This window comes from Thiomonas sp. SCN 64-16, from assembly GCF_001725585.1.
Taxonomy (GTDB): Bacteria; Pseudomonadota; Gammaproteobacteria; order Burkholderiales; family Burkholderiaceae_C; genus Thiomonas; species Thiomonas arsenitoxydans.
Genome location: NZ_MEGQ01000024.1, coordinates 1 through 55347, shown reverse-complemented (window position 1 = coordinate 55347; position 55347 = coordinate 1). Strand labels below are relative to the sequence as shown.

General features: G+C 64.3%; 57 protein-coding genes and 4 pseudogenes (1 of these 61 only partly in view). 31 read left to right on the top strand and 30 right to left on the bottom strand.

The window, feature by feature from the left end:
• Positions 1–361 carry the 5' portion of a Cd(II)/Pb(II)-responsive transcriptional regulator gene (locus ABT24_RS08435; protein ID WP_276730010.1) on the bottom strand. 110 nt of this gene lie to the left of the window's left edge, so the window shows 361 of its 471 coding nt (coding positions 1–361); its start codon is at positions 359–361; the stop codon falls past the left edge of the window.
• A gap of 88 nt (positions 362–449) precedes the next feature.
• Between ABT24_RS08435 and ABT24_RS08430 the strand changes: the two genes are divergently transcribed.
• The 10 genes and pseudogenes from ABT24_RS08430 to tnpC all read left to right on the top strand — a co-directional run.
• A complete protein-coding gene (locus ABT24_RS08430) occupies positions 450–2735 on the top strand; it encodes a heavy metal translocating P-type ATPase (RefSeq protein ID WP_276730013.1) in 2286 nt (761 codons plus the stop codon).
• 667 nt (positions 2736–3402) lie between these two features.
• Positions 3403–4710 carry a TolC family protein gene (locus tag ABT24_RS08425; protein WP_276730015.1) on the top strand — a complete coding sequence of 436 codons (1308 nt, stop codon included), beginning with the start codon at positions 3403–3405 and terminating at the stop codon, positions 4708–4710.
• The gene (locus ABT24_RS08420) at positions 4707–6302 is read left to right on the top strand and encodes an efflux RND transporter periplasmic adaptor subunit (RefSeq protein ID WP_276709594.1); all 1596 of its coding nucleotides are present in this window, start codon (positions 4707–4709) and stop codon (positions 6300–6302) included. Before ABT24_RS08425 ends, ABT24_RS08420 begins: the two co-directional genes overlap by 4 nt.
• On the top strand, positions 6299–9826 hold the full coding sequence (locus ABT24_RS08415) for an efflux RND transporter permease subunit (RefSeq protein WP_286737660.1): 3528 nt from the start codon (positions 6299–6301) through the stop codon (positions 9824–9826). The genes ABT24_RS08420 and ABT24_RS08415 overlap by 4 nt, the downstream gene beginning before the upstream one ends.
• Positions 9759–10121: a hypothetical protein gene (locus tag ABT24_RS08410; protein WP_286737659.1), complete on the top strand. Its 363-nt coding sequence runs from the start codon at positions 9759–9761 to the stop codon at positions 10119–10121. The genes ABT24_RS08415 and ABT24_RS08410 overlap by 68 nt, the downstream gene beginning before the upstream one ends.
• A gap of 102 nt (positions 10122–10223) precedes the next feature.
• Positions 10224–10481, top strand: a complete 258-nt coding sequence (locus ABT24_RS08405; protein ID WP_286737658.1) for a hypothetical protein — start codon at positions 10224–10226, stop codon at positions 10479–10481.
• A 77-nt stretch (positions 10482–10558) separates the two neighbouring features.
• Positions 10559–10921 (top strand): annotated as a pseudogene (locus ABT24_RS08400) (transposase); the annotation flags it as partial.
• A gap of 80 nt (positions 10922–11001) precedes the next feature.
• Entirely contained in the window at positions 11002–11370 is a 369-nt protein-coding gene (locus tag ABT24_RS08395) for an IS66 family insertion sequence element accessory protein TnpB (protein WP_286737656.1), read from the top strand.
• Positions 11358–11708, top strand: coding sequence for an IS66 family insertion sequence element accessory protein TnpB (gene tnpB, locus ABT24_RS08390; protein WP_276730026.1), 351 nt, complete (start codon positions 11358–11360; stop codon positions 11706–11708). Before ABT24_RS08395 ends, tnpB begins: the two co-directional genes overlap by 13 nt.
• A gap of 62 nt (positions 11709–11770) precedes the next feature.
• Positions 11771–13132: pseudogene (gene tnpC, locus ABT24_RS08385) on the top strand (IS66 family transposase); the annotation flags it as partial.
• Between the two features lie 68 nt (positions 13133–13200).
• On the opposite strand, the gene ABT24_RS08380 reads toward tnpC, so the two are convergent.
• Genes ABT24_RS08380 through ABT24_RS08370 form a run of 3 tightly spaced genes read right to left on the bottom strand, consistent with a single transcriptional unit; the run spans position 13201 to position 16393 of the window.
• Complete coding sequence (locus ABT24_RS08380; RefSeq protein ID WP_013105991.1) at positions 13201–14205, bottom strand: tyrosine-type recombinase/integrase; 1005 nt, start codon at positions 14203–14205, stop codon at positions 13201–13203.
• Positions 14205–15134, bottom strand: a complete 930-nt coding sequence (locus tag ABT24_RS08375; protein WP_276730030.1) for a tyrosine-type recombinase/integrase — start codon at positions 15132–15134, stop codon at positions 14205–14207. Before ABT24_RS08375 ends, ABT24_RS08380 begins: the two co-directional genes overlap by 1 nt.
• Positions 15135–15160: 26 nt before the next feature.
• Positions 15161–16393: a tyrosine-type recombinase/integrase gene (locus tag ABT24_RS08370; RefSeq protein WP_013105993.1), complete on the bottom strand. Its 1233-nt coding sequence runs from the start codon at positions 16391–16393 to the stop codon at positions 15161–15163.
• A gap of 167 nt (positions 16394–16560) precedes the next feature.
• Between ABT24_RS08370 and ABT24_RS08365 the strand changes: the two are divergent.
• From ABT24_RS08365 to ABT24_RS08340, 6 genes and pseudogenes are all read left to right on the top strand, one after another.
• Positions 16561–16740, top strand: a pseudogene (locus ABT24_RS08365) (transposase domain-containing protein); the annotation flags it as partial.
• Between the two features lie 641 nt (positions 16741–17381).
• Positions 17382–17933: an iron transporter gene (locus tag ABT24_RS08360; protein WP_276708675.1), complete on the top strand. Its 552-nt coding sequence runs from the start codon at positions 17382–17384 to the stop codon at positions 17931–17933.
• Positions 17934–17937: 4 nt separating this feature from the next.
• A complete protein-coding gene (locus ABT24_RS08355; protein WP_276708676.1) occupies positions 17938–18063 on the top strand; it encodes a hypothetical protein in 126 nt (41 codons plus the stop codon).
• Between the two features lie 48 nt (positions 18064–18111).
• Complete coding sequence (locus ABT24_RS08350; RefSeq protein ID WP_276708677.1) at positions 18112–18471, top strand: cupredoxin domain-containing protein; 360 nt, start codon at positions 18112–18114, stop codon at positions 18469–18471.
• Positions 18472–18482: 11 nt separating this feature from the next.
• Positions 18483–19298, top strand: a complete 816-nt coding sequence (locus ABT24_RS08345) for an FTR1 family iron permease (RefSeq protein WP_276730036.1) — start codon at positions 18483–18485, stop codon at positions 19296–19298.
• Complete coding sequence (locus ABT24_RS08340) at positions 19295–20680, top strand: 4Fe-4S binding protein (protein WP_276730039.1); 1386 nt, start codon at positions 19295–19297, stop codon at positions 20678–20680. The genes ABT24_RS08345 and ABT24_RS08340 overlap by 4 nt, the downstream gene beginning before the upstream one ends.
• A 65-nt stretch (positions 20681–20745) precedes the next feature.
• Here the strand turns inward: ABT24_RS08340 and ABT24_RS08335 are convergent, their stop codons facing one another.
• Positions 20746–20931: a hypothetical protein gene (locus ABT24_RS08335; protein WP_276730042.1), complete on the bottom strand. Its 186-nt coding sequence runs from the start codon at positions 20929–20931 to the stop codon at positions 20746–20748.
• The gene (locus ABT24_RS08330) at positions 20931–21254 is read right to left on the bottom strand and encodes an HAD family hydrolase (protein ID WP_338123581.1); all 324 of its coding nucleotides are present in this window, start codon (positions 21252–21254) and stop codon (positions 20931–20933) included. Before ABT24_RS08330 ends, ABT24_RS08335 begins: the two co-directional genes overlap by 1 nt.
• A gap of 649 nt (positions 21255–21903) precedes the next feature.
• Here ABT24_RS08330 and ABT24_RS08320 point away from each other — a divergent pair.
• Positions 21904–22227, top strand: a pseudogene (locus tag ABT24_RS08320) (integrase core domain-containing protein); the annotation flags it as partial.
• A 538-nt stretch (positions 22228–22765) separates the two neighbouring features.
• Here ABT24_RS08320 and glmS read toward each other — a convergent pair.
• On the bottom strand, positions 22766–24601 hold the full coding sequence (gene glmS / locus ABT24_RS08315; protein WP_276730045.1) for a glutamine--fructose-6-phosphate transaminase (isomerizing): 1836 nt from the start codon (positions 24599–24601) through the stop codon (positions 22766–22768).
• A 147-nt stretch (positions 24602–24748) separates the two neighbouring features.
• On the opposite strand from glmS, the gene ABT24_RS08310 reads away from it, so the two are divergent.
• Entirely contained in the window at positions 24749–25228 is a 480-nt protein-coding gene (locus ABT24_RS08310; protein ID WP_276730048.1) for an Lrp/AsnC family transcriptional regulator, read from the top strand.
• Here the strand turns inward: ABT24_RS08310 and glmU are convergent.
• Both glmU and ABT24_RS08300 read right to left on the bottom strand, forming a co-directional pair.
• Positions 25215–26606: a bifunctional UDP-N-acetylglucosamine diphosphorylase/glucosamine-1-phosphate N-acetyltransferase GlmU gene (gene glmU, locus ABT24_RS08305; protein ID WP_276730051.1), complete on the bottom strand. Its 1392-nt coding sequence runs from the start codon at positions 26604–26606 to the stop codon at positions 25215–25217. The two genes, ABT24_RS08310 and glmU, sit on opposite strands and share 14 nt — an antisense overlap.
• A gap of 92 nt (positions 26607–26698) precedes the next feature.
• On the bottom strand, positions 26699–27490 hold the full coding sequence (locus ABT24_RS08300) for an Aq_1264-related membrane protein (RefSeq protein ID WP_013122310.1): 792 nt from the start codon (positions 27488–27490) through the stop codon (positions 26699–26701).
• A gap of 282 nt (positions 27491–27772) precedes the next feature.
• On the opposite strand from ABT24_RS08300, the gene ABT24_RS08295 reads away from it, so the two are divergent.
• Entirely contained in the window at positions 27773–29143 is a 1371-nt protein-coding gene (locus ABT24_RS08295) for a chloride channel protein (RefSeq protein ID WP_276730053.1), read from the top strand.
• Between the two features lie 167 nt (positions 29144–29310).
• Entirely contained in the window at positions 29311–30600 is a 1290-nt protein-coding gene (locus ABT24_RS08290; RefSeq protein WP_276730054.1) for an MFS transporter, read from the top strand.
• A 63-nt stretch (positions 30601–30663) separates the two neighbouring features.
• Here the strand turns inward: ABT24_RS08290 and ABT24_RS08285 are convergent, their stop codons facing one another.
• Entirely contained in the window at positions 30664–31143 is a 480-nt protein-coding gene (locus tag ABT24_RS08285; protein WP_276708884.1) for an Lrp/AsnC ligand binding domain-containing protein, read from the bottom strand.
• Between the two features lie 314 nt (positions 31144–31457).
• The gene (locus tag ABT24_RS08280) at positions 31458–32198 is read right to left on the bottom strand and encodes an acetoacetate decarboxylase (protein WP_276730057.1); all 741 of its coding nucleotides are present in this window, start codon (positions 32196–32198) and stop codon (positions 31458–31460) included.
• A gap of 178 nt (positions 32199–32376) precedes the next feature.
• On the opposite strand from ABT24_RS08280, the gene ABT24_RS08275 reads away from it, so the two are divergent.
• The 3 genes from ABT24_RS08275 to tatA all read left to right on the top strand — a co-directional run bounded on the left by ABT24_RS08275 (position 32377) and on the right by tatA (position 34461).
• A complete protein-coding gene (locus tag ABT24_RS08275; protein WP_172979011.1) occupies positions 32377–32544 on the top strand; it encodes a DUF6726 family protein in 168 nt (55 codons plus the stop codon).
• 10 nt (positions 32545–32554) lie between these two features.
• On the top strand, positions 32555–34060 hold the full coding sequence (glpK, locus tag ABT24_RS08270; RefSeq protein ID WP_276730059.1) for a glycerol kinase GlpK: 1506 nt from the start codon (positions 32555–32557) through the stop codon (positions 34058–34060).
• Between the two features lie 122 nt (positions 34061–34182).
• Positions 34183–34461 (top strand): Sec-independent protein translocase subunit TatA, encoded by a 279-nt coding sequence (tatA, locus tag ABT24_RS08265; RefSeq protein WP_276730061.1) that lies wholly within the window; start codon positions 34183–34185, stop codon positions 34459–34461.
• A gap of 5 nt (positions 34462–34466) precedes the next feature.
• Here the strand turns inward: tatA and ABT24_RS08260 are convergent, their stop codons facing one another.
• From ABT24_RS08260 to ABT24_RS08235, 6 genes are all read right to left on the bottom strand, one after another.
• Complete coding sequence (locus ABT24_RS08260; protein ID WP_276730063.1) at positions 34467–35717, bottom strand: THUMP domain-containing class I SAM-dependent RNA methyltransferase; 1251 nt, start codon at positions 35715–35717, stop codon at positions 34467–34469.
• A 125-nt stretch (positions 35718–35842) separates the two neighbouring features.
• Positions 35843–36727: a GIDE domain-containing protein gene (locus tag ABT24_RS08255; protein ID WP_276730066.1), complete on the bottom strand. Its 885-nt coding sequence runs from the start codon at positions 36725–36727 to the stop codon at positions 35843–35845.
• Positions 36728–36764: 37 nt separating this feature from the next.
• Positions 36765–37340 carry a LemA family protein gene (locus ABT24_RS08250; RefSeq protein WP_276730068.1) on the bottom strand — a complete coding sequence of 192 codons (576 nt, stop codon included), beginning with the start codon at positions 37338–37340 and terminating at the stop codon, positions 36765–36767.
• A gap of 123 nt (positions 37341–37463) precedes the next feature.
• A complete protein-coding gene (locus tag ABT24_RS08245; RefSeq protein WP_276730070.1) occupies positions 37464–37637 on the bottom strand; it encodes a hypothetical protein in 174 nt (57 codons plus the stop codon).
• Positions 37638–37658: 21 nt separating this feature from the next.
• Positions 37659–38156 carry a PIN domain-containing protein gene (locus ABT24_RS08240; protein WP_276730071.1) on the bottom strand — a complete coding sequence of 166 codons (498 nt, stop codon included), beginning with the start codon at positions 38154–38156 and terminating at the stop codon, positions 37659–37661.
• Positions 38135–38482 carry a UPF0175 family protein gene (locus tag ABT24_RS08235; RefSeq protein WP_276730072.1) on the bottom strand — a complete coding sequence of 116 codons (348 nt, stop codon included), beginning with the start codon at positions 38480–38482 and terminating at the stop codon, positions 38135–38137. Before ABT24_RS08235 ends, ABT24_RS08240 begins: the two co-directional genes overlap by 22 nt.
• Before the next feature lie 147 nt (positions 38483–38629).
• Between ABT24_RS08235 and ABT24_RS08230 the strand changes: the two genes are divergently transcribed.
• The 7 genes from ABT24_RS08230 (at position 38630) to ABT24_RS08200 (ending at position 43394) form a co-directional block, all read left to right on the top strand.
• Complete coding sequence (locus tag ABT24_RS08230; protein ID WP_276730276.1) at positions 38630–38860, top strand: type II toxin-antitoxin system VapB family antitoxin; 231 nt, start codon at positions 38630–38632, stop codon at positions 38858–38860.
• Between the two features lie 72 nt (positions 38861–38932).
• Positions 38933–39283: a type II toxin-antitoxin system VapC family toxin gene (locus tag ABT24_RS08225; protein WP_276730074.1), complete on the top strand. Its 351-nt coding sequence runs from the start codon at positions 38933–38935 to the stop codon at positions 39281–39283.
• A 145-nt stretch (positions 39284–39428) separates the two neighbouring features.
• Positions 39429–39668, top strand: a complete 240-nt coding sequence (locus ABT24_RS08220) for a DUF6364 family protein (protein ID WP_276730076.1) — start codon at positions 39429–39431, stop codon at positions 39666–39668.
• 95 nt (positions 39669–39763) lie between these two features.
• A complete protein-coding gene (locus ABT24_RS08215) occupies positions 39764–40090 on the top strand; it encodes a PIN domain-containing protein (protein WP_276730078.1) in 327 nt (108 codons plus the stop codon).
• A gap of 219 nt (positions 40091–40309) precedes the next feature.
• Positions 40310–41467 (top strand): glycosyltransferase family 4 protein, encoded by a 1158-nt coding sequence (locus ABT24_RS08210; RefSeq protein ID WP_276730080.1) that lies wholly within the window; start codon positions 40310–40312, stop codon positions 41465–41467.
• The gene (locus tag ABT24_RS08205) at positions 41464–42375 is read left to right on the top strand and encodes an NAD-dependent epimerase/dehydratase family protein (RefSeq protein WP_276730082.1); all 912 of its coding nucleotides are present in this window, start codon (positions 41464–41466) and stop codon (positions 42373–42375) included. Before ABT24_RS08210 ends, ABT24_RS08205 begins: the two co-directional genes overlap by 4 nt.
• On the top strand, positions 42372–43394 hold the full coding sequence (locus ABT24_RS08200; RefSeq protein WP_276730084.1) for a glycosyltransferase family 2 protein: 1023 nt from the start codon (positions 42372–42374) through the stop codon (positions 43392–43394). The genes ABT24_RS08205 and ABT24_RS08200 overlap by 4 nt, the downstream gene beginning before the upstream one ends.
• A gap of 7 nt (positions 43395–43401) precedes the next feature.
• Here ABT24_RS08200 and ABT24_RS08195 read toward each other — a convergent pair whose 3' ends face one another.
• Together ABT24_RS08195 and ABT24_RS08190 are read right to left on the bottom strand one after the other, a co-directional pair.
• Entirely contained in the window at positions 43402–43836 is a 435-nt protein-coding gene (locus ABT24_RS08195) for a putative toxin-antitoxin system toxin component, PIN family (protein WP_276730086.1), read from the bottom strand.
• Positions 43833–44117, bottom strand: a complete 285-nt coding sequence (locus tag ABT24_RS08190; RefSeq protein WP_276730087.1) for a type II toxin-antitoxin system Phd/YefM family antitoxin — start codon at positions 44115–44117, stop codon at positions 43833–43835. Before ABT24_RS08190 ends, ABT24_RS08195 begins: the two co-directional genes overlap by 4 nt.
• Before the next feature lie 311 nt (positions 44118–44428).
• Here ABT24_RS08190 and ABT24_RS08185 point away from each other — a divergent pair, with 311 nt between their 5' ends.
• On the top strand, positions 44429–45550 hold the full coding sequence (locus ABT24_RS08185) for a glycosyltransferase WbsX family protein (RefSeq protein ID WP_276730089.1): 1122 nt from the start codon (positions 44429–44431) through the stop codon (positions 45548–45550).
• A 7-nt stretch (positions 45551–45557) separates the two neighbouring features.
• Here the strand turns inward: ABT24_RS08185 and ABT24_RS08180 are convergent, their stop codons facing one another.
• The 11 genes from ABT24_RS08180 to ABT24_RS08130 form a co-directional block, all read right to left on the bottom strand.
• A complete protein-coding gene (locus tag ABT24_RS08180) occupies positions 45558–45953 on the bottom strand; it encodes a methyltransferase domain-containing protein (RefSeq protein WP_286737644.1) in 396 nt (131 codons plus the stop codon).
• Positions 45946–46587, bottom strand: coding sequence for a class I SAM-dependent methyltransferase (locus tag ABT24_RS08175; protein ID WP_286737642.1), 642 nt, complete (start codon positions 46585–46587; stop codon positions 45946–45948). Before ABT24_RS08175 ends, ABT24_RS08180 begins: the two co-directional genes overlap by 8 nt.
• Positions 46584–48044: a flippase gene (locus ABT24_RS08170; RefSeq protein ID WP_276730094.1), complete on the bottom strand. Its 1461-nt coding sequence runs from the start codon at positions 48042–48044 to the stop codon at positions 46584–46586. The genes ABT24_RS08175 and ABT24_RS08170 overlap by 4 nt, the downstream gene beginning before the upstream one ends.
• Before the next feature lie 153 nt (positions 48045–48197).
• Positions 48198–48608 (bottom strand): type II toxin-antitoxin system VapC family toxin, encoded by a 411-nt coding sequence (locus tag ABT24_RS08165; protein WP_276730096.1) that lies wholly within the window; start codon positions 48606–48608, stop codon positions 48198–48200.
• Positions 48608–48850: an AbrB/MazE/SpoVT family DNA-binding domain-containing protein gene (locus ABT24_RS08160; RefSeq protein WP_276730099.1), complete on the bottom strand. Its 243-nt coding sequence runs from the start codon at positions 48848–48850 to the stop codon at positions 48608–48610. Before ABT24_RS08160 ends, ABT24_RS08165 begins: the two co-directional genes overlap by 1 nt.
• Positions 48851–48922: 72 nt before the next feature.
• Positions 48923–49768, bottom strand: a complete 846-nt coding sequence (locus tag ABT24_RS08155; protein ID WP_276730103.1) for a glycosyltransferase family 2 protein — start codon at positions 49766–49768, stop codon at positions 48923–48925.
• Between the two features lie 74 nt (positions 49769–49842).
• Positions 49843–51864, bottom strand: a complete 2022-nt coding sequence (locus tag ABT24_RS08150) for a hypothetical protein (protein ID WP_276730107.1) — start codon at positions 51862–51864, stop codon at positions 49843–49845.
• 2 nt (positions 51865–51866) lie between these two features.
• Positions 51867–54095 (bottom strand): hypothetical protein, encoded by a 2229-nt coding sequence (locus ABT24_RS08145; RefSeq protein ID WP_276730111.1) that lies wholly within the window; start codon positions 54093–54095, stop codon positions 51867–51869.
• Positions 54092–54517, bottom strand: coding sequence for a type II toxin-antitoxin system VapC family toxin (locus ABT24_RS08140; protein ID WP_276708765.1), 426 nt, complete (start codon positions 54515–54517; stop codon positions 54092–54094). Before ABT24_RS08140 ends, ABT24_RS08145 begins: the two co-directional genes overlap by 4 nt.
• Complete coding sequence (locus ABT24_RS08135) at positions 54514–54747, bottom strand: type II toxin-antitoxin system Phd/YefM family antitoxin (RefSeq protein ID WP_276730114.1); 234 nt, start codon at positions 54745–54747, stop codon at positions 54514–54516. Before ABT24_RS08135 ends, ABT24_RS08140 begins: the two co-directional genes overlap by 4 nt.
• 218 nt (positions 54748–54965) lie before the next feature.
• Positions 54966–55347: pilin (locus tag ABT24_RS08130; protein WP_286737639.1), on the bottom strand; the 382-nt coding region annotated here is incomplete at its 5' end.

The window sequence follows — 55347 nt, the reverse complement described above, 5'->3', positions numbered from 1 at the left end:
AGTCGCTCGCCGTCCGGTTGGCCTGGCAGGTCTCGCGCAACGCGTGCAACTGCTGCTCCAGCAGGCGCAGTGATTCGACCTGATGGTGGATGCGCGCGATCTGCTGGTCGATCAACTGGTTGATATCGTCGCACGCCGATTCAGGATGTTCCTGAAAGCCGCGCAACACCCGCACGTCCGGCAATCCCATGCCCAGAGAGCGGCAGTGACGAATGAAGTTGAGCTGCATCAGGTGGACGCTGGTGTAGTTGCGATAGCCGTTGCCCTCGCGGGCGGGCGCGTCCAGCAAGCCCTCGCGTTCGTAAAAACGCACCGTCTCCACGTCGCAGTGGCCACGCTGCGCCAATTCCCCGATTCGCATGATGCATTCCCCTCTCGTGCAAAAGCACTTGACCCTGTAGCAGGTACAGGCTGTTCAATGATCGCACTGTTCACCGAGATCCGCCATCATGAGCCAGCACGACCACACCAGCACAGCGTTACGCCTGCCTGTCCAGGCGCAAGACCATGGACCCGCCTGTGACCACGATCACCACACGCACGCGGCGGCCGATGCCTGCTGCGCTCCGGCGACACAGACCGACTGTCTGACAGGGGTTTGCAAGTCCAATCCGGCACCCGAAGGAACCAGTCGGGTGCGCTACCGCATCGACAAGATGGACTGCCCGACCGAGGAGCGCCTGATCCGCAACAAGCTGGAGGGGATGCCCGGGGTTGTCCAGCTCGACTTCAACCTCCTGAATCGGGAACTCACGGTGTATCACCGTTTGGACCAGCCCCGGGGAATTTCCGCAGCGCTGGAGAGGCTGGACATGGCGCCCACGTTGTTGGACGCCAATGCGCCGGTTTCCGTGCTTCCCCCGGCGCTGAGCCCACGGCAAAAAGGTCTGCTCGCCGTGGCTGGCGTCGCCGCGGTCGCGGCCGAGATCATCGCCTGGTCGACCGGGCGAGAGACCTCATGGATGGTGATGGCGCTTGCCGCTGTGTCCATCGTGAGCGCCGGCCTGCCGACCCTCAAAAAAGGCTGGATCGCGCTCAAGAACCTGACCCTCAACATCTACTTCCTGATGTCCATCGCCGTGGCCGGGGCCGTGGCTCTCGGCAAGTGGCCGGAAGCGGCGATGGTGGTGTTCCTGTTCGCCGTGGCCGAGGCGATCGAGGCGCTGTCGCTGGAGCGTGCCAGGAACGCGATCAAGGCGCTCACGGCAATCGCACCGGAAACCGCCGAGGTCAAGGCCGGCGAAGCCTGGGAGGCCAAGCCCGTGGCCGAGGTGGCCGTCGGCAGCCGCATTCGGGTACGCGCCGGCGCGCGGGTGCCGCTGGACGCACGCGTCGAGTTCGGCCGTGCTGCGCTGAACCAGGCGCCGATCACCGGGGAGAGCCTGCCCGTGGACAAACAAGCGGGTGACCTGCTGTATGCCGGCAGCATCGTTGCCGATGGCGTGGTGGAAGCCACCGTCACGGCATCGGCAGGTGACAGCACCTTGGCCCGCATCGCCCTGGCCATCCAGAGCGCGCAGTCACAGCGCGCGCCGACTCAGCGTTTCGTCGATCAATTCGCGCGGTATTACACCCCCGCGGTGGTGGTCTTCGCCATCGCCGTGGCCATCCTCGGCCCGCTGCTGACCGGCGGAGGCTGGAGTTCCTGGCTGTACGAGGCCCTGGTCATGCTGGTCATCGCCTGCCCCTGTGCCTTGGTGGTCTCCACCCCGGTGACGGTGGTCAGCGGTCTTGCGGCAGCGGCCAAGCATGGCATCCTGGTCAAGGGCGGGGCTTTTCTCGAAGGCGGCCGGCTGCTCAAAGCCGTGGCGCTCGACAAGACCGGCACGCTGACCCTCGGCAAGCCCGCGCTGGCCGATGCGATCCCGCTTGGCGACATGCCGATCGCGCAAGCCTTGCGGATCGCCGCCAGCCTCGATGACCACAGCACGCATCCGGTCGCCCAGGCGCTGGTTGCCGGTTGGCGGGAGCAGCAGCCAGGTGCCGCAGTCTTGCCCGTCGACGATTTCGGCGTGCTCCAGGGGCGTGGCGTCACAGGCAGCATTGCCGGTCAGGTTTGGCATCTGGGCAATCACCGCCTGGTCGAAGAGATCGGGGGGTGTTCGGCGGCACTGGAGGCGCGGCTTGCTGTCCTGGAAAATGCCGGCAAAACCGCCATCGTTCTGTGTGACGCGGCCGGCCCGGTGGCCGTGTTTGGCGTGGCCGACACCCTGAGGCCGGAGAGCGCGCAGGCCGTTGCGTCCCTCAAGTCGCTGCATGTCGAACCGGTCATGTTGACCGGCGACAACCCGGCCACGGCACGGGCGATTGCCGGTCAGCTCGGGATCGCCGATGCACGCGGCAATCTGCTGCCGCAGGACAAGCAAGCCGCTGTCGCGGAGCTTCTTGGGCGCTACGGGTCGGTCGGCATGGTCGGCGACGGAGTGAACGATGCGCCGGCGCTGGCACGCGCGACGATCGGCTTCGCCATGGGGGCTGCCGGCACCGCCACGGCGCTGGAGACCGCCGACGTCGCCATCATGGACGACGACCCGCGCAAGATTGCCGACTTCATCAGCTTGAGCCGACGCACGGCCATGATACTCAAGCAGAACATCGCACTGGCGCTTGGCATCAAGGCCGTGTTCTTCGTGCTGGCGCTGAGCGGAGTGGCGACCCTGTGGATGGCGGTGTTCGCCGACACGGGGACCAGCCTTCTGGTGGTGTTCAACGGGATGCGACTGCTGCGCCGGTGAGTGCGGGATGACTTGGTACGACTCGATCGCCGCATTGACGGTATCGACCCTGCCCACCAGGGTCTTCCCGGGCATTCCTGGGCCCTAATTGACAAGCCCAGAACTTTGGCTACGATGCCTGCACACAAATAGCTGTACATCCCTCACATTCAAACTCATGCGCTCCTTTCGAACTTTCTCCCGCTATTGGGCGTTCGTCTGCGCATTGGTTCTCTTGCCCTGGATGCAAGCCACGGCAGCCCCGATACGGGTCGTGCCAGCCTCGTGCTGCACAGGCATGGCGGCCATGCCGATGGTTGGTGCCGGCCATCAAGCGAATCTCGCTGGTCATGACGATTCGCGAGTCGAGCGTGCGTTTTGCCAAGCTGCCTGCCATGACCTGGGCTCGGCTGCCGTTTCCAGCACGTCCAACGCCGCATCATTTCCTCACGCGGCATTGATCCAACGCTTGGTGCCCGTCCACCAAGCTCAGCCTGAGCAAGCTGCCTTGCCCATCGGGCGCATCGATCCGCCGCCTCCCTCCAAGCCGCCTTTCCTCGCGGCTCGCCTCCAAGTTTGACCCCTTCGGCAGCACCCGTCCCGGTGAACCTTCACCGGGCGATGTTTGTGTTCGCCTTGCGATCAGCGCTGCGGCCTTGCAGCGTTCCATCCGCCGAAGAGGAAAGCGATGTCCCTCATCCTGCAGTACCGCCGTGCGCAAGCCCGGCGGTTGTCATCCGTCTGGTCTGAACGCCCGGCGGCCATCCCCGCTCTCGTCACGCTTCTACTGCTCGCCGGCCTGGCCGCACCCGCCCAAGCCGCGCCCCTGACCCTCGGTGCCGCCGAGGCGCAACTGGCGCGGAGCAATCCCAGTCTGGCCGCAGCCGCGCAGCGCATCCGCGCCATCCAGCACCAGGCCGCGGCGGCCACGCAGTTGCCCGACCCGCATGTGTCGTTCGACGCGGTCAACCTGCCCACCAACAGCTTCTCGCTGACGCAGCAGAGCATGACCATGCTCAGCGTCGGCGTTAGCCAGAGCTTTCCGCCGATCGGCAAGCTGGCCCTCGAAGGCGACAAGCTGCAGGCGCAAGCCTCGGAGCAGCACTTCAGCCGCGAAGCCAAACGCGCGCAGCTGGTTCTCGCCTTGCGACGCGCCTGGCTTGCGGCGGTGTACGCGCGCCAGGCCATGGCGACGGTGCAGCGGCAGCAGACGCTGGCGCGTGAGAACGTCGACGCGGCCATGGCCAGCTACCGCGCGGGCAACGGACCGCAGAGCGATGTGTTGCGCGCCCGTCTCGCCGAGGACGAACTGCGCAACGACCAAAGCGCGCTCGCCGCGGATGAAGCGGCGTCCCTGGCCGACATTGCCCAGGCACTCGGCAGCAATCAAACGCCCGAGATCGATCCTGACTGGCCGAGCTTGTCGCCAGGCGCGACGGCTCCCGAGCAAGCGCCCCCGACCCAGCCGCTGCTGCGCATGGCCCAGGCCAAGGTGCAGATCGCCCAGGCTGGCGTGCGGGTGGCCAAGAAGGATTTCCTGCCGGAGATCACGGTTGGAGCCTCCTACGGCAAGAGCTTTTTTCCGGGCTCTCCCAACTTTTTCTCCGCCGGGGTTTCGATGAACTTGCCGATCTTCTCCAACCATCGGCTGGATCAGGAACTCGACAGCGCCCGCGCCCAGGTGATGGAAGCCCGCTACGACGAGCAGGACCAGCGGTTGGCCTTGCAGCAGCAGATCCGCACCGCCACGGCGCGCATGCGCAGCCAGCAGGAGAAGTGGCAGCGCATGCGCGCGCACATGCTGCCGCTGGCGCATGCGGCGTACGACTCCACCCTCACCGCCTACAGCAACGGCCGCGCCAGCATGAGCGACGTGCTGAAGGCGCAGCAAGCCGTTTTTGCCCTTGAACTCCAGACTCTGCAACAGCGTCGGGATCTGCTGGCGACCCTGGCCGAACTCAACTACCTGACAACGCCTTCGGAGCAGCAGCCATGAATTTGCGAACCTTCACTCTCGGCCTCGGCCTATTGCTGGTCGGCATCAGTGCGGGCCTCTGGACCAGTCGCTGGCTGCCGCACGGCGCCTCGGACCCCGCGACGCCGAACGCCGCCGCGGCCCCGGCTTCCGCAACAGCATCCGCAGCAGCGCCGGCAAGCCGCCGGGTGCTGTACTGGGCCAACCCGATGAACGCCGCCATCCACGCCGACCACCCGATGAAAGACAACATGGGGATGGACTATGTCCCGGTCTACGCCCCGGCTGCGGCGCCGCAGCGCCGGGTGCTGTACTGGGTCAGCCCGATGAATCCGGCGATCCATTCGGACCGTCCGATGAAGGACAACATGGGCATGGATTACGTGCCGGTCTACGCCCAGGCCGAAGTCGGCGCCAACGACAGCGGGCTGCGCATCGACCCGCGCCTGACGCAAAACCTGGGCGTGCGCCTGACGACCGCACAGATGCGTCCCATGGGCCAGGCGATCCAGACCGTGGGCACCGTGGCCGTGGACCAGAACCGCGTCACCACCGTCACCCCGCGCTTCTCCGGCTGGGTCGTGCATCTCAAGGTGCGTGCCGTGGGCGACCCGGTGGCGCGCGGTCAGGTGCTGGCGGAGATTTACTCGCCCGAGCTGTACAGCGCGCAGCAGGAATACAGCATTGCGCGCCAGCAGGCCGGCGCGGCCGACGGTCATGCCGACAGCCAGGGCTTGCTGGCCGCGGCCAAACAGCGCCTGCTGCTGCTGGGCCTGCCCGAGGCCGCGCTCAAGCAGTTGGAGGCCTCGGGCCAGCCGATGCGCGACGTTCCCATCCTGGCACCGGAGAGCGGGGTGGTGACGGCGCTCAATATTCGCCAGGGCAGCTATGTCTCGTCGCAAAACAGCCTGTTCGAGATCGCCAATCTGGATCGGGTCTGGGTCAATGTGGCGCTGTACGACTACCAGATGCCGTGGGTGCGCCTGGGCGACGGCGTGCAGCTCCAGCTTCCGGCCTACCCCGGCAGGAATTGGGATGGGCGCCTGAACTTTCTCTACCCCACGCTGGACCCGCAAACCCGCACCATCACCGCGCGCCTGAGCTTCGCCAACCCCGGCGGCATTCTGCGCCCCGGCATGTTTGCCAACGCCATGGTGCAGGCCCAGGCGCAAACCGCTCTGGCGCTGCCGAGCAGCGCGGTGCTGCGCACGCAAGATGGCGATTACGCCATGCTGGCGCAGACGGGCGGCCACTTCCTGCCGGTGCAAGTTGCGCTTGGGCCCGAGGCGAACGGCTGGGTGGTCATCGTCCGAGGGCTCAAGCCGGGTGACCAGGTGGTGGAAAGCGCCCAGTTCCTGCTGTACTCCGAATCGCAGTTCCAGTCGGTCAAGGCGCGCATGCTCGGTGGTCATGCCGGCACGAGCGGCGCGAGTGGCATACCCGCCACGGGAGCGATGCCAGGCATGCCGCCTGCGAGCGACCCGCAAGCCGGCGCTGCGGGGCCAACGACCCCACCGACGGTCACACCATCCGCCATGCCGGCAGCCGCGCCCCCACCCGCCGCCGGGTCGATGGCCGGGATGAACATGGCCCCTGGCCGGAGCGCTCCATGATCCGGCGGCTCATGGAGTGGTGCTTCGAGAACCGCAGCCTGACGGTGATCGGCGCGCTGATGCTGCTGGCCGCGGGCATCCTGGCGGTGCGCAACACGCCGCTGGAGGCTATCCCCGACATCTCCCCCACCCAAGTCATCATCAAGACCTCCTACCCCGGGCAGGCGCCGCAGGTGGTACAGGACCAGGTGACCTATCCGCTGGAGACCACCCTGCAGTCGGTGCCCGGCGCGCGCGCGGTGCGCGGCTATTCGATGTTCGGCGACTCCTTCGTCTACGTCATCTTCAAGGATGGCACCAACATCTACCAGGCGCGCAACCTGGTGCTGCAGTATCTCAGCCAGGTGCAATCCAGGCTGCCGCCGGGGGTGACGCCGGCGCTGGGACCTGACAGTTCGGGGGTGGACTGGGTTTACATGTACGCCCTGACCGATACCGGCGGCACGCAGGACCTGAGCCAGCTCACCACCCTGCAGAATTGGTTCCTCAAGTACCAATTGCAGGGCATTCCGGGGGTGGCCGAGGTCGCCACGGTCGGCGGCATGGTGAAGGAATACCAGGTGGTGGTGAACCCGCAGGCCCTGCTGGCCTACAACCTCACCCTGCCGCAGGTGGAAGATGCCATCCGCGCCGCCAACGGCGAGACCAGCGGCTCGGTGGTCGATCTCGGCGAAGCCAGCTATATGGTGCGCACCACCGGCTATATCCGCTCCTTGCGGGATCTGGAGAACGCGCCGCTGGCGGCGCGCGGCGGGGTGCCGCTGACGCTCAAGGATGTCGCCCGCGTCCAGTTCGGACCGGAACTGCCCAACAGCGCCGCCGACCTCGATGGCAAGGGCGCGGTGGTGGGAGGCATCGTGATGATGAACCAGGGCTCGAACGCCGATGCCATCATCCGCCGAGTCGAGGACAAAATCCGCAGCATCCAGCCCTCGCTGCCGCCCGGGGTGAAGATCGTCACCACCTACAGTCAGGCGCCGCTGATCCAGCGCGCCATCCACACCCTGACCGAGAAGCTGCTGGAGGAGTCGCTGATCGTCGCCCTGGTGTCATTCCTGTTCCTGCTGCGCGCGCGCTCGGCGCTGGTGGCCATCGTGTCGCTGCCGCTGGGCATCCTCGCCGCCTTCCTGGTGATGTGGGCGCAGGGCATTCCGGCCAACATCATGTCCCTAGGGGGCATCGCCATCGCCATCGGCGCGATGACCGACGCTGCGATCGTGATGATCGAGAACATGCACAAGCATATGGAGCAGGATCCCGGCGCCGATCCCTGGATGAAGGCCAGGGTGGCGGCATCGGAAGTCGGGCCGGCGCTGTTTTTTTCGCTGCTGATCATCGCGGTGTCGTTCCTGCCGGTGTTCGCGCTCGGCGGCGAGGAGGGCAAGCTGTTTCGGCCCCTGGCCTTCACCAAGACCTATGCCATGGCCGCGGCCGCCATCCTGTCCATCAGCCTGGTGCCGCTGCTGATGGCCTGGTTCATCCGCGGGCATATCCGCCCGGAGGGGAAGAACCCCCTGAACCAGATGCTGATCTGGCTCTACCGCCCCTTGATCCACGGCGTGCTGCGGGCACCATGGCTGGTCATCGTGCTGGCCCTCGTCGCCGTGGCCAGCCTGTATTTCCCCTGGAAGCACCTCGGCTCGGAGTTCATGCCGCCCTTGAACGAAGGCACCCTGCTGTACATGCCGGTGTCGCAGGATCCGTCGATCTCCATCGGCCAATCCGCCGCGATCCTGCAGCAGAGCGACCGCATCATCAAGACCTTCCCCGAAGTGGAGAGCGTGTTCGGCAAGGCGGGCCGGGCGCAGACCGCGACCGACCCGACGCCGATCTCGATGTTCATGACAGTCGTGAACCTGAAGGACCGCAGCACCTGGCCGGCCAGCATGACCACCGCCAAGCTGATCGAGAAGATGAATCAGGCGCTGCAGATTCCTGGCGTATCGAACACCTGGACCCAGCCGATCAAGGGCCAGGTGGACATGCTGACCACCGGCCTGCAAACGCCGCTCGGCATCAAGGTCACCGGCAGCAATCTCGACACCCTGAACCGGCTGGGGCAGGAGATCCAGGCGGCGCTGCAAACGGTCCCGGGCACCCAGAACGCCTATGCGGCGCGGGCCACCGGCGGGCGCTACATCGTGGTCGACACCAACCGGCTGGCAGCCGCGCGCTACGGCCTTTCGGTGGCGGATGTGAACCGCCTGGTCGAGACCGCCATCGGTGGACAGATGCTGTCCACCGCCGTCAACGGCCTGGAGCGCTTCCCCATCAGCCTGCGCTACCCGCGCGAACTGCGCCAGTCGCTGTCCACGCTGATGGAAAGCCGCATTGCCACGCCCGAGGGCAGCCAGATTCCGTTGGCGCAGGTGGCTACGCTGCGCATCGAGGGCGGCCCGCCCATGCTCACCAGCGACAACAGCCGCCTGAATTCCTGGGTGTACATCGACCTCAAACCCGGCACCAGCATCGGCGGCTACGTGGCCGCGGCGCAAGCGGCCCTGGCACAGAAGGTTCATCTGCAGCCCGGTTTCACGCTCGACTGGGTTGGGCAGTACCAGGCGCTGGAGCAGGCCGTGCAGCGTCTGAAGGTCGTCGTGCCGGCGGTGATCGGCCTGATCGCGCTCCTGCTGTATTTCAACTTCAAGAACATCACTGAGGTCGCCATCATCCTGCTGACCTTGCCGCTGTCGCTGGTGGGCGGATTCTGGTACGTCGACTGGCTGGGCTACAAGCTCTCGGTTGCGGTGGGCGTGGGCTTCATCGCCACCGCCGGGGTGGCCTCCGAGTTCGGCGTGGTCATGCTGCTGTACCTTGACGCGGCGCTGGAGCGGCGCAAGATTCAAGACCGCCTCAACACCTGGGGCGACCTCAAGCAAACGGTGGTCGAGGGCACCTTGCTGCGGCTGCGGCCCATGGCGATGACCCTGACCATGGTGGTCGGCGGCCTGCTGCCCATCATGTTCAGCGAAGGCGCCGGTGCCGACGTGATGAAGCGCATCGCCGCACCCATGGTTGGCGGCATGCTGACGGCTGCCTTGCTGGCAGAAGCGGCGCCTGGGGCTGGGCTCAGACCCCAGACAGGAGGCGGCCGCATGAAGCCCATGATCGTGCGGCCATCGTTCCCGTCTGCGACCCGAACTCGGGAAGGCCCGTTGCAGTCCAACTGGGACGAACTTCCGAGGCCTGCAGCGCCAACGGCGGCGGCCCGAACGAGACCATCAGCGCCATGCCTCTTTTGTCGTACATCCCCTTTGCTTCAACCTGGAGACCATCATGCAACGTCGCTCTTTCGTGACCACTCTTGTGGGTTTTGTTGGAACCGTCGCGGGCTACTTCACCGGACGTGGCGCCCCGCCCGCCCAGGCCCAGGGGATGACGGGGGGCGGGATGATGGGCGGAGGCATGGGCGGCATGATGTCGCCGGGGAATATGAACGGGCCCATGCGCACCGGCATGGAACTGTTCGAGCGCCACGAACTCATCCGGCGCGAAGTCAAGGAACTGCCCAACGGGGTGCATGACGTGACCACCTCGGCCGACCCCGCCACCGCAGCGCTGATCCAAGAACATGTGGTGGACATGTATGCGCGGCTGGCGCAGGACCGCCCCTTTCCCTACCCCATGAGCAATAGCGTGCCGCAGATGTTCGCCAACCCGACCAAGTACCAGCGCAAGCTCGACATCCTGCCCGATGGCGTGGCCGTGACCGAGACCTCCTCCGACCCGGAGATGGTCGCCGTGATCAAGGCCCACTCCCGCGAACTCGACCGTTTCGCCAAGGAGGGCATGCCGGCCATGATGCGCGGGATGATGTGATGCGTGAATTCGCGGCGCTGTGCAGAGATGGCCGGAACGGTCTGCATGGCGATCCCGGCGAGGCGAAGTCTTCCATGTGGGGTTGCCACAGCAGCCAACCCCATGTCTTGGCTGCTGTGTCAGCGCTGCTGCATTCCAATCATCTGGAGAATTGCCATGAAAAAACTGTTGATCGTCATCACCCCCCTGCTGATGCTGGGCGCCGCCTATCCGGCGTTTGCTGCGGGCAGCAATGGGGTGCAGACCCGGGAGGCGCAAATTCAGGCCTGCTTCCGTATGCATGATCAATTGACGGACAGGCCCGCCGTGCGCAATCCGCTGGACTGCTGGAGGACGCATGGATTCTTGATGAAGCAGTGACCAGCCTTGCAGCCATCCCCGTCTGGGGGCAACCCTGCGGGACGGGGGACTGGGCAGCGCATTGCGGCGTTGCATGTATACCCACGAGTTACCGCCCCTATGAGCTGGACCAGGTGATGCTGCTGCCGGCGGCGCCGCAGGACTGGCTGCCGCCGGGCCACTTGGCCTACTTCATCCACGACCCGATCGGCACGCTGGACCTGTGCGCGCTCTACGCGCGCTATGAGGGCGGCGGAGCGCGCAACCAGCCCTTCCATCCGGCGATGATGGACAAGGTGCTGTGGTACGGCTATGCCACCGGAGTGTTCAGCTAGCGCAAGATTGAGCGACGTATGCACGAGGATCTGGCGTTGCGGATGCTGGCGGCAGGCAACCTTCCCAAGCACCGCACGATTCGGGACTTCCGTGCGCTGCACCTCAAGGAGTTCTCGGACCTGTTCGGTAGGCGGCCAGCGAACCCATCTTGAGTCCGAGAGCCGAGGCTGCGAAGCTGCGGTTTTCGGGGGCGATGGAGGTTGGCATGGTCAGTCGGTTGCGCAAGGACAAGCTCAGCGAGGACGAGGTTCGGGAACGGTTGGCGGCGGTTGACGCGTACGAGGCCAGCGGCCTGAGCGGCGACGCCTTTGCACAAACGCGGGGCATCAAGTACCTGGATCTGCGCGGTTGGGCATCGCACGCGCCGAGGTGGCGGGCGCGGCTTGCCGGGGATGCCTACACCGCCACAGGGCGCGCAGCGACGGCGTTCGTGAAGGTGCAGCCCAGCGAAGTGACGATGGCTATGGGATGTGCCCGCATCGTGTGCGAGGCCGGGACGCGCCGGGCGCAGGTCGACTGGCCGGTGTCGGCGGCGGCCGAGTGGGCGCAGTGGCTGCGGGCATGGCTGGGGTGATTCGCATCGAGGCGGTCTGGCTGGCGGTGGGCGTAAGCGACCTGCGCGGGGGCATCGACCGCCTGCTGGGTCAAGTGATCGGGCGATTCGGCGCGGCGCAGCCGCATCATGCCTACGTGTTCGCGAACCGGCGCGCGACGCGGCTGAAGGTGCTGGTGTTCGATGGTGCGGGAATGTGGCTGTGCACGCGGCGGCTGCAGCAAGGCGGCTTTGCCTGGCCGCAGGACGAAGGCGCCGCGGTGCGCCTGAGTGCGCAGCAATGGGACTGGCTGGTGGCCGGGCTGCCGTGGCAGCGCATGACGGCGGCCGCACGCGCCGAGGCGATCCGGGTGATCTGAAGGCTGTCCATCGGGGCAAGCTCGGCTTGGCTCGCACGCGCATGCGCGCGAGAATGGCCGTCATGGTGGAGGCGATCGATGACGACAAGCTGCGCGCGCTGGGCGAGGACCCGGCCGCGTTGTACGCCCGAGGTCTGATCGAGCAGTTTTCGGCCGAGGTCAAGCACCAGGCGCAGAAGAACGCGGCGTTGAGCCTGGAGGTGGCGCGGCTTAAGCGCTGGCGCTTCGGCCAGTCCAGCGAGAGCCTGGACAGCCACCAGGGCGAGCTGTTCGACGCCAAGACGCAGGCGCTGCTGCAGCAGGAGGAACAGGCCGAGGACCGCGCCGCCCTTGAGGAGCGTCGCAACCCGAACAAGCGCCGTCCGAAGCGCCAGCCGCTGCCCGGCAACCTCGAGCGCATCGAGCACCGCTACGAGATCGACTCCGGCCTGTGCCCGCAGGGCCATGCCTTGCAACGCATCGGCGAGGAGATCAGCGAGCAGCTCGACTGCGAGCCGGCACGCTTCTTCGTGCATCGGCACATCCGCGGCAAGTACGCCTGCGCCTGCTGCCAGACGGTGCTGGCCGCGCCGATGCCCGCGCAGGTTGTCGACAAAGGGATCCCGGCCCCCGGCTTGATGGCGCAAGTGATCGTGGCCAAGCACGACGACCACCTGCCGGCCTACCGGCAAGAGGAGATCTACGCGCGATCCGGGGTGCGCGTGCCGCGTTCGAACATCACGTCGTGGATCGGCATGGGCGGGGTGTGGCTGCAGCCGCTGGCCGCGGCCATCCGGGCCGCCGTGCTGAAGCAGCTGGTGCTGCACGCCGACGAGACGCCGGTGGCCGAACTCAAGCCCGGCGCGGGCAAGACGCACCGCGCCTATGTGTGGGTCTACCGCAGCGCGCAGCTGCCGCTGGTGGTGTACGACTACCGCGGCAGCCGCGGCGGCGCGCATGCACGCGAGTTCCTGCGCGGCTGGTCGGGCACGTTGGTGGTGGACGACTTCAGCGGCTACAAGGCACTGTTCGCAGGCGGCGCCATCCGCGAGGCCGGCTGCTGGGCGCATGCGCGACGTAAGTTCTTCGAGGCCCACAAGCTGACCCAAAGCGCCCTGGCCGCCGAGGCGCTGGAGCGCATCGGCGCGCTCTATCGTCTCGAGCAGGAGATCGGCGAACTCGATGAAGGAGAGCGATTGCGAAGACGTCGCCAGCATAGCCAGCCGCTGCTGGACGCACTGCACGCCTGGCTGCTCGAGCAGCGCCCGAGACTGGCCAAGGCCGACGCCACGGCGCGCGCGATCGACTACACGCTCGGGCGCTGGGCGGCGCTGAGTGTGTTCGCCGACGATGCGCGCGTGGCCATCGACAACAACGCCGCCGAACGCGCCATGCGGCCCATCGCGCTGGGGCGCAATAAGGCGAACTTCGCTTTTATGCGAAGTCAGCACGACGCTGTTGTGTCGGCACCCTGGGCAGGGTCGCCCCAGGGCGCCGACGGTGATTCGCATAATCACAGCCCTTGTAGGAACGCCAACAGGGCCTTCGGCGCGCGGTACCGCGCTTGCTTGATCTCCGGTTGCTTCAGCCGTGCCAGCGCGCGCTCCTTCATGGCCAAGTCAGCCTCGACGTACATGTGAGTTGTCGAAGGGCTCTCGTGACCCAGCCATAGCGCGATCTCACAAGGGTCGACGCCGGATTGCAACAGGCTCATCGCAGTCGAGTGCCGCACGATATGCGGCGACACCGACATCGTCTTGAGCTGCGCGTGTTTGACCGACGCCACCTTGACGGCCAGCTTCAACCGCTGGGCAACATTGGCTCTGGTCATCGCCCGTCCGTCTCGCGTGGGCAGCAGCGGCGACTCCTGGCCCAACTGCGGATTCAGGTGCAGCCAGTCGCGCACGGCACGAGCCGAACTCTTCCACAGCGGGAGCGAGCGCTGCTTGCGCCCCTTGCCGTGCAGCCGGATGCTGTTGCTCGGCCCGAGCACGACGTCGGCCACGTGCACGCCGATGATCTCGGAGACGCGGGCACCGGTGTTGAACATGAGCGTCAGCATCAGTCGGTCCCGCTGCCCGATCCAGGTGTCGCTCGCCACGTCGATCACCGCCAGCATCTGCTCGTGCGGCACGAAGCCGACCATCCTGCGCTCGAAGCGCTTCATCGGCACGGCCAACGCGTTCTCGATCACGCCCAGGTTGGCCGGGTCGCGCCTGGCGGCGAACTTCAGGAACGCCCTTACCGCGGCCAATCGAACATTACGACTTCGCACGCAGTTGTGCCGCTGAGCCTCCAGGTGATCCAGGAAGTCGGCCAGGAACCGGGCACTGAGGTCGGTCATCGTCATCCCGTGTGCGGGCAGGCGCAGCTTGTCCTCGGCGAAGCGCAGCAACAGCACGAAGGTGTCCCGGTACGAAGCCACCGTGCGTGGGCTCAAGGCGCGCTGCTGCACCATGTAGTCGGTGAAGAATTCCTGCACGAGGCCGGCGAACGTCGGTGCGGTCTGGTGGCTCATCACTCGCCCCCTTGCTCGACGACGCCGACGAAGCGCTCGAACCGCGCGCCGATGGTGTCCATCAACTCCGGAATGCCGGACAGGTACCAGTAGGTGTCGGAGATCTTGGCGTGGCCCAAGTAGGTGCACAGCCAGAACATCGCGTGGTCGATGGACTGACCAGATTCGCGCCAGCGCTGCAGGCGCCGCACCGCCATCGTGTGCCTCAGATCGTGGATCCGGGGATACGGATGGTCGCCGCGGGCGCGCCAGCCCAGTCCTGGTTGCAGCCGCCGGAAGACGTTCTCTACCGTGCGCGTGGGCAGATATCCACCATCGTGCGAAACGAAGAACGGGGCGCTGTCCTCGGTGCTCTGGCATCGGTTTCGCGCTTGCCGGTACAGCTCGAGTTCCTGTACCGTACTCGAATGAAGCGGCAGGCGGCGGGACTTGTGGAACTTGGTCTGGCGCACGGTGAGCGCGGCGGCCTGCGGGTCGACGTCGCCCAGCGTGAGCATCAACGCTTCGGACAGCCTGAGGCCGGCCGCTGCGATCAGCCCGAACAGGCTGCGGTGGGTCAGCGCTCGAAGAGGCCAGGTCAAGGTGAGTCGACCGGCTGCGTCGAGCAACTGGATGATCTCCTGGTCCGTGTAAATGTGCGGTGCCAGGCGCCGATGACCACGGCCAAGGATGCCCCTGGGAGGAATCTCCGTGGCCGGCTCGAACTGCCGGTAATGCGCAGCGAATGGAAGCACGATCTCCAGCCGGCGTGCTGCAGTCACGTCGCTGGTCCGATGCACATGTTCCCGTGCCCAACCCAGCAGCAGCTCCTGCGTGAGTGGGCCTCGGTGATCTCGTGTGTCGGCGTACCGGGCAAATCGCGCGAGCTCGGTGGCGGGAGCTGTCAGCGCAAAGCCCAGGCGGCGGCGATCCTGGAGATAGTGCTCCACAGCCTCTTGCATGGGTGTTGCCGCACTCATGGCCGGCTCCCGGGCCACGGCATGGCCACCGCGAGCAGCCGGCCGAAGTCGACCTTGGCGTAGATGAGCGAGGTGTCCAGCTCGCGATGGCGAAGCACATCGGCGACCTCCTTGAGCGTGCCGCCGGTGTTGAGAAGCCGGCTGGCCAGCGTGTGCCGAAGAATGTGCACCCGGGTGTACGGCAACCCGGCGCGGCGATACGCCTGGCGCACGGCACGCCTGACGACGTCGGCGGCCACTGGTTCATCGACAGGCGCCACGTGCCGAACGAAGACACGGCGGCTCGTAGTCTGGGGGCGGCGTTCCGACCGCACATAGTCAGCAATGGCAGCGCCGGTGAGTTGCGGCAGCGGCAGCACATCGGCTCGTCGCGATTTGCTCCCGACGATGCGAACGGTGCCGGCCACCCAGTCGATGTCGTCGAGTTCCAGCGCGATCGCCTCGCTGCTGCGCAGTCCGAGGTCGACGACGCAGCGCACCAGGGCGTAACAGCGCAGGCGCGACGGTAGGTCCGCAGGGAAGGCAGCCAGCAGCCGGTTGACCTCGTCGGGCGCGAGCGTCTGTGGCAAGGGTGCAAGACGCCAATGCGCCGGCGCGGCAACCACCGGCAGTAGGTGCTCGACGCGATCGCCCTCGAAGGCACGGAAGCCCAGGTAGCTGCGCACGGCCGTCGCGGTGACGCCGCCGCTGGCGGCGCTCACCCGCGAAAGCTCTTGGGCCAGGAATTGCCGCAGTTCCTCGGCCGACGGCGTCGTCGAGTTCGAGGTCATGGACAGCAACGCGCGAACGATCGCCAAGCGCCGAAGGCGCGTGCTGCCAGCGAGTCCCTTGGCGTGCAGCAGGTGGTCGTCGAAGCGCAGCAATTGCTCATCGACCGGGTTGCCAGGACGATCGTCCTGTTGGACGCCCGAAGCGCAGACAACAGCCTTCAGATGCTGCAGAGCCGCGCGGACCTGGTTGCGGCTGCGCTGCACCGGGGCAGCGCAGGTGCAGCGAGGCAGGTGTTCGTCGATGAAGGCAACGACGTGTTGATTGAGGCTCTGAAGGGCGAAGCGCCGTCGTCTTGACCAGTGGGCGAAGTGGGCAACGCAGTTCATGTACTGGCGAGCAGTACCAGGCGCGTACCGCTGCTCAGACAGTCGATCCCAGAACGGCTGAACGAACGGCGCAAAGGCGCTGGCTCGAAGTCGAGCCGCGGCCGGCTCCGTGAGGAATTCGAAGGCATCCATCGCGATCTCCTGATGTGGGGTTGGCACCCCAGGAGACGCGACTTCTTATGCGAAGTCCAGTAGCAGATCAGACTGGCGCGGCGCTGCGTCACCGGTGCCCCGCGTCGTGCTGACTTCGCATAAAAGCGAAGTTCGCCTTATTCCTGTTATGCGAAGCTTCGCATGAGCGCAAGAATTGGCTGTTCGTCGGCTCGCGCCAGGCCGGCGAGCGCGCCGCCGCGCTGATGACCCTGATCGAATCGGCCAAGCTGTGCGGGCTCGATCCCTGGGCTTACCTCAAGGACGTGTTCACGAGACTGCCGACCTGGCCGAACAGCCGACTGGCTGAACTGCTGCCGCACCATTGGGCAGCGAGCACAACGTCAGCCTCGCCCCAGCAGCGACCTCCTGACCAGCGCCCAGGCTGGCGCCAAGATGGGTTCGCTGGCCGCTTACCCTGTTCGTGCAGGTGGTGCGTCTGGCGCGCGAGATGGGCCTGGTCAAGCTGGGCGCGGTGATCTCCCCTTGCGCCAGAGTCATGACCCGAGTGGCCGCCTGATGGAAGTCTGCGTGAATGGCGCGCCATTGTTGATAGCCCTCGATCCCGGCGAACTTTTGGGCGCCAACTTCATGGCCACGCTGCTCCGAGATCGGCGGTTGGGGCAGGTGCGAGGATCTGGACACGCATGTCCTGAATCGCCATACATCACGACATTGACAGGCTTATCTCTTTAAATAACAATGATTCGCATTTCTTGCATGGAGGTGAAGAATGCGAATCAAGCGGTGGATCCGGGCCTCGGCAGGAGGGAAATTCGGGTTGTTTCGGGGCGGTGAATGGCCTTGCGTAAGTCGGCTCATCCCGAGGAGCGTTTGCGAATGGGAATTATTCCTGATAACATGCTGCCATGTTGAATCATCACGGAAAACTGATTTTGAGGAAGTAACCAGCTATTCAATCAGCCAGACAACCAGCCAGCCTACTGAACCTTGGAAAAGGGAGAAACCCATGCATTTTCGTAAACTCGTTACCCCCGTCGCCCTTGCCGCCTTGACGGCAGCCCTCGCCACCCCCGCCGTGGCCGTGGAATATCCGGTCGGCACGCCCCAGCAGCGCAACGGCATGGAAATCGCCGCCGTCTACCTTCAGCCTGTCGAAATGGAACCGGAAGGCATGATGCGTCCGACCAAGGATTCCGATGTACATCTGGAAGCCGACATCCACGCGCTCGCCAACAATCCCAACGGCTTCGACGAGGGCGCCTGGATACCTTATCTCGTAGTTAAGTACGAAGTCACCAAGCAAGGCGGCAGCGAGAAGATCAGCGGCGACTTCATGCCCATGGTGGCAAACGACGGCCCGCACTACGGCGACAACGTCAAGCTCATGGGGCCGGGCAAATACCACGTCAAATACACGATCTATCCGCCATCCGCCAACCCGCACAGCCATTTCGTCCGCCACACCGACCGGCTCACCGGCGTGCGGCCTTGGTTCAAACCTTTCGAGGTGGAATACGACTTCACTTATGTCGGCATCGGCAAGAAGGGAGGCTATTGAAGAAATGGCGCAGCGCAACCTGACACGCATCGGCGTGCTGGCAGCTTCGTTCATGGCCGTGCCCGCGTTCGCCGACGACGATGCCGCTTCATCCGCCATCCGGCCGGCAACCAGGCCGCCGACGCGGTGAAGATTTTCGGCGTGCGGGCCAATCTGAGTTTCTGACGGGAAGAACGACATGCACAAAAAGCCAACTCTATCAGGTGCGATCAGCGCCCTCGCCGCCGCTTCGGTTGCGGCGGTTTTTCTGTCCACGCCCACGCTGGCGGCGGAACTGCTCACCTACACCGTCGTGGCCAAGGACGGGCGGCTTGTCCCGAACACTTTGAACGTGCCCGCCGGGAGACGCTTCAAGATCATCGTGCGCAACGAGGGCCATGACGCGATTGAGTTCGAGAGCCTGCAACTGCGCAAGGAGAAAGTACTCGCGCCGGGCGCGGAATCGTTCGTGGTGATCGCGCCGCTCAAACCCGGTGAGTACGATTTTTTCGACGAATTCCATTCTGCCACCGGGAGGGGCCGCATCGTCGTGAAATGAAGGAGTGACCCATGGGCAACGCGCTTTTCATCGTCTGGCGTGAAACTATCGAAGCGATGCTGGTCATCGGCATCCTGCACGGCTGGCTCAGCGCCCGCCCGGGGGCCCGCGCCGGGCTTACCTGGCTGTGGGGCGGCATTGCGGCGGGACTGGGGCTCGCCGTATTTCTGGCCATAACCATCATGAACATCCAATCGTGGGCTTCAGGCGCCACGTTGGAATGGTTCCAGGCTCTCATGCCGATCGTCGCCTGCGGCCTGATTTTCCAGATGGTGTGGTGGATGCGCCGCCACGGGGCGGGGCTGAAAAAGGAGCTGGAGGCGAAGATGGCCAGCGCCACGGAGCGGGCCAACTGGCTGGGCATGGCGGTGCTGGCGGCGGTGGCGGTGGGGCGTGAGGGCGCGGAGTCGGTGGTGTTCCTCTACGGCGCGGTGAAGGGCAGTTCGAATGCCGATATTGCCTTGGGAGGCGCCACGGGTTTTATTCTTGCCTTGGGCGCCTATTGGCTGCTTTCCCGCGGCAGCCGCTTCATTTCCTGGCGGGCCTTTTTCCGCGTGACGGAGGTGTTGCTCCTGCTGCTGGGCGGAGCGTTGCTGGTGGACGGGACGGAGAAGCTGGTCGGCCTGGAGGCGCTGCCGGCCCTGGCTGATCCGCTCTGGAGCACGGCATCTCTGCTGGACGACAGCACGCGGGCGGGCGGACTTGTGGCGGCCTTCACCGGTTACCGGGCCGCTCCCTCGGGCATGGCCTACGCGCTGCTCGCCGCCTACTGGGCGCTTGCGCTTGGCATGCTGCTCAGGCTCAAGCCGATGAGGCGCAAGGCATGAATGCGGTGGCGGAGCAACGCATCTCTACCGGCCACGGCCGACTCGCTCGTCTTGGGCTTGCCATGCGCAGCCACCGCGGAGCGATCATCGCAGCGCAATGGTTCGTGGTGTTAGGCTACCTCGTGCTGGTGGCCCTGCCGGCATTTCTGCCGCTGCCGCCGGACCAGACCCATATCTGGAACAACCTGACCCGCTTTGCGCAGTTTGTATTCTGGGGCCTGTGGTGGCCCTTCGTCATCCTCTCCATCATGCTGCTCGGGCGGACGTGGTGCGGCGTGCTGTGCCCAGAGGGCGCACTCAGCGAGTGGGTTTCTCGATATGGCTTGGCGCGCGGTATCCCGCGCTGGATGAAGTGGGGCGGCTGGCCGTTCGTGGCCTTTGTGATGACCACGCTATTCGGGCAAATGACCAGCGTCTATGAATACCCGAAACCCACCCTGCTCATCCTGGGCGGTTCGACCATCGCGGCGATCGCCGTAGGGCTGATCTGGGGGCGAGAAAAGCGGGTGTGGTGTCGGCACCTTTGCCCCGTCTCCGGCGTGTTCGGCCTGCTAGCGAAAGTCGCCCCGCTTCACTTTAGGGTGGACCGGGCAGCATGGGACGCCGCGCCTGCCGGCCACCGCACCAGCCTTCGGCACCCGGTGAACTGCGCCCCGCTCATCGATATCCGGCGCATGGACAGCGCCTCGGCCTGCCACATGTGCGGGCGCTGCGCCGGTGAACGCGAAGCGGTTAGTTTGGCCTTGCGCTCGCCCAACGCTGAAATTCTTGCCGCGAAAACCGGTCCGGAAAATTCCGATCGCTGGCCCGCCCGTCTGCTGGTCTTCGGCATGCTGGGCGTCGCACTCGGCGCCTTCCAGTGGAGCGCCTCGCCCTGGCTCGTGGCCGCCAAGCAGGCGATCGCCGGCTGGCTGGTGGATCACGAGATCTGGTGGCCGCTCAATGAGGCGGGCCACTGGTGGCTACTTACCTATTACCCGGAGGTGAACGATGTCTTCACCTGGCTCGACGGGGGCATGCTGCTCGGCTACATCACGGTCGAGGCGCTGGTCGTCGGCGGCTGGATATGGGTGTGGCTCAGGACAGCCGGCTGGTTTTCCGGCCTCCCCTGGCAGCGGTTTGCCTACACGCTCATTCCCTGTGCCGGGGCCAGCGTGTTCGCTGGCCTCTCCCTGCTCACCACTACACAACTGGCGGGAGAAGGGATCTCTCTGCCCTGGGCCAACGACGTCCGCATGGCGCTGCTTGCGTTCGCTGCGCTGTGGGGCATGGCGCTGACGTGGCACCTGGCAAAAAGCCGGCGCGTCGCCGCCGTTGTCTGCGTTGGCATGGCCGCATTCCTGCCGATGGTGGCGTGGGGGGTGCAGTTTTTCGTCTGGTGACCGCCGAGATGCATCAACGAATCAATCTGCCCGCTCCTCATGGGCCAGCAGACGCAAGGCGTTGATCACCACGATGATGGTCGGCCCTCGTGAATGAGCATGGCCACCCCGATCCCCGCCCAACAAAACAGGGTGGCGGGGATCAGCGGCGCAACCACGCCCAGCGACACCCACAGGTTCTGGCGAATGATACGCCGCGAGGCGCGGCTCAAGGCCACCGCAAACGGCAGCTTGGAAAGGTCATCCGCCATCAGCGCCACGTCCGCGGTTTCCAGCGCCACGCCACGGCCGGCGCATCGTTGACGCCGTCGCCGACCATGGCCACCAGGCCGTAGCGCTGCCCGAGTTCATACATCCCCCTGACCCTGTCTTGCGGCAGCAGACCTGCTTTCACTTCGTCCAGGCCGACCGCGTCGGCGATGGCGCGGTCCACGCGTTCGTAGTCGTCTGTGAGCATAATGGTCTTGCGAATGCCGAGTTGGCGCAGGTGCTCCAGCACCTCGCGCATCCCTTCGCGCGGCATGTCAGCCAGGCCCAGCACACCCAGGAGCTGCTCATTCGCCTGAATCAACATGATTGGTTTTGCCCTCTGTCTGGAGGCGCTCTGCCTGCTGTTGAATGGCTTCCAGGGGGCGCTCTAGGCTCCACCACTTGTTAGAGTCGTTGGGCAGGTGGGAGTGCACCTCGAGCTGCCGCAGTTGTGCTCGCTCTTCAAGGGCCTTGAAGCACAGGCCGTCGTTCTCTGGATTGGAGATGAGGTCGTGAGCGATGAGCAGTGGGAGACTGTGTACGTTGGTACAACGCGTGCAAAGTCTCTGTTAACAATCGTTGGCTCAAGAGGAACGCTCACGACGCCGCGCGATGACCCCGGAAATTGCGCATCAGCCGAGTTTTCACACAGCCTCGACCCACAGCTGACGCTTGTCGGCGTGGCAAGCGGACGCTTGCGCAGCGCATGTGCATGGGAGGCTCGGAGGTCAACGGCAGCCAAACGCCAAGCTGGCCGAAGATCTGGGCGGCGGCGCGCTCGCGCACCCGATCAGGGACGAAACCCATAGCTGCCATCTCGGCGACCGCAGCCATCGGCACGACTGGGGCTACGGCTGCGGAACCTGTCCGGCCCGCGCGCCGTAATCCCGTCCGGGTCGGCGGGATGGACGCCCGATCGCCGGCAGAGCGACTCGGTGCAGCCGAGCGGGACGTGGGAATGCATCGAATGCGACAATCATTCCGACAGGGGGTCGCAATACGTGTCCATCCGCTACTCAGAACGGCTGTCAGAGGCGGGCATCGAGCCCTCGGTGGGCAGCAAGGGCGACAGCTATGACAACGCCTTGGCCGAGACGATCAACGGGCTATACAAGGCCGAGGTGATCCATCGCCGGTCCTGGCCCACCCGTGAATCGGTGGAGCTGGCAACGCTGGAATGGGTGTCCTGGTTCAACCATCACCGGTTGCTCGGACCCATCGGATACATACCGCCAGCAGAAGCTGAGGCAAACTACTACCGGCAACTCGCCAGTCAGACCTCCATGGTGGCGGCCTGACTTAAACCAGCCAGCCTCCACGATTCCCGGGGCGGTTCATGTCGGGCCAAGAATGATTCCATATCAGCGTATCAGCATCCGTCTCGGCGGATGCCGCGGCGTCGAGTTCTGCGTCTAATGTCCGGACCTTTGACGGTTTCGGTCAAAAGTACCCTCGGAACTGGAAAGCTCCTCGCGACAGTGGTGTCGGGCCTAAGCCTTGGGTTGTCACTCAAGGGTCAGCAAAATTGCATGCTCGATAACGCGTGGTTCTAGCCTACGCGACATCCAGTCCCCGTATCACCCGCGATGTCCAGTGCCAGCAGCGCAATGCGTGGAGTCAAATCGGCCCACAGGCCGCGACGCGGCGTCGTGGCTGTTTGCGACTTCATGTGCATGCCTCGCGAACCCGCATTCTGCCTTGATTGTTGTTTGCGACTTTAATTGCACGGAACAACATCAATGTCCCATGATGGAACTTTGTTTTTCAGGATAGAACTTTATTTGTTGCGATAGAACTTTATTTGTTGTCGACAGGAATATCGAAGTCTTGCTCATCTCACTCCACCGTCACGCTCTTGGCCAGATTGCGGGGCTTGTCCACATCGGTGCCGCGGGCGGTGGCGGTGTGATAGGCCAGCAGTTGCAGGGGCACGACGTGGAGGATGGGGGAGAGCGCGCCGTAGTGTTCGGGCAGGCGGATGAGGTGTACGCCTTCGCTGGCTTCGATCTGGCCGTCGGCGTCGGCGAAGACGTAGAGCTCGCCGCCGCGGGCGCGCACTTCCTGCAGGTTGCTCTTGAGTTTGTCGAGCAGCGCATCTCGCGGGGCGACGGCGACCACGGGCATGGCTTCGGTCACCAGGGCCAGCGGGCCGTGCTTGAGTTCGCCCGCGGGGTAGGCCTCGGCGTGGATGTAGGTGATTTCCTTGAGCTTGAGCGCGCCTTCGAGGGCGATGGGGTAGTGCATGCCGCGCCCGAGGAACAGGGCGTTTTCGCGGCGGGCGAACTGCTCGGCCCAGGCGATGATCTGCGGCTCCAGCGCCAGCACGCTTTGCACGGCGGCGGGCAGGTGGCGCAGGGAGGTGAGCATGGCGGCTTCAGCCTCGTCGCTCAGGCGGCCTTTGGCACGGGCCAGCGCCCCGGCCAGCAGGTAGAGCGCGACAAGCTGGGTGGTGAAGGCCTTGGTCGAGGCCACGCCGATTTCGGCCCCGGCGCGGGTGAAGAACTTCATGGCGGTTTCGCGCGCCATGGCGCTGGTGGCGACGTTGACCACGGCCAGGGTGTGGGTGTGCCCGAGTTGCTTGGCGTGTTTGAGCGCGGCCAGGGTGTCGGCGGTTTCGCCCGACTGGGAAATGACGACGATCAGCGCGCTGGGATCGGGCACCGAGTCTCGGTAGCGGTATTCGCTGGCGACCTCCACCTCGACGGGCACGCGGGCGATGGACTCGATCCAGTACTTGGCGGTGAGCCCGGCGTAGAAGCTGGTGCCGCAGGCCAGAATGCGCACGCCGCTGATGGCGGGAAACACGCTCTCGGCCTGCGCGCCGAACAGTGCGGGGGTGATGGCCTGGATGCCGTCGAGCGTGTCGGCGATGGCGCGCGGCTGCTCGAAAATTTCTTTCTGCATGAAGTGGCGGTAAGGGCCAAGCTCCACGGCGGCGGTGTAGGCGGTGATGGTGCGCACCTCGCGGGTGGCGGGCTTGTGGGCGCGGTCGACGACCCACACCTTGCCCAGTTGCAGGTCGGCGACGTCGCCGTCTTCGAGGAAGATGAATTGGTCGGTGGTGCCGGCCAGCGCCAGCGCGTCGGAGGCGAGGAAGTTTTCGTTCTGCCCCAGGCCAACGACCAGCGGCGAACCGTCGCGCGTGCCGATGATGCGGTGCGGCTCCTCGCGGCTGAATACCGCAATCGCATACGCGCCGTGCAGTTGCTGGGTGGCGGCCTGCACCGCCTCGAACAGATCGCCGGCGTAGAGGTGGTCGATCAGGTGGGCGATGACTTCGGTGTCGGTCTGGCTCTCGAACTGGTAGCCGTCTGACTTCAGCATGGCGCGCAGCGACTCGTAGTTTTCGATGATGCCGTTGTGCACCACGGCGATGTGCGCCGACTCCGCCGTCTTGTTCGGCCCGGCCGAGAAATGCGGGTGCGCGTTGCGGGTGGTGGGCGCGCCGTGGGTGGCCCAGCGGGTGTGGGCGATGCCGGTGAAGGCTTGCAGGTCGTGCGTTTGCGCGTCGAGTTCGGCCACGCGCGACACGCTGCGGGCGCGCTGCAACTGGCCGTCGGCATAGACGGCGATGCCGCAGGAGTCATAGCCGCGATATTCCAGGCGGCGCAGGCCCTCGATCAACACCGGAACGATATTGCGTTGCGCCACGGCGCCGACGATTCCACACATGAACAGACTCCCTAGGGTTGCGTTGGCTGCCATGATAGGCAGGCGCCTGTGAAATGAGTCGGCAATATTTCACGAAAAATGATTGCAGATTCCACCACTATTAGTGCATGGAATAAAATTACAAAAATGACTAGAAAATGGAATGAAATGGAGTCAATAGAACTCGACGAAGCCGACCGGCGCTTGCTCGATGTGCTGCAGCAGGATTGCGCGCTGAGCAACCAAGAGCTGGCGCAGCGCGCCCACCTCACGCCGCCCACCTGTCTGCGCCGGGTGCGGCGGCTGGTGGAGGCGGGGGTGATCGAGCGGCGCATCGCGGTGCTCAACCCCGAACGGGTGGGGGCGGGGCTGACCGTGATTGTCGAGATCACCCTGGCCGAGCAGGCGGCCGAGCGCATGGCGGCCTTCGAGGCGCTGGTGGCCGACGTGCCCGAGGTGCAGCAGTGCTACCGCGTGTCGCCCGGGCCGGACTTCGTGCTGGTGTTGCTGGTCGTGGACATGGCGGCCTATCACGCCCTAGTGCACCGGTTGTTCACCGCAGCGAATCAGGTGCGTAATGTGCGCGCGTTTTTTTCGGTGCACCGCAGCAAGTTCGCGCCGCGGGTTCCGGGGCTTATTTCTTCTTGACCGGGCGGGTCCAGCCGTCGAGGGTGACGGCCTTGGCGCGTGCGACCGTGAGCTTGCCCGCCGGCACGTTTTTGCTCACTGTGGAACCCGCGCCCACCGTTGCGCCCGCGCCGATGGTGATGGGCGCGACCAGCACCGAGTTGGAGCCGGTGTGCGCGTCGTCTTCAATCACGGTGCGGTGTTTGTTGGCGCCGTCGTAGTTGGCCACGATGGTGCCCGCGCCGATGTTGACCCGCGCGCCCACCGTGGCGTCGCCCACATAGCTGAGGTGGTTGGCCTTGGAGCCCGGGCCCAGTGTGCCGTTCTTCACTTCGACGAAGTTGCCGATGTGCACGCCATCGGCCAAGGCAGTCGCGGGCCGCAGCCGGGCGAAGGGGCCGATGATCGCGCCCGCGCCGATGCTCGCGCCGTCGAGATGGCAGAAGGGATGCACCACCGTGCCCGCGCCCACGCGCACATCGCGCAGCACGGCGTAGGGCCCCACGCGGGCGCCGTCGGCCAGATGCACTTCGCCTTCGAACACGCAGCCCACGTCGATGAACACATCGCGGCCACAGTGCAGAGCGCCGCGCACGTCGATGCGGCTCGGGTCGGCCAGGGTGACGCCCGCGTCGAGCAGACGGCGCGCAGTGCGCAGTTGCACCACGCGCTCCAGATGCGCGAGCTGGCTGCGGTCGTTCACGCCGAGCACATCATCTGCGTCGGCCACGGTGGAGGCGCGCACCGGCACCCCGTCGGCCACGGCCAGGGCCACCACGTCGGTGAGGTAGTACTCGCCCTGCGCGTTGTCGTTGCGCAACTGGCCCAGCCAGCGGCGCAGGGCGGGCAGCGGCGCGCACAGAATGCCGGTGTTGCATTCGCGCACCGCCCGCTGCGACGGCGTGGCGTCTTTGTGTTCGACGATGCCCTGCACCGCGCCTTCGGCGTCGCGCAGAATGCGGCCATAACCAGTCGGGTCGTCCAGCTCGACGGTGAGCAGGGCGAGCGCGCCGGTCTGCGCCTGCGCCACCAGCGGCGCCAGACTGGCGGCGGGCGCCAACGGCACGTCGCCATAGAGCACCAGGCACACGCCGTCACCCGGCAGGTCCGGCAGGGCTTGCTGCACCGCATGGCCGGTGCCGAGCTGGGGTTCCTGCAGCGCAAAGCGCAGGTGCGCCTGATGGGCAAAGGCCTCTTGCACCCGTTGCGCGCCGAAACCGGTGACCACCACTACGCGCTCGGCCGACAGGTGATGCACGGTATCGAGCACATGACCGAGCAGCGGTTTGCCCGCCAGCGGCTGCAGCACTTTGGGAGCGTCGGAGCGCATGCGCGTGCCCTTGCCTGCGGCAAGGACGACGACGGAAAGGGCGGAGGAGGGGGCTTGGGCGATCGTCATGCCGCGCATTCTAAGGAGCGCCGGTGACGCTGCTGTGCCGTTTGCCGCATGAAAAACCCCGCATCAGCGGGGTCGGTAAAACGTAAAAATGATCAGGCTGTGGCGGTGCGCACCACCGTCTTGGGCACTTCGGTCACGATGCGCTGCATAAGGAATTTGGGCAGGCCGATCCACATATCGAACAGGGCCACGCCCATCTCCATCATGGCGATCGGGCACGAGAGCGCACCGCCGATGAGCACGAACCAGGCGAAGTCGGGGTTCTGCTTGGTGAGGAACCAGCCGGAAAAATCGAGCAGCATGGCGATGAACGGCGTGATGACCGAAATGGCCTTGATCTGGCTGTGCACCCTTGTTTGCAAAAACAGCCAGCCGGCCACCCAGAAAATCAGCCCCAGCATGGTCAGGTGCACCATGCCGGTCATCAGCATCGAGTTGTACGACATGCCGGTGTCGACCTTGGCCACCGCCTTCACGTCTTCATACGAAGCCAGCGGCGGGTTGTGCAGCTGCTTACTCATGGCCACGCTGTGGCACATCAGGCAGTGTTGCGCGAGGATGGGCTTGATCTCGGTCTCGTAGCCGGCCTTGGTCTGCCCGCCGACCACCCAGGTGTCGATGGTCTTCTGCAGTTGCGGCCACTGCTCTTTCGGCACGCCCGCGTTGGTGAGCATGGTGGGCAGCACGGTTTGCAGCTTGCTGCTGTCGCGGTTGCCGTAGTACGAAATCTGGATGTCCTTGAGGGTCACCCCAGTCTTGCCGTCCAGCCCGGCGTGGGTGACGTAGAGATAGGCTTCGGCACAAAGCAAGCCGATGCAGACCAGAAAAATGAAGCCGGTATGCAGCAGTTTTTCCGGCACGGTGAGCAGATGAAGGGAACGCATAGGTAAGGTTTTCTCGCAAGGTGTCAGCGGTTGTGAACGCGCCTGTGTTTTAACTTTTGTCAAAAATGCCGGGTTATCCTAGTGCGTAAAAACCCTTAAGTGCAATGCCTGAGTTGCAAGCAGGGACACAGGCAACGTTCTGTTTCTATTGAGATTTACCCCGTGCAGTATGGTGGTGGGTTGCGCACCATTACGCTTTTCGCTTCATACGTATGCGTATTCGTATACCAGGGCCCTTGGCCTTTACGGCGCGTGCGCGCCGCCCCGCTATTCTTGTTCCCTATGCATGCTCGTTACCGCCCCGCTGCGATTTGGCGACTCACCCGAAAAGAACTTCGCAGATCGTGGCTGAATTACGGCGTGCTCTGGGTGGGGGCGATCCTGGTGGGGTTGGCGGCGGTGCAGTTCGCCAATTGGACCAACGATGTGCTGGCGATTTTTCTCGGCTGGATCGACGGCCGGGCGTGGCTGGCCCTGCTCATCACCCCGGCGTTGACCGGCGGCGCGGTATGGATGACCCGCAAATGGTTCAACGGCAGTGAGGGCAGCGGCATTCCGCAGGTGATTGCGGCGCTGCATGGACAGCCAGACCCCACCCGCATCCGCCGCCTGTTCGGTCTGCGCATCTTGATCGGCAAGATCGGTCTCGGGCTGCTGGGCATGCTGGGCGGCCTGACGCTGGGCCGCGAGGGGCCGACGGTGCATATCGGCGCGTCCATCATGTACGAGATGCGGCGGTTTTATCCCCGTGTGTCGCTGCGCATGGAGCGCCTGTTGCTGCTCGCGGGCTCGGCGGCGGGTCTGTCGGGTGCGTTCAACACCCCGCTGGCCGGGATTTTGTTTGCCATCGAGGAGCTCACTCGCAGCTTTGAGGTGCGAACCAACGGCGTGCTCATCACCAGCATCGTGTTCTCCGGCCTGGTCTCGTTGGCGCTGGCGGGCAACTATCTGTATTTCGGCCAGATCACCGCGCCGGACATTTTTCCGCTGGCCTTCGTCTTGCCGGTGGTCATCGCTGCGGTGGTCTGCGGTCTGGCCGGGGCGGCGTTCAATCTGGCCTTGCTCAAACAGGTGCGCTGGATTCCTGCGAAGGTGCTGGCTTGGCGCGAGCGTTCGCCGCTGGCGTGGGGCGCGGGGCTGGGCCTGCTAGTGGCCATCATCGGCATCGCCTCGGCCGGGCTGACTTGGGGCAGCGGCTACGAGCAGGCGCGGCATTTGCTGATGAATCACGGCGAGCAGGTGAGCTGGTATTACCCGCTGGTGAAGTGGATCACCATGGTGCTGTCCTACATCACCGGCCTGCCCGGCGGGCTGTTCTCGCCCTCGCTGTCGATCGGCGCAGGGTTCGGCCAGTGGGTCAGCCAGTGGTTCGGGCAGTATCCGCAGTCAGCCCTGGTGGCCATTTGCATGGTGGGTTATCTTGCAGCGGTGACGCAGTCGCCGCTGACCTCGTTTGTTATCGTGATGGAAATGATCAACGGCGGCGGGCTGGTGATTCCGCTCATGGCCACGGCGCTCATCAGTAGCCGGGTGGCGAACTTGTTTACCCCGCCGCTGTATGAAGCGCTGGCCGAGCAGAAGTACTTCGCTCCATTGCGCCACACGCCGCAGCCCGAACCAGTGGCCGTGGCGGTGGATGAAAAGCCGCGCTGATTGCGCGCTGATCCCGGCTTTGAACCGGGTTTAATGGGCTGAACGGAGTGCCCCCAGACCTGCCGCGAAGCGTCAGGCCCCCCGAGGGGGGGGGATGAGAAAACTTGGGGCGGCCCGGCGTTTTCTCATGAGCCCTCATGTTTAACCACAACGACAAGGAGACTTTCATGGCAACACATCCTGCAACGCCCGCAGCCCCGCCCGCCGAAGCGGTCTATCGCCGCATCGGCTGGCGCATCATTCCCTTCCTGATCTTGTGCTATTTCGTCGCCTATCTCGACCGGGTGAACATTGGCTTCGCCCAGTTGCAGATGAAGGGCGATCTGCATTTTTCCGACGCGGTGTACGGGCTCGGCGCGGGCATCTTTTTTCTCGGCTATTTTTTGTTCGAGGTGCCGAGCAACCTCATTCTTCACCGGGTTGGCGCGCGGGTGTGGATCGCCCGCATCATGATCACTTGGGGGCTGATTTCCGCGCTCACGCTGTTCGTCACCACGCCGACGCAGTTCTATGTGATGCGGTTTCTGCTCGGCGTGGCCGAGGCCGGGTTCTTTCCGGGCATCATCCTCTATCTCACTTATTGGTATCCGGCGGCGCGGCGCAGCCAGATGACCGCCTGGTTCATGAGCGCGGTGCCGCTGTCCGGCTTGATCGGCGGGCCGGTGTCGGGCTGGATCTTGCACCACTTCCACGGCCAACACGGCTGGGCCGGGTGGCAGTGGTTGTTCGTGCTCGAAGGCCTGCCGGCCGTGGTGCTGGGCATCGTCACCCTGTTCTATCTCGACAACGGCATCAAGCAGGCCAAGTGGCTGAACGCGGACGAGAAAAACGCGCTGCAGCACGCGCTCGACCAGGAGGCGCAGACCAAACCAGCGCACTCGGCGCTGCAGGGCATGGCCGATCCGCGCGTGTGGCTGATGGCGCTGATCTACTTCTCCGTGGTCATCGGCCTGTACGGTCTGAGCTTCTGGCTGCCGCTGCTGATCAAGTCCACCGGCGTGACCGATCCGCTGACCATCGGCTGGCTTGTCGCGCTGCCTTACGGCGTGTCGGTGGTGGCGATGATTCTGGTGGGCCGCAGCTCGGACAAACGCCATGAGCGCCGCTGGCACGTGGCCATTCCCGCGCTGATCGGCGCCGTGGGCCTGGTGCTCTCCACGTTGTGGAGCACCGACACCACGCTGGCGATGGTGGCGCTGACGCTGGCGACCGTGGGCATCATGGTGGTGCTGCCGCTGTTCTGGGCGCTGCCCAACGCCTTCCTCGCGGGCACCGCGGCGGCGGCGGGCATTGCGCTGATCAACGCGCTGGGCAATCTGGCCGGGTTTTTCGGCCCGTCCATCATCGGCTGGGTGAAACAGGCCACGCAGAGCACTAACGGCGGCATTCTGGTGCTCGCCGCCTTCATGGTGCTGTGCGCCGTGCTGGTGCTGCTCACGCCGAAAACGCAAAAATAAAAAAGCGCGCGCGAACCAGTCAGATTCGCGCGCGCCTTGCTGCAGCTCTAGGCCGCAAGACGGTCAGAGTTCGACTTGCAGCCGGGTGGTGTTCTTCACCTCGTCGATCACGGCGAACGAGCGGGTTTCACGCACGCCGGGCAGGTTGGCGATGACGTTGGCCACAAACGTCTTGTAGGCCACCATATCGGCCACGCGCACCTTGAGCAGATAGTCGAAGTTGCCGGCCACCATATGGCATTCGAGAATCTCCGGGCGCACCTTGATGGCGGACTGGAATTTCTCGAAACTGTCGGCCACCGAGCGGTCGAGCTGCACTTCGACGAACACCATCAGCCCCGCGCCGAGCAGGTTGGGGTTGAGCCGACCTTCGTAGCCGAGAATGAAACCGTCGCGCGTGAGCCGCTTGACGCGCTCCAGCACGGCGGTGGGCGAAAGATTGACCAGTTGGGCCAGACGCAGATTGGCAATGCGGCCATCTTCCTGCAGCAGATCGAGCAGACGACGGTCGATGCGGTCGATGCCGCCAATTTTTTCAGACATGGCGAGCCTCCGCGGTGGGGGTGGGAGACTGCAGGCAGGGCGGTAGAGAGTTCATCATGGCCTCGGTGTGAACGGTTGTATTAGTGGAGGTTTGAAATTTAGCGCATCAGTGTCATGCGAGTCGAAGTCTAGCGACAATTGCCTGACAATCACTCCGGTTTATAGAGGGCAACACTCGTAAACAGTGCTTCATCGCCGGGTAATCGGCGCCATTTCCGGATTGAGGCGCAACTTGATTTTATACACCGCTAATACGAACTGTTCACTGCCCCCGAGCCGTCAGGTTGACGGGTTTGGCCCGGGGCTCCAAACATTCACGGTTTGAGATAGTTGTGCGCCACCCGTCCCAGACCCAGGGTGAGGTCGGTGATGATGTGAACACCCGAAACCACTTCGAGCACCGGCAGCGATGCCACCGGGGCCAGCGCGTGGGCGTGCAGCTCCAGCGCAGCGGGGCCTTCCCAGGCGCCTTTCACCACCATGTCCTCCAGGTCGTACTGCACCAGTTCGCAGATGCGCGGGGTGCAGTCCACATCGGGAATGATCTTGAGCAGGAAGTTGGGCTGCTGCAGCGAGGCCAGCACTTTGGCTGTATCGAGCGCGCGGTGTTTGTAGCCCATGGTGCCAGTGGCAATGCGCACCGGGCCATAGTCGAGCGTGCCCAGCAGGGTGTCGGCAACCACGCTGAGATGCGGCTTGGCGAGCTTTTTCGGAAAGCCCCAGATCTCGCGCCCACCGGCAATCGGCGCTTCGTCGTCGAGGTACATCGCAATCTGATAGGTGGCGGGCTTGCCCTTGTAGAGCACGGGTACGACCTGGCCGGATTCGGTGTACGCGCCAAAACCGGTGGAGTCGGGCATGTGGATGAACTCGAACTTCACCAGATCGCCCGCGGGCTCCAGCGGCTCGGGAATCATGGCGCGCAGCACCTTGGGATCGGTGCGGTAGGTCACCACGAAAAACTCGCGGTCGATGAAACGATAAGGGCCGGGCGGGTAGGCGGGGCTGGTGAGGGGCATGGAAAAGGCGGATTTGGCAACGTCGGCGGCTTTCATGAGGTGTCCTTTGGTCGGAGTTGTAGGGAAACGTTCTGAGGCTGGGCGCGCCCGATCTCACCGGGCCCGTCTTACTGTCAGTGTGACGACGAGGTCATCGGTTCCGCGCAAGGCGGTTTGCTTCAGCCTCGGTTCAGTTGCCCGCATAATGAACCTGATCAGCTGAAACCACCACCTCATGTCCAGACTCTTGATTGCATTGATCTTTGCGGCCACGGCGCTTGCCGGTTGCGGTGTCGTGGCCGCGCCCTGCCGCATCGCATCGGCGGGCCTGAAAATGGTGCCCGTGGTCGGCCATGTGGCCGCTGCGCCGACCGATGTCTGCGCCGACGTGATCGACCCGTGACGGAGGTGTCATGCCCTCATTGATTGCCGCGCTCGATCAGGGGACGTCCAGCTCGCGCACCCTCATCGTCGATCTGCAGGGGCGGGTGCTGGCCAGCGCGCAGCGCGAGTTCACCCAGCACTACCCGCAACCCGGCTGGGTGGAACATGACCCGCTCGACATCTGGGCCACGCAAAGCGCCACCCTCACCGAAGCTCTGGCCCGTGCCGGGGCGCGGCTCAGCGATCTCGCCGCCATCGGCATCACCAACCAGCGCGAAACCGTGGTGCTGTGGGAGCGTGCCACCGGCAGGCCGCTGGCGAACGCCATCGTCTGGCAAGACCGGCGCACTGCGGGCATCTGCGCCCAGCTCACGGCTGACGGCCACGCGCCGCTGCTGCAAGCGCGCACCGGCCTGTTGCCCGACGCCTATTTCTCCGCCACCAAGCTGGCTTGGCTGCTCGACCACATTCCCGGCGCCCGCGCCCGCGCTGACCGTGGCGAGTTGGCCGCAGGCACCATCGACAGCTGGCTGGTTTGGAACCTGAGCGGCGGCGCGACCCATCTCACCGATGTCAGCAATGCCAGCCGCACCCTGCTGTGCAATCTCCACACCGGCGATTGGGACGACGAGTTGCTGGCGCTGCTGCGCGTGCCCCGCGCGGTGCTGCCCGCTATCGTGCCCAACTGCGGCGCGCTGGCCGTGGCGCGTTTGGGCGGTCTGGACATTCCCATCACCGGCATGGCCGGCGACCAGCAGGCCGCGCTGTTCGGTCAGGCCTGCCTGCAGCCCGGCATGGCGAAAAACACCTACGGCACCGGTTGCTTCGCACTGCAGCACACCGGCACGCAGGCGGTGCGCTCGCAGCAGCGCCTGCTGACCACCATCGCCTGGAAGCTCGGCGCCGATCAGCCCTTGCATTACGCCCTGGAAGGCGGCGTGTTCATCGCCGGGGCCGCGGTGCAATGGTTGCGCGACGGCCTCGGCTTGGTGCGCAGCGCGCAAGAAGCGCAGCAACTCGCCGACAGCGTGCCGGACAGCGGCGGCGTGCTGCTCGTGCCCGCCTTCACCGGCCTGGGCGCGCCGCACTGGGACGCACAGGCGCGCGGCCTGCTCATCGGCATCACCCGCGGTACCACGGCGGCGCAGGTTGCCCGCGCCACCATCGACAGCATGGCTTATCAAAGCGCCGAGCTGTTCGCCGCCATGCAGGCCGACGTCGCCGCGCAGGGCGGGCCGCCGCTGACCGAACTGCGGGTGGATGGCGGCGCGGCGGTGAACGACACGCTGATGCAGTTTCAGGCCGACCTGCTGGGCGTGCCCGTGGTGCGCCCCGTGCAGGCCGAGAGCACGGCGCTGGGCGCGGCCTATTTGGCCGGGCTGGGCGCAGGCCTGTGGCCGGACGCGGCCACGCTGTCGACGCTGTGGCAGGAACAACGCCGCTTCACGCCGCAAATGAGCACCGACGAGCGCGAGGCGCGCATGGCTCGCTGGCGCCGCGCGGTGGAGCGCGCCCGCGACTGGGCCGACGACTGATTTTTGCCTGCGGCGCAGATGTTGCGTTTGCTTTCACCTGAAGGGGTGAACCTGGGGAGACAATTTCACCCTAAACAGAGTCGAACCTGCCCGCCACGCGGCGGACGCACAGGAGAACCGCAATGGGTGAATTCAGTATTTGGCATTGGCTGATCGTGCTGCTGATCGTGATCATGATCTTCGGCACCAAGAAGCTCAAAAACATGGGCAGCGATTTGGGCGAGGCCGTGCGCGGCTTCAAGCAAGGCATGAAAGAAGCCGACGCCCCGGCGGAAAAAACCGCGGAGGCCGACGCTGCGGCAACGGCGGCCACACCGCCGCCCCAGGTCACGGCTTCGGCCAAATCGCCACTGGGCACGCGCGCCGAGCAGGCCGAAGACATCGCCTTCAAAGCGAAGTAAAACGCCTATCCCCGCGCGCTGCCCGCGACCATGTCGATCAGCATCAGGCGGCATTCGATCGTGCCGTTGAACAGCACGATGCGGCGTCGGGGCTTGAGGCGCAGCGCCTTATCCCAATGCAGATCGGCGGCCAGTAGCGCCACATGCCAACCAGCGAAACGCTGCTTGAGGGTGCGGGCGAGTTGCGGGGCGAAGTCATCCGCGGCCTCGCCTTCGGGTGTAATGCGCTCGTTGTAAGGTGGGTTGCTGATGAGCCAGGCCGCTTGTCCGGCCGGCAGGGCGGCGGCGTCCACCGGGGGAATGGCCGCGATCACGTCGCCCGCTTGCGCGGCAATTGCGCCGTCCACCCCGGCGCGGCGGGCGTTATCCAGCGTCATGCGCACGTTCACTGGGTCGATATCGGCGGCGAAAAACTGCCCCGGCGCGACGGGCTGCACGGCTTGCCGGGCCTGCTCGCGCATCGCGTTCCAGGAGTCCATGTCGAAGCCATGCAGGGCTTCGAAGCCGAAGATGCGATCGAGCCCCGGCGCGCGGTGGGCCGCCATCTGCGCGGCCTCGATGACCAGCGTGCCCGAGCCGCACAGCGGGTCGAACAGCACGTCGCCCGGCGTCCAGCCCGATAGCTTGAGCAGGCCGGCGGCCAGATGCTCTTTCAGCGGCGCCGCGCCGTGCTCGCTGCGCCAGCCGCGCTTGAACAACGGCTCGCCGCTGGTGTCGAGGTAGAGCAGGGCGTCGGCCTCGCGCAGATGCAGGTGGATGCGCACATCGGGATGCGCGGTATCTACGTCCGGGCGCTCGCCCGTCAGCGCGCGAAAGCGGTCGCAGATGCCGTCTTTCACCCGCAGCGCGGCGAACTTGATGCTCTCCAGCGGCGAGCGTTCGGCCGTTACATCCACGCGCAAAGCCTGCGTGACGTCGAACCATTTTTCCCAGGCCAGATCGCGGGCCAGGTGGTAGATGTCTTCGGCATCGGCATAACTGCAACTGCCGCCCAGCAACAACACCCGGCTGGGCAGGCGGCAGTGCAGGTTCAGCCGCATGGCATCCGTCAGGCTGCCCTGCACAGGCAGGCCACCGGGCGTGGGCGTACCCGCTCGCAGGGTGGGGCTGTGCTCGGCTAGCGCCTTCACTTCGTCGGCCAGTGCGGCCTCGACGCCGCGCGGGCAGGGCAGGAAAAAATCGAAGGCGTTGGGCGCCGTTGGCAGCTGTACGGCCGCGCTGCGCTTTTTGTAGACGGAGGAATAGGGCGATTGCATGCTGCCATCGTATGACCGATGGCAGCAAGACTCCCCCTCCCGGCCTCCCCCACTTCGTGGAGGAGGAGATTTCTGCTCCCTCCCCACTCGTGGGGAGGGTAGGGTGGGGAGATTGCGGGCGTCGATCAAACCCGCATCAGCAGCCCCGCCCCGCCGTAAGCCAGCCCCAGCACGCCCGCCGCCAGCCAGGCCCACGCCTGCCAGCGCAGCTGGCCGCTGAGGGCGTCGTGCGGCTCGGTGGTGAGCAGAAACAAGCGGCGGTCTTTCGGCTTTTTCAGCACATGCGTCTGCGGCTGCGCGGCGCGTTCGCGGCGTTCGGGCTCGACGGCGGCAGCGGCCCGCTGGCGCAGTTGCTCGAATTCGGCCATGCTCAGCTCACCGTCGGCATTGGCGTCGAAGCTGCGGCGCTGCTGCGGGTCGGCTTTCCACGCGGCGATGCGCTCGCGCACCTCCTCGTGGGCCGAGGCCTGCAGCGGCGAGAGGCTGGCAAACCAGCCCAGGGCGTAGAGCGTCTGGCCCGGCAGGATGAGATGTTCGGTATAGCGGTGATCGCTGTCGCCCGTCATCAGCACCTCGCTCGTGCCGGGAATGAGCTGCGCGGCGGCGCCCGTCCAGGTGTTGCGCGAGCGGGCGCGCACTTCCGCGCCCTCGGGGTCGACGATGCAGCGGCCTGTGTCGTCATCAAGCCAGAACTGGGTCGTGCTCTTGCCCTGTTCCTCGACGGACCAACTGTTTTTGTTGTCGTCGTCGCGTTTTTCGATTTTGTAGCGATACCAGCAGCACGGCGTGCGGGTAATGGGCGAAAACAGCGGCGCGTCGGGCGGCAGCGCCCGGCCGATCAACTCCACATAGCCCTGCGCCGCCGAACGGATGCGCGCCGTGGGCATGTCCTCCATCACCCGGCGGCGGCGCTGCAGGCGGAAAAACTGCACCAGCCCAACCGCGCCCAAAGCCAGCGTCATGAACAGCACCTGCGGCGCCGCGCCGCTGGGCGATAAGCCGCTCAACATCGGACGGCAACCCGATCAGCTGCCCGAGAGAGGGTTTTCACGACGCGGCGAACAAGCCCTTCAGATCGACATCGGCCCGCTCGCCCGAGGCCACCTTGAACAACTCCGCCGGGCCGAAGGCCAGCAGCCGCGCCACGATCACGTCGGGAAACTGCTCAATGCGCACATTGTTCGCATTCACCGCCGCGTTGTAGAACTCGCGCCGGTCGGCAATGCTCTCCTCCAACCCGCTGATGCGCGCCTGCAAATGCTGGAAGGTCTCGTTGGTTTTCAGGTCGGGGTAAGCCTCGGCCACCGCGAACAAAGCCCCCAGACCGCTGCGCATCGCGCCCTCGGCGCGTCCCAGGCTGCGCACATCCCCCGCTTCGCGCGCCTCTTGCACCTGCGAGCGGGCGCGCACCACGCGCTCCAGCGTCTCCTGCTCGAAATGCATCGACTGCTTGCACACCTCCACCAACTTGGGCAACTCGTCGTGACGCTGCTTGAGCAGCACATCGATATTCGCCCAGGCCTGCGAGATTGCATGCTTGAGATTCACCAGATTGTTGTAAATCATCACGCCGTAAAACAGCAGCGCAACGAGCAGAACGAGGACGACGAGCGTGACGATCATGGGCGGTTCCAGTTGAGACGGAATGTTGCGCAGTTTACGTTTGGCGTGTAAAGCCGCGATGCGGATGCGATGTAGCCGCCCGCCGCCGTTGCGCCCACGGCACGGCGGGGTGCCCCGCCCCGATCACTCCGGCTCCGCCTTGCGCCCCGACCGCAGCCCGCGCCGCAGCGCCTTGTTGCTCTTGCGATGCGCCCCCGCCTTGCGCTGCAGCGCCGGCGCCACCAGCGGGTTGCGCGGCGTGGCGGCCGGCAGCTTGAGGGTCTGGGCGCGGGTGCGCTTGCGGGAGATTTTCCCCACGATCTGCAACCTCCGGCCGGGCTACGCCGGTTCTCCAACGCGTCGCAGCACCGTGTCGATGACCTGTGCCGAGATGCGGAAACCCGAGCGGTGCAGACGCTCGAACACCGCGCGGGCGGACGGAATCAGTTGCCGGGATTTGGCCATGCCGATGACTGCCGCAGTGCCGGCAACGGACAAGCCGTGCTCCTGGGCGATAGCGCGTCCCGCCCGTTCATCCATCAGCAACAGCGCCGGGCCGTCGTGGGCGAGCGCCAGGCGGATGCAACTGGCCTGCCCTGCGTCCAGGTCGGGCAGTTCCGGCAAAGTGGGGGCTTGCGCGCTGGCGCGCAGCCATCCTCGCAGTTCGGCGTCCCGGATGGTGGCCTCCTCCGCGTCGCCCTTGTCCGCCAGCACCTCGCCCCTGACCTTCGGCGGAATCCAGACCGTGCCGAACAGGGCGCCCAGCCACGGCAAGCCGTCCACGCGCGCCAGTCCGATCACCGGGCTGGCGTCGATCAGGACGATGCGGCCAGCCATGCGTCGAGCGTGTCCATGTCGCGCCCCGCCTCCTGCGCGTCGAGCCGAACGACGGCGATTCCCAGACGCGACAGATGCGCGGCGAAGGCGCTCACCGGCATGCCCGCCAACGCCGCCGCGCGCGGCAGCGACAGGGCGCTGTCGCGGAACAGAGCGGTCGCCAGCGCGGGTTTCACGCCCGCGAACGACAGCGCCCCCACCGATTCAATGCCCACCATCAACGCGTCGGGGCGGTCGCGGTTCATCACCACCACCACGTCGCCATGCGCCTTGCGCAAGGCTTCGCTGGGATTGTTCTTCAGGCTACTGACATTCACCGTTTCCATGCCTATCCTCCATGGGAAGATGAGATGGGAATCATCCTAGCTTTTCCGCTTGAAGAAGATGAGTAGGGTCAGGTGACCCCGAGCGGGCTGTTTGTCAGGGTGCTGAATCAGGCGAAAAATTGCATCAATATCGATGCACAAGGGCTCATGAGAACCACGGTCACAATTGACGACGCCTTGTACCAACGCGCGCTGGAGGTCGCCGATCCGGGCATGGAAAAGGCTGACCTGTTCCGTGAAGCCATCAAGACCTTTGTTCGTGTTCAAGCGGCCAAGCGGCTCGCCGCCCTTGGCGCAGCCGCACCGGAAATGCAGGCCATCCCCCGCAGCCGTGAGGGCGTCCTCAAGGAAACGTCGGGCCGCCCCAAGTTTCCTTGACCCCCTCGGGGGGTGGGTCGGCGAGCCGACCCTGGGGGCGTCCAGCAGTGAGGGGGGCTGGTCGATACCTCGGTGTGGGTTGATCACTTTCGGTATCGCAACGATGCGCTGGTCGAGCTGCTCGAACTCGATCTGATGATGGTGCATCCGCTGATTGTCGGCGAGCTTGCCTGTGGAACGCCGCCCAACCGGGTTCAAGTGCTGGCCGATCTCAATCAGTTGCAACAGACCCAGCAGGCCAGCGTGCGGGAGGTGATTGCGTTCGTCGAGCGAGAACGTCTGTACGGCCTGGGTTGCGGCCTGGTGGACATGCTCTTGCTGGCCTCCACCTTGATTACGCCGGGGGTCGCGTTGTGGACCCTGGACAAGCGGCTATGCGCTGTTGCGGAACGTTTCGGGGTGCCGCACCAGTCAGCGGGATAGGGTCAGGTCTGGCTTTGTAGCCTTTGCATCAAGTCGACTCCTGACCCCGCGCAAGCTGAAGCTGTGCTGTTCGGCCTTGGCTGCAATTGAAGCGCCGCAGCTTCGCCCATAAGATGCAGAAATCTGTACGAATTTACGAACGCCGATGAAAACCACGCTCAACTTGAATGATGCCTTGCTGACTCAGGCCAAGGCGCTGGCGGCGCAGCAGCGCACCAGCCTGACGCGCCTGATCGAGGAGGGGTTGCAATGGCGCGTGCGCCAGCCTGACGCGCCGGTCAAGGCCGTCCGCATTCCGGTGTATTGCGGCAAAGGCGGGTTGGCGCCTGGGCTCGATGGCTTGAGCAACAAAGCCATGCTGGAAGCCGCAGGGCATGACGCCTGACGTCAACGTGATGGTCGCTGCCTCGCGTAGCGACCATCCGCACCACGGCGCGGGGCTGGCCGGAACAGGCCCTCAGCAATGCCGCGCAGGGCGCGATGCTGACCTTGCAACCCATGGTCATTGCCAGTTTTCTGCGGCTGGTGACGCATCCGAGAGTGTTCGTCCAGCCCACGCCGATGCCTGATGCCTTGCGCTTCATCGATGCACTGCTCGCCGCCCCTGGCGTCCAGCAGCCCCGCCTGGTCGGTGAATGGCCTACGCTGCGCAAACTGTGTGCAGACAAGGCGCTGAGCGCCAACGCCGTGCCCGATGCCTGGCTAGCCGCCGTCGTCATCCATCAGGGCGAGCATCTGGTCAGTTTCGATGCTGAGTTCAAACCCTTGCTACCGCGCAGCCAGTTCACTCGGCTGCCAGTGGCGTGAATTGATTTGATGCCACAAAGAATGTGCCAACAACGGTCTTTTATCTGCTCGCTGCGTGATGGCGTTTCATGATTGTCTGAAGCAATTTATGGCGGGGTCCATCGCCAGTGCAACATTCCGCATCAGTTCGGTGTTGGGTGAAAAAGGGCTAAGCCTAGTCCTAGCAAATGCCTCATCGTTGTGACCCCATCGGTTGATGTGTGCTAAGCAAAGTGTCATATGAAAGATTTCCCGACGCAGATTCGCAATTCATCGGTATTGCGCCTACTTGTTGTGGCTACTTCCTATCCCTCAAGCTTGATTGATTGGCGCGGCTTATTCATTCGCCATCTGGTTGATGCATTGGCACGGCGGGATGATCTCGATGTTGCGTTGTGGGCTCCGCCAGGTGAACGCACTTTGGCTGTCAGCGATGCAACGACGCCGCAAGAAGCGCATTGGCTTGACCGCTTGATGCAATCTGGGGGAATTGCGCATGCTTTGCGCAGCAACCGTTTGCGCGGAGGCTGGCTGGCGCTCGGTTTGCTGAGCCGTTTGCGCAGGGCTTACTCCCGGCATGCGGATCGGATCGATGTACTCCACTGCAATTGGCTGCAGACCATGTTGCCCGCCCCACGCAAGCTGCCCGTGCTGGTCACGGTACTCGGTACGGACATGCAATTGCTCAAACTGCCGCTAATGCCAGTTTTGTTGCGCTGGGCTATGCGCGGACGTTCTGTTTCCATCTGTCCCAACGCAGAATGGATGGACGCGCCCCTCCGTTCCATGTTCGGTGATGAAGCGCAGATTCAAGCCATCCCATTCGGGATCGATACAGCTTGGTTCAATCTGCAGCGCCACGTTGATTTCGCTGCGCCATCGCGCTGGTTGGTAGTGTCGCGACTGACGCGAAGCAAGCTGGGCTCGCTTTTCGAGTGGGGTGAGCAATTGTTCAAGGATCAACCACGCGAATTGCATCTGTTTGGCCCCATGCAAGAGCAGATCGATTTGCCGCCATGGGTCCACTACCACGGCCCCGCCACGCCCGCGCAGCTTTGTGAGACCTGGTTCCCTCAGGCGCATGGGCTCATCACTCTGAGTCGCCATAGCGAAGGCAGGCCGCAAGTCATGCTGGAAGCCATGGCCGCGGGACTACCCATCGTCGCCTCGCAACTACCCGCGCACGCTGATCTGCTTGCGCATCAAACGACAGGGCTGCTATGTGACGGCCCCGAGACACTCGCAGCCTCTGTGCGTCACTTGGAGGGACGTGAAGAGAATCTCCGAATCGGCAATGCTGCGCGAGCGTGGGTCCGTGAAACCATCGGTACATGGGACGATTGCGCAGCTCGCTACACAGCGATTTACCGAAAACTTGTCGCTGGGACGCAACCATGAGCCTTCAAGTGCTTGTTATTGGTGCGGCTGGATTTATCGGACAACATCTCGTGAATGCCTGGGTTCAGGAGGGTGTCTGCATCCACGCCCTCGTAAACCAAGCGCGGGCTGAGTTCGATCCGCGTGTACAAACGCTTGGTACCGATGCGAATCTTTCTGCAGTGCTCGCGCGTTGCGACGCAGTTGTTTGGCTGGCATCTGGGACGACCCCGGCGAGTTCAGCGGGAAACCCATTACTAGAACTCGGCAGTAATCTTGTTCCGCTACTCGGCGTGCTTCATGCGCTCCAGGCAACTCCGCAATGTCACCTTATCTATGTATCTTCGGGCGGCACCATTTATGGTGAAGTCGACCACCCTGCAGAAGAGCCTCTCGCCGCGCATCCTAGGTCTTACTACGCTGCGGGCAAGGCGGCTGCCGAGCACTTTATCGAGGCCTATTGCAGGCAATATGCGGGTAGAGCCACCATCTTGAGACCCTCCAATGTCTATGGCCCTGGCCAGACGCTGCACGGGGGTTTTGGTGTTATTCCAGCGGCGATGGACTGCCTGCGTCAGAGTAAGCCCATGACGTTGTGGGGTGATGGCGAAAGCCTGCGCGACTACCTCTACATCGACGACTTCATCGCCGCCTGCATGACCACGCTGCGACAACCGCTGCAACATGGCATGCGTGTGTTCAACGTTTGCAGCGAACAAGCCACCAGCCTCAAGCAGTTGCTCGCGCTCATCGAACAAGTGACTGGGCGCACTCTGCATCGCGATCAGCGCCCGTCGCGCGCGGTGGACCTGCACCGCGTGCTGCTCGACGGCACGCGCATCCGCCGGGAACTGGGCTGGGCGCCGCACACCAGCCTGCACGATGGTTTGCAACGCACTTGGCAATGGCTCAACGCGACCCAGCCTTGAACTCCGATACGCAGCCGCGAATTTCGGTGTGCATCGCCAATTACAACGGCGAGCATGTCGTGAGCGACTGCCTCGATTCGGTACTGGCCCAGACAGTCGATGCGTCCATCGAGATCATCGTCCACGACGACGCCTCTACCGACGGGTCGCTGCAACTGCTGCGTGAGCGTTACCCGCAAGCCCGGCTCATTGCCAGCGACACCAACGTCGGATTCTGCATCGCCAACAACCGCATGTTGACGCAGGCGCGCGGCGAGTTCGTACTGCTGCTCAACAACGACGCCGCGCTTGCGCCCGATGCGCTGAGCACTTTGCTGAATGAAGCCGCGCAGCAACATCCGCAAGGTATTCTCAGCCTGTCGCAATTCGACTGGACCAGCGGCGCGCTGGTCGACCGCGGTTGCCTGCTCGATCCCTTCTACAACCCCGTGCCCAACGCCGACCCGCAGCGGCGCGACGTGGCCATGGTGATCGGCGCCTGCTTGTGGCTGCCGCGTGCGCTGTGGCAGGAGCTTGGCGGCTTCCCTGAATGGTTCGAGTCAATCGGCGAAGACCTGTACCTGTGCTGCCACGCAAGACTGGTCGGCTATCCGGTGCAAGTGCCCGCCGCCAGCAGCTACCGTCATCGTCAGGGTGCCAGCTTCGGCGGCAATCGCGCCTCTGCAAGCGGGCTGGCCACCACCTATCGCCGCCGCCGCCTCAGCGAGCGCAACAAGACCTTTGCCATGATCATCTGCACGCCTGGCGTTGCGCTTTGGCTGCTGTTGCCCCTGCACTTGTTCATGCTCACCCTGGAAGGCCTCGTGCTCAGCCTGTTGCGTCGTGACGGGCGCCTATGGCGTGAGGTCTATGCCGGTGTATGGCGAGCTTTGTGGGCGCAGCGGAAGCAACTGCGTGCGCAGCGGAAAAACCTTCAATCGGCACGGCATGCGACGCCGCGCGTTTACTTCAGCGGCTTTGTCCTGCGTCTGCGCAAGCTCGACATGCTGCTGCGCCACGGTGCGCCGGAAATTCGCTAATGCCGCCTCACTCGCCCGCGGTAAGCAAAAACGCGGCGGGCGTCAAAATGGGCATGCCGTGCCAGGGGTGTAAGACGAGCAGATCGGCGTCGCTGGTGACCAGGGCCACCGCGTGACACGCCAAGGCAAGTGCCAGAAACTTGGCATCTTTCGCGTCTCGGCACGCGCCAGAAGCAGCCTGCTCGCTCGCTGCATCCACCTCCATAAGTTGCGCGTGCCTGGAGACCAAGGCCAAGAAATCAAGCCGCGCTTGCTGAGGCAGATAGCGGTCGAATTTGGGACGCTGCAAAACCTCGCGCAACTCATCCAAGGTGGCGACACAAGCCGCAAGCTCGCAGGTGAGCAGCGCATTCAACAGCGCCTGACGCGGCACCGAATCGGGGCGCAAAATGGCGCCGATCAGCGTGCTGGTATCGATGACAACCCGCTGTCGGCCGCTCACCGCGATTCTTTGACCAGACGCAGCACGTCTTCATCGGTCAACGTCCGCGCGGCGGGTGTGAGCTGGGCGTCGCTCTTGGCCAATGAGGCCTCGAACTCCGCCACCGCCGTGCTGCGTTTGCGCCGTGCGGCCTGCAGCGCCTGCAAATCCTGCATGTCTTGCGGCGAGACGATGAACGCCGCTGCGCGCCCATGCCGGGTGACGACCACCGGCTCGCGCTGCACGGTATCCAGCAACTGCCCAAAGCGGTTCTGGGCTTCGACCGAGGTGACGGTGATCATGGAAGACTCCTGCGTGAACTGTCTATTCTAGCCATTGTAGCTAGAATAGACAGGTTTGGCTTGGCCACGGCCTGCCCTGACAGATCAAGCGTCCATTGCGGCCGATTGCCATGACCAAGCTGCAGCATCACCTCCGCCACGGTCCCATACGACCGCGCAGGCCGTCCCGCAGGCCACGCGCGGCCATACGCAAGGCTGCGAGTAGTTTGCAGCTCCCGGAGACTTTGAAAATGCAGTAGGTGGCAGAAGTATGCAAAGTCATGGGAAAATCGAGTCGAAAACTTCGGAATTCTAATATTGGGGTATGCAACATGGCGGAACGTAATTCAACTTTGCTCATAGCCTTCTATCTGCCTCAATATCACCCCATTCCCGAAAATGACGCTGCATGGGGCGCGGGCTTTACCGAATGGAACAATGTCGTTAAAGCTAAACCTAAGTTCAGAGGGCATCAGCAACCGCATCTTCCGAGGGATCTCGGATTTTATGATCTACGTCTGGACGAAACACGTAGAGCGCAAATCCGAATGGCGATTGAGTATGGCCTTGATGCCTTCTGTTTTTACAGCTATTGGTTTGATGGCAAGGCAGTCTTGGGGTTGCCCATAGATTTGGAGTTTTCCGCAACAGATCGCGACTTCCCAATTTGCTTGTGCTGGGCGAATGAAAATTGGACGCGCGCATGGGATGGAAGAGAAGCAGATATCATTCTGAAGCAAGATTATGCTGATGCAAGCATGGACGAATATTGTCGATATTTAGTCAATAAGTTCAAGCACCCGAGATACTTGCGTATCAATAACAGGCCATTATTCCTTGTTTACTCTCCTGAAGAAATTCCGATCGAAGCAAATTTTCCAGAAAAATTAAGGCAATATGCCAAGGGTGCCGGCATTGAACGCATTAATCTGATTGCGGTAAAGCATGGCCGCGCCACAAAAAGCAGTAGTGATTTTCTTAACATGGGTTACGATGAAGTTTTGCTATTCCAACCCAACAAAAACGATTTTCCTGAGCAAGCGACTGTCAGAGGGCGCGCCAAAGGATTTATTAGAGAATTGCTGCCATCAAGTTTATTCAACATGCTACGGCTAAAAATAAGCTCTTACCAATCAATCAATTATAAAATGATGGTCGAAAATATTTGGAAACGATCTCTTGATGATTTCGAGTTAACTTGCATCTTTCCGAGTTGGGACAACACCGCAAGGCGATCCATATCGACAGTTGTACAGAACGATATGCCAAGTGTGTTCGGTGATTGGTTGCGCTTTGAAATCGTGCGATCCAATCAAAAGAAACGCGGAACACGCGCCATCTTTATTAATGCATGGAATGAGTGGGCAGAGGGTTGTCACCTTGAGCCAGACCAAAAATGCGCTAACGCATTTCTTGAACAAGTAATGCGGTCAAAAAATAGCACTATTAAGTAAATTGTATTTATGCAGCTTTTTTAATTCTAACCGTTATATATTCGCGATTATTTGCCAAAACCATTTCTATGATATCAAATAAAATCGCATTCAATCCCGTTAGTGGATTGAATTTAGGTGCTCGATTTTTATTCGACTTAATTGTTTGACTTGAGATGTAAATCTTTGAAGCGGAGACGCCATGCCAAAAATATTGCGTGATATCGAATGATGCGGCATCAGACATTTTTTCTAATCCAGTTCTACTGAAGATTGACAGATGTCGTGGCGGCTCCAGTCCTCGCCAATTTTCTTTGAACTCATTCGAACATAAACTATCTATGTTTGGAGTCTCTAGCCAAAGTGATCCACCATCTTTCAATAATCCGTTTAATGTCCGCATCATGGCAAGCGGGTCATGCACATGCTCGATGACATGGCATAAGGTAATCACGTCGTAGCAGGCGCTGCGCCCATCCAGCACCTCGATCCAGCCCGCGTAAGCGGGCGGCCTGCACCGCGCCCGCATCGAAATCCAGCCCTTCCACTTCCCATCCGGCCTGCCTTGCCAGCAGCAGAAAGCCGCCATTGCCGCAACCCACATCGAGCAGACGCCCGCCACCAGCAGGCAGCGGCGGCAGATGTCGGCACTCGGCATCCGCCGCCGTGCGCAGCGAAGGCAGCAGCGGCAACAACCAGCGCCCAACCGGCAAGGCCGGGCTGCGTTGCAATCCGTAGCGGTGGTTCTGGTAACCGTTGATCAGGTCGTGCAACAGGCTGCGGATGCGGCCCTTGCGGCGCACGATGGGATGATCTTCGGCATCGTGGGTGTAGTAACCCGCATAGGCGCGACCGATGCTTTCTGGCGTGGGCCGCGGATCGAGATAGCCGCTGGCGCACTGCGCGCAGCGATACATGTCCCAAGCGCCATCGGCCACGCAAAACACGCGGTCGGTCAGCCCCTTGTAGAGCAGGCTGCGCTCGGCGCTGCCGCACACCGGGCACTGCGGCACCGCTTCGAGATCGGCCTGCGGCCAGGGGCGCGGAGCTTCGCTCATGGTGTGATTTCCTTGTGGGTGCCGGGCCGATTCAGGCGCAGCATGTGCAGTGCTGCCAATGCGCAGGTTGCAACGAGGATAGCGGTCAGCGCGAGTTGCAGTGGGCCCTGCAGCACATACACCACCAGCAGGAACACCGCGCACGCCAGGCACAGCAGACCAACACCTTTTGCCAGCATCAAACGCAAGGGTTGCTGCAGCCACCACGCGGTGCCGTACAACAGCGCGGTATCCAACGCCACGCGCAGCGTCCACGCCAGCGCCGCGCCGGTGATGCCGAACCAGTGCACTCCAGCAACCAGCAGCACGGCGAACACCGGCAGTTCCAGCAGGTGCAGCTTGGCGGTCAGGTCCGAGCGGCCATGCGCCTGCAGCAGGGCGTAGGGCAAATGCGCAGCGCTGTTGAGAAAAATGCCGATCAGCAGCAGTTGCAGCACGGGCGCGGCTGGCCCCGCGAAACTCGCATTGAGCCAGAGCACCAGCAAGGGATGCGCAAAGACCGCCACCACAAGGACTGCGGGCAGTACCAGCACCACCACCGCACGGATGGCGAGAGCCAGAAGCCGGGTCGAAGCCTCGGGGCGCGTCTGGGTTTCCGCCAGCGCCGGGAACAGTGCGTTCATCGCGGTTTGTGGCAGCGACGTGGCGCGAAACGCGGTATCGAACGGCACGGTGTAATACGCCACCGTCGCGGGCGGAAACAGGCTGGCGAGATAAAAGCGGTCGGCATAGACCATCAGCGGGCCGATGAGGTTGCTCACCGACAGCCAGCCGCCAAAGCGCAGAGCGTGGCGCAGATCGTCGCGGCTGGCGTGGATGCCCGGCTCGCGCGGCAGCAGGCGCTGCAACTGCGTGAGCCACAGCGCCATCCACACCACGCGCGTGGCGGCCAGCGCGGCGATCACCCAGCCGATGTCGGGGCGGATCAACGCCACGATCACCGGCAGGCCGAACTGCAGCAGGCTCATGGGCATGCGCCACAGGCTCAGCAGGCGGAATTGCTGCAAACCTTCCAGCGTGCCCATCGCTCCGGTGGCGGCCAGCGCGAAGGGAATGGACAGCGCCAGCGCGCGCAAGCCGAAAAGGGTCTCGCGCCCCATCTCGCCGCCGAGCGAAAACAGCCGCTCCACCAGAAACGGCGCGGCCCACCACAGCGCCACCAGCCACAGCACGCCAAAGCCCGCGAGCAGGCCGATGACGCGCCACACCAGTGCGGCCACCTGCGCGCGCGAGCGTCCCAGCCCCAGGCTGCTGGACACGGTTTGCGTGAGCGCGCGGCTGAGGCCCAGATCGAACAGCCCGGAAAATCCGATCAGCCCCAGCGCCAAGGTGAACACGCCCAGCCGCGCCGCGCCCAGCGCATGCAGCAGGATGGGCAGCGCCACCAGCCCCACGCCCAGCGTCACCAGTTGCCCGCCGACATTCCACAGGGCGTTGTGCGCGACCTTGCGACTCATGCTCAGCGCGCCACGCCTACGCCTGAAGCCATTGCGGCCTGCATCAACGCCGCGTCTTGCGTGGCGATGGGCAACTGTGTGGATAGGGTCATGCAAATCCATCCCCAACCCGCCGCGCCATCATCCAGTGTCCTAATGAACAATCAGGGATCATCATGGGTTTTTCTCCGGCGTAATCAGTTCGAGGCCCGGGAAATAGCTGCGGTAACGCCGCGCATCCCGGGTGAGCAGGGGCCAGGACTGCACCGCTGCGTGCGCTCCGATCAGAAAGTCCGGCAGCACGCCGGTTTTACTGCCACCGACGCTGCGGTAGCGGGCAAACGCCTTGCCAGCAAGGAATAGCGCCGGTCTGGGCACTTCGTGCATGGCCAGCCCAAGTTTGCTCAGCACGGCGTCGAGCGCCTCATAGGTGCTGAAGGCCAGAGACAGTTCAGAGTAGATGACGGGGTTGATCACCAGCGGGTGGACTTGCGACTGCGTGCGCAATTGGTGGATCGACCAGTCGGCCCATTGCGGGTCGTCTTCCAACACGTCGATGAGCACGTTGGTGTCGATCAGCAGCATCAGGCATCGCCGCGCAGGAGTTGCATCAACTCGTCGGTGCGCCACTTGACCGTCGCGCTGCCGCGGACCGCTTGGAAACGGTCGCGTCTGGCGGGAGGGCGCGACGAGGTTGCGGGCTTGAGCACGACACTGCCTGCGGCATCCACTGAAAACTCCACCCCGCTGCCGGGTTTGAGATGCAGGGCATCTCGGATGTGCTTGGGAATGGTGACCTGGCCTTTGCTGGTGAGCGTGGTGGACATGGCTTCTCCAAAAGTATTACCGTTTTTGGCATGGTAACGCTGGCGGGCTGGACGGGCTCCTTGCTTAGGCCTTCATCCATCGCGCTTGTACGTCAGGTTGGTGATCTGTTCCGAGATCAGCCCGATGAGGAACACGATGACCGCCGCGCTCATGAGCAGCGCGCTCATATTGGTGAAGCGATGGCCAATGGTGAAGGTATAGGCATAGTTGCCCAGGCCCAGCAGGAAGAACCCGGCAGCCACCGGCGCGAACAGCTTGAGCGGCGAATACAGCGTGGCGATCTTGAAAATGATGAGCAGAAAGCGCACGCCGTCGCGTAGCGGGCGGATGTGGCTCTTGCCGATACGCCGCGCCGCGACGATGGGCACATAGGCGACGGGGTAGGCGCTGCGGAAAAACGCCATGGTGCTGGTGGTGGGGTAGGAGAACCCGTTGGGCAGCAAATGAATGAATTCGCGGAACTTGTCGGCCCGCGCGGCGCGAAAGCCGCTGGTGAGGTCGAGCACGGGGTGGTTGGTCATCCAGCTTGCCAAGCGGTTGTACAGGCCGTTGGCCAGGCCGCGGCCCACGCTGGCCTGCGAGCCGTCGCCGCGCGCGCCCACGGCCATGTCGTAGCCTTCGTCCAGCTTGGCGAGCAGGCGGGGGATGTCGGCGGGGTCGTGCTGGCCGTCGGCGTCCATGAACACCAGCACCTCGCCAAGCGCGGCGCGCGCGCCGGTTTTGATGGCGGCGCCGTTGCCCATGCCGTAAGGCTTGCTGATGACCCGCGCGCCCGCCTGCTCGGCCACAGTGGCGGTGGCGTCGGTAGAGCCGTCGTTCACCACGATGACTTCGGCTTCTGGGTAGAGCGCGCGGATGCGAGCGACCGTCTGTCCCACAGCGCCGACTTCGTTGCGGGCGGGGAGAATGACGGACAAGGAAGTCTTTGGGGTCAGCTCCGGCTTTGTGGCAAATGCATCAAGGCTAGACCTGACTCCCTGCAGATCAGTCGTCATTTCTTCTCCCCGATTTCTTCGGTCAGCACCTTGCGCAAATGCGCCTCGCTGTCCTGATAAAAGCCCACATGCCGCAGCCAGCGCTGGTGCAGGGCGGCCATGCTCCAGCCCTGAATGTGCGCCAGCGGCGACGGCACTGCGTCGAGCAGGTCGAGCGCCTTTTGCTGATGCCCGGCGCTGGCGAGTTCCACGGCGAAACGCAACCGCGCGCCCACCGGCAGACCGGGCAGCCGCAGGGCTTGCAGGTCGAGCGCATAGGCCGCTTGCGCATGCCCGGCGGCGAGGGCCGAGAGGGCTTCACGGTGCAGCAAATCGCGCTGCACCGTGGCCTGCCTGGCCTGCGGATTGGCCAGCGCCGCAGCAATCAGGTCTTGACTGAAGTGGGCGCCCAGCGCGGTGCAGGTGCCCAGGCCATCGAGCAATTTGCCGAACTGGTATTGGGTCACGTTGTCGGCCAGATCGGCGGTGCGGGCAGCCTGCAGCAGGCTGGCGCGCAAGCCCTCGGGCGCCTGGCCTTGCGCGCAGGCCACGCCAGCGCGGTTGATCAGCAGAATGAGGCTGTGCGGATGCTCGCGCAATGCGGCATCGAGCAGGCGCGCGGCCTCGGGGGTGTTGCCGACATGGCTCCAGAAATTGGCCAGATAGCCTTGCGCCCGTGGCGAATCCGGGTGTTCGCGCGCCCAGACCAGCGCTTGCTGGAAGGGCTTGCCCCAGACATCGGCCCGGCGCGCGGTCTGCAGCGCAAACAAGGCCAGCAGCGCCACGGCGAACCAGATGGGCCACTGCCTGCGTGGCGCGGCTTGCGCCTGCCTGCCTTGCGCGGCGCGCACTAGCCAGATGGCCAGCGGCAGAAACATCAGCGCAGCCGGCAGGTAGTTGCGATGTTCGAATGCGAGTTCGAGCTGCAGCCAGGTGCTTTCCATCACCTGTCCGGCGAGATAGAAGCCCACGGCGACACCGGCCGCAGCCACTACGGGGCTGCGCGCCCAGCGCGACAGCGCGGCAAAGACGATGAGCGCCAGGATGCCGAGCACGGCCAACAGCGTGGACAGCGGCTGCAGCAGCCCGGTGGAGAGCACGATGTCGTCGTGGAACAAGCCGCCGTCATGTGTGCGCGCCAGCCAGATGTCGCCCAGATACGTCCAGACGATGCGGCTCTCGGTGAGCAGGCGCTGCAGCGGGGTGAAGTCGCGCCCGGCCATCGCGCCCGTCCACAGGCCCGGCAGAAAGGTGGCGAGATAGCCCAGCACCGCCAGCGCGGGCAGGCGGATGAACACCCAGCGCCAGACGAGAAACGTGCGCCCGCCTTGCGCGACGGCCGTGTGCTGGCGGTCGAACACCAGCGCCTCCAGCACCCAGGCCAATACCGGCAACAACGCGCCGTTCTCTTTGGAGAGCACCGCCAGCAGCGTGCCCAGTGCCAGCGAGACGCTCATCCACACATAAGCCGCGCGCCTGCGCCCCTGCGCCAGCAACGACCGGCCATGCGCGTAGCCCCAAAGCCCGGCGAATACAAAGGTGGCGGCGAGCATGGCCATGCGCTGCACCACATACAGCGTGGTGCTCACCCAGAACGGGTCGAGCAGCCACAGCCCTGCGCTCAGCACGCCCACCCAGGCGGCGGGCTGCCGCGCCAGACCCAGCGCCCGCGCCAGCGCCGCACTCAGACCCGCGAGCAGTACGCCGTTGAGCAGGTGAAACGCCACGTTGGTGAGCTTGAACGCCTCGGGCGCTGCGGGCCAGTTGCGGGCATCGAGCAGAAAGGTGGCAAGCGACAGCGGCCGTCCCGTCGGCCCGGCAAAACCCGAGGTGAGAAAGGCCACCACTTTCCACCAGGTATCGATCTGCCCATAGTCGCCCAGCGGGGCGAGGTTGGAAAAATCGTCGAACAGAAAAGGCCCGGTGCGCCCGGGCCAGTAGGCCAGCCAGGCCAGCGCCAACATGGCCGCAAGCGACGCGAGCGGCAGCATGCGGCGAAAGGTCGGGGCGGTGCGGGAAGACGGTTCGTTGTTGTGCATGGTTAGCGACTTTCCGTTTCAGTCGGCCCGCTGGTCTTCATCTTCTGCGCCAACTCCTGCGTCAGTTGCCTGATCTCCTCGTCGTGAATGCCAAAGCGATTGAGCTCACGCATGCGTTCCAGCACGTTGCCCGCATCGCCGTAAAGCCCCGCGGCCATCTGCATGACGAACAGGTTTTTCCAGTAGTCGTACTTGCCGGGGTCGAGTGCCACGGCGCGCAGCATGAGCTGGTAGGCCAGCGGGTTGTCGTGCGCGAGGTTGGCGGCCCAGTTGGCTTGCAGGGTGACCAGATCGGCGCGGCTGGGGTTGCGCTGCACCGCGAAGGCGATCAACTGGCCGAGTTGCTGCACATCGCCCGGGGTGTAGTGGCACACGCCGTTGATGCTGCACTGAATCAGGCTGTAGAGCGCGCCGACGTCCTCCGCGCTCATCGGCGAGGTGGCGATGGTGTGGTGCATCTCGGCCCACCAGCGCGGCTGAATGGGCAGATCGTTCTTCGCCGACATGAACACCAGCGCCTGCAAGGGTTGCAGATCGGCGCCGGGCAGCAGCGCGCCCTGTTCCATCTGCCGCATGCCCATCTGGAACTGCGGGCTGCCCACACCCTGCGCCGTGATGAGCATCATGCGGCCCAGGTCGTAACTGGCGCGGGGAGACTGCGGATGCGTGGTCGCCTCGAAGTACGCCAGCCGGTACGGATTGCCCCAGGTCTGCGCGCGAATCGCGGTAAACAGGCCGTAAAGCGCGATTAAGGCTGACACACCGCCCACGGTGAGCAGGCGCAACGTGGCGCGGCGCTCGGCATCCGGCGCGTGCCCCCTCCCGGCCTCCCCCACGCTGTGGGGGAGGTGAGAACTGCGCTGCGCGAGCTGTAGGCCGCCCCTCCCGGCCTCCCCCTCTGCGTGGAGAAGGGGTGTTTGCCCCCTCTCCACTTGTGGGGAGGGTTGGGGAGGGGGTTGTGCGGTGCTTGGGCTCCAAGTGAACAACAGGGCGAACAGTGCCAGAAAAATGCCCCAGTCCGGCAGATAGTTGCGGTGCTCATACACCAGTTCCAGCGGCACGAAGGTGGACAGCAGCGACTGCCCGGCAAACCACCAAAGCACGCCGAATGCAAACAGCGGCAGCCGCTTGCGCAGCCACAGCGCCGCGCCTAGCAGCGCCGCCAAAAACGCCCAACTCGCCGCCGTCGTCCACGGTGACAGCCAGCCGGTGGATAGCGCAATATCGTCGTGATAGAGCGAAAGCGCATCGGGCGAGGGCAGCACGATCCAGCGCAGATAGTCCACCAGCACCCGCCCTTCGGTGAGCAACCGCTCGCTCAAGGTGAACGGGCGCGCGGCGTAGGCCGAGCCATTCAGCGCGCTAGGCAGCAACCAAGCCAGACCGAGTACGCCGGGAATCAGCAGCAGCACCACGAACACCGGAATCAGCGGGTTGAGACCGCGCGGCAGTGTGCTGGCCCCCTCCCCTCCTCCCCCACTGCGTGGAGGAGGAGGGGTTTTTGCCCCCTCTCCACTCGTGGGGAGGGCCGGGGAGGGGAGGTATTGCGCCGCAAGCGCCCCCCGCAGCACCACCCATTCCAGCACGAAGGCGTAGGCCGGCAGCATTACCCCGGTTTCCTTCGCCAGCGCGGCCACCGCCGTGCCGATGGCCAGGCTGCCCCAGATCCACGCCATCGCCCCGCGTCTGCCTGCGATCAGCCGCATGCGCCCGTGCCAATACCCCAGCAGCCCCAGCAGCACAAACGCCGAGGCCAGCGCCTCCTCGCGCTGAATCACATACAACACCGCCGTGAGCTGAATCGGCGCCAGCACCCAGGCGGCAGTGGCCAGCAGCGCCAGCGTGGGCGCGCCCACCAGCCAAGGGCGCGGCGCCCGCCCTTCCTGCCAGCCCAGCACCCGCACCGACAGCAGCCAGATCAGCCAGCCGTTGAACAGGTGCAGCAGCACATTGGCCAGTTTCAGCGGCCAGGGGTTCATGCCGGTGAACACCATTTGCGCGGCAAAGCTGAACATCGACAGCGGCCGATCCAGCGGCCCCGCGTGCGCGCTCCAGATCGCGTGCCAGAAGTGGGACTGCAGCGCGCTTTGCGCAAACGCCGCGTTGTCCACCAGATTGCCGAAGTCGTCGAACACATACCCGCCCGACAGGCCCGGCCAGTACACCAGCAGGCCGAGGGCGAGAATGCCGAGCAGCACGAACGGGGCGGCCCGCAGCTTGGCAGATTTCATGGGGCTGCGCCTGCCCAGACGCCCACGCCGCTGGCCTCGGCTGCGCGCCGCAACGCGGCATCTTGTGTGGCCAATGGCAAGCCCTCGTGCAAGGCCAGGGCGAGGGTGCTGGCGTCGTAGGCGCTCAATTCATATTGCCGGGACAAGGCCAGCAACTCCCCAGGCGCGCTATCTGCGGGCTGAGGCAAGGGCTGAATGGGCAAAGCGGCCAGCAGCGCCAGAAAGCGATGGCTACGCGCCTCATTGCAGAGACCACGCCGTTCTGCAACCCGCAGCACGTTGGCAATTTCCAGCGTCCAGAGCAACGGAACGCAGGCGGCATGATGGCGCAAGCTCTCCAGCGCTGCGGACGCATAGGCGCTGGCCTCGTCCTCAAAAAACCAGGCCAGCGTGACCGAAGCATCCAGAACGAACCGGCTCACCGTCTGCCGTCCTCGATGAGCGCGCGAACCGAGCCTTCGCCGGTGGTGCACCCGCGGGAAAAACTACGAAGTTCCTCGATGGCAGCCAGCGGGTCGGGCGTGGCCGTGTGCACCGGAGCGAGCTGCGCCACTGGCTGCCCATGCCGAGTGATGGTGATGCGCTCCCCCGCCGCCACTCGCTTGAGCAAGGCGGGCAAATGCGTCTTTGCCTCGAAGGCCCCAACATCCATGACAGTACTCCCGCAGACTGGTCTGATCTGGTTGATTGTTGTGGAATCCATCAAGACTGGCAACTGGCAAAAGATAGGGAGCGAAACCCGACCCCGGAAACTCTCACTGATGCGTCAAGGCATTTGCGTCGCCATGAAAAAACCCGCCTCGCGGCGGGTTTCGGGGTGAAGAAAGGGCAAGGTGGTATGAAGCTAGACCTGACCCCGTTAATTCTTCTTTACGACTTGCAAGTGCTCGGGAGATATTTTTGAGGAATAGTGCCGTTAGATTTGCAGACCCAGCTAATGGCGCCACCGCCTGTCGTCACGGCTGAAAGTGAAAGTACCGCACTGGTGCCGATAGCAGTATTAGCAGAAGGGCCGCCAAAGGTGGCGCTGATGGTCTTGCCAGCGGTTTGTGAGACATCCACCTGCGTAACATATTTTCCGCTGATTGAGGTGTCAGTCGCCAAACCGGCAGCAGCATTATTTGCTGGAAGATTGCCTGTGTTTGTGTAATATTCAGCCACGGCAGTCTTTGCGCCATCCATCAGCGACAAACCTTCGCTCACCTGCGCCCGAATCGTGTAATCCTGATACGCCGGAATCGCGATCGCCGCC

What these genes read in the sequence shown, in the direction of transcription:
- ABT24_RS08430 (WP_276730013.1), top strand. Translation starts at nt 450, where the DNA reads ATGAGCCAGCACGACCACACCAGCACAGCGTTACGCCTGCCTGTCCAG.
- ABT24_RS08425 (WP_276730015.1), top strand. Translation starts at nt 3,403, where the DNA reads ATGTCCCTCATCCTGCAGTACCGCCGTGCGCAAGCCCGGCGGTTGTCA.
- ABT24_RS08420 (WP_276709594.1), top strand. Translation starts at nt 4,707, where the DNA reads ATGAATTTGCGAACCTTCACTCTCGGCCTCGGCCTATTGCTGGTCGGC.
- ABT24_RS08415 (WP_286737660.1), top strand. Translation starts at nt 6,299, where the DNA reads ATGATCCGGCGGCTCATGGAGTGGTGCTTCGAGAACCGCAGCCTGACG.
- ABT24_RS08410 (WP_286737659.1), top strand. Translation starts at nt 9,759, where the DNA reads ATGGAACTGTTCGAGCGCCACGAACTCATCCGGCGCGAAGTCAAGGAA.
- ABT24_RS08405 (WP_286737658.1), top strand. Translation starts at nt 10,224, where the DNA reads ATGTCTTGGCTGCTGTGTCAGCGCTGCTGCATTCCAATCATCTGGAGA.
- ABT24_RS08395 (WP_286737656.1), top strand. Translation starts at nt 11,002, where the DNA reads ATGGTCAGTCGGTTGCGCAAGGACAAGCTCAGCGAGGACGAGGTTCGG.
- tnpB (WP_276730026.1), top strand. Translation starts at nt 11,358, where the DNA reads ATGGCTGGGGTGATTCGCATCGAGGCGGTCTGGCTGGCGGTGGGCGTA.
- ABT24_RS08380 (WP_013105991.1), bottom strand. Translation starts at nt 14,205, where the DNA reads ATGAGCCACCAGACCGCACCGACGTTCGCCGGCCTCGTGCAGGAATTC.
- ABT24_RS08370 (WP_013105993.1), bottom strand. Translation starts at nt 16,393, where the DNA reads ATGGATGCCTTCGAATTCCTCACGGAGCCGGCCGCGGCTCGACTTCGA.
- ABT24_RS08360 (WP_276708675.1), top strand. Translation starts at nt 17,382, where the DNA reads ATGCATTTTCGTAAACTCGTTACCCCCGTCGCCCTTGCCGCCTTGACG.
- ABT24_RS08355 (WP_276708676.1), top strand. Translation starts at nt 17,938, where the DNA reads ATGGCGCAGCGCAACCTGACACGCATCGGCGTGCTGGCAGCTTCGTTC.
- ABT24_RS08350 (WP_276708677.1), top strand. Translation starts at nt 18,112, where the DNA reads ATGCACAAAAAGCCAACTCTATCAGGTGCGATCAGCGCCCTCGCCGCC.
- ABT24_RS08345 (WP_276730036.1), top strand. Translation starts at nt 18,483, where the DNA reads ATGGGCAACGCGCTTTTCATCGTCTGGCGTGAAACTATCGAAGCGATG.
- ABT24_RS08340 (WP_276730039.1), top strand. Translation starts at nt 19,295, where the DNA reads ATGAATGCGGTGGCGGAGCAACGCATCTCTACCGGCCACGGCCGACTC.
- ABT24_RS08335 (WP_276730042.1), bottom strand. Translation starts at nt 20,931, where the DNA reads ATGGCGGATGACCTTTCCAAGCTGCCGTTTGCGGTGGCCTTGAGCCGC.
- ABT24_RS08330 (WP_338123581.1), bottom strand. Translation starts at nt 21,254, where the DNA reads ATGTTGATTCAGGCGAATGAGCAGCTCCTGGGTGTGCTGGGCCTGGCT.
- glmS (WP_276730045.1), bottom strand. Translation starts at nt 24,601, where the DNA reads ATGTGTGGAATCGTCGGCGCCGTGGCGCAACGCAATATCGTTCCGGTG.
- ABT24_RS08310 (WP_276730048.1), top strand. Translation starts at nt 24,749, where the DNA reads ATGGAGTCAATAGAACTCGACGAAGCCGACCGGCGCTTGCTCGATGTG.
- glmU (WP_276730051.1), bottom strand. Translation starts at nt 26,606, where the DNA reads ATGACGATCGCCCAAGCCCCCTCCTCCGCCCTTTCCGTCGTCGTCCTT.
- ABT24_RS08300 (WP_013122310.1), bottom strand. Translation starts at nt 27,490, where the DNA reads ATGCGTTCCCTTCATCTGCTCACCGTGCCGGAAAAACTGCTGCATACC.
- ABT24_RS08295 (WP_276730053.1), top strand. Translation starts at nt 27,773, where the DNA reads ATGCATGCTCGTTACCGCCCCGCTGCGATTTGGCGACTCACCCGAAAA.
- ABT24_RS08290 (WP_276730054.1), top strand. Translation starts at nt 29,311, where the DNA reads ATGGCAACACATCCTGCAACGCCCGCAGCCCCGCCCGCCGAAGCGGTC.
- ABT24_RS08285 (WP_276708884.1), bottom strand. Translation starts at nt 31,143, where the DNA reads ATGTCTGAAAAAATTGGCGGCATCGACCGCATCGACCGTCGTCTGCTC.
- ABT24_RS08280 (WP_276730057.1), bottom strand. Translation starts at nt 32,198, where the DNA reads ATGAAAGCCGCCGACGTTGCCAAATCCGCCTTTTCCATGCCCCTCACC.
- ABT24_RS08275 (WP_172979011.1), top strand. Translation starts at nt 32,377, where the DNA reads ATGTCCAGACTCTTGATTGCATTGATCTTTGCGGCCACGGCGCTTGCC.
- glpK (WP_276730059.1), top strand. Translation starts at nt 32,555, where the DNA reads ATGCCCTCATTGATTGCCGCGCTCGATCAGGGGACGTCCAGCTCGCGC.
- tatA (WP_276730061.1), top strand. Translation starts at nt 34,183, where the DNA reads ATGGGTGAATTCAGTATTTGGCATTGGCTGATCGTGCTGCTGATCGTG.
- ABT24_RS08260 (WP_276730063.1), bottom strand. Translation starts at nt 35,717, where the DNA reads ATGCAATCGCCCTATTCCTCCGTCTACAAAAAGCGCAGCGCGGCCGTA.
- ABT24_RS08255 (WP_276730066.1), bottom strand. Translation starts at nt 36,727, where the DNA reads ATGTTGAGCGGCTTATCGCCCAGCGGCGCGGCGCCGCAGGTGCTGTTC.
- ABT24_RS08250 (WP_276730068.1), bottom strand. Translation starts at nt 37,340, where the DNA reads ATGATCGTCACGCTCGTCGTCCTCGTTCTGCTCGTTGCGCTGCTGTTT.
- ABT24_RS08240 (WP_276730071.1), bottom strand. Translation starts at nt 38,156, where the DNA reads ATGGCTGGCCGCATCGTCCTGATCGACGCCAGCCCGGTGATCGGACTG.
- ABT24_RS08235 (WP_276730072.1), bottom strand. Translation starts at nt 38,482, where the DNA reads ATGGAAACGGTGAATGTCAGTAGCCTGAAGAACAATCCCAGCGAAGCC.
- ABT24_RS08230 (WP_276730276.1), top strand. Translation starts at nt 38,630, where the DNA reads ATGAGAACCACGGTCACAATTGACGACGCCTTGTACCAACGCGCGCTG.
- ABT24_RS08220 (WP_276730076.1), top strand. Translation starts at nt 39,429, where the DNA reads ATGAAAACCACGCTCAACTTGAATGATGCCTTGCTGACTCAGGCCAAG.
- ABT24_RS08215 (WP_276730078.1), top strand. Translation starts at nt 39,764, where the DNA reads ATGCTGACCTTGCAACCCATGGTCATTGCCAGTTTTCTGCGGCTGGTG.
- ABT24_RS08210 (WP_276730080.1), top strand. Translation starts at nt 40,310, where the DNA reads ATGAAAGATTTCCCGACGCAGATTCGCAATTCATCGGTATTGCGCCTA.
- ABT24_RS08205 (WP_276730082.1), top strand. Translation starts at nt 41,464, where the DNA reads ATGAGCCTTCAAGTGCTTGTTATTGGTGCGGCTGGATTTATCGGACAA.
- ABT24_RS08190 (WP_276730087.1), bottom strand. Translation starts at nt 44,117, where the DNA reads ATGATCACCGTCACCTCGGTCGAAGCCCAGAACCGCTTTGGGCAGTTG.
- ABT24_RS08185 (WP_276730089.1), top strand. Translation starts at nt 44,429, where the DNA reads ATGGCGGAACGTAATTCAACTTTGCTCATAGCCTTCTATCTGCCTCAA.
- ABT24_RS08175 (WP_286737642.1), bottom strand. Translation starts at nt 46,587, where the DNA reads ATGAGCGAAGCTCCGCGCCCCTGGCCGCAGGCCGATCTCGAAGCGGTG.
- ABT24_RS08170 (WP_276730094.1), bottom strand. Translation starts at nt 48,044, where the DNA reads ATGAGTCGCAAGGTCGCGCACAACGCCCTGTGGAATGTCGGCGGGCAA.
- ABT24_RS08165 (WP_276730096.1), bottom strand. Translation starts at nt 48,608, where the DNA reads ATGCTGCTGATCGACACCAACGTGCTCATCGACGTGTTGGAAGACGAC.
- ABT24_RS08160 (WP_276730099.1), bottom strand. Translation starts at nt 48,850, where the DNA reads ATGTCCACCACGCTCACCAGCAAAGGCCAGGTCACCATTCCCAAGCAC.
- ABT24_RS08150 (WP_276730107.1), bottom strand. Translation starts at nt 51,864, where the DNA reads ATGCACAACAACGAACCGTCTTCCCGCACCGCCCCGACCTTTCGCCGC.
- ABT24_RS08145 (WP_276730111.1), bottom strand. Translation starts at nt 54,095, where the DNA reads ATGAAATCTGCCAAGCTGCGGGCCGCCCCGTTCGTGCTGCTCGGCATT.
- ABT24_RS08135 (WP_276730114.1), bottom strand. Translation starts at nt 54,747, where the DNA reads ATGGATGTTGGGGCCTTCGAGGCAAAGACGCATTTGCCCGCCTTGCTC.